A 55,627-nucleotide genomic window follows, 5' to 3' on the forward strand; every position below is an offset into this window, starting at 1 on the left:
CGCTCTTGCTCTTGAGCGTTCCCACAAATTGTGCTACACTTTTGTAAGGCGGTATACTGACCAGCATATGAATGTGATCGACACATGCTTCTGCCTCTATGATTTCTACATTCATCTCTTTGCAAAGTTTGCGGAATCTCTCTCCTATATCCTTTCGCAGCTCTTTGTAAATGACTCGACGGCGGTATTTGGGGGCAAATACTATGTGATACTCACACCGATAACTGGAATGTGCTGTATGTTTTATCTCGTTCTTCATTTTGTTTAAAACCTCCATGTTCTTTCTGTGATGCGGTCGCCAAACCATTCACAGCGTAACATGGAGGTTTTATTTTACCAAGGTATTTTATTTACCCCTGGTAGAACCAGGGGTTTTATTAAGCCTAAAGGCACCAAAAACAAAAAAGAACGCTCCCTTTGGAGCGTTCTTTTTTTGCATCTGTTATTCTCCCATCTGCACCAGATGGAAGACCTTTTTGCCCTTTTTGATGATAAATTCCTGGGCAAAGTCTTCTGCGGTAAAGCGCACGGTGGGATCGGTGACCTTTTCCCCTTTCACCAGCACGCCACCTTGAGTGATCAGACGCCGGGCCTCGCCCTTGGAAGGCGTCAGTCCGCACTTGACCATCAGATCCAGCAGGCCGATGGCGCCACCCTGCAGATCGGCAGGGGTCAATGTGGTGGAAGGCATATTGCTGGTGTCGCCGCCGCCAGCAAAGAGACCCCGGGAGGCTTCCTGAGCCTTCTGGGCTTCCTCTTCCCCATGAACCATGCGGGTCAGCTCGAAGGCCAGAATCTCCTTGGCCTGGTTCAGCTGAGCGCCTTCCCAACTGTCCATCTCCTGGATCTGCTCCAAAGGCAGGAAGGTGAGCATCCGGATGCATTTGAGCACATCGGCATCCCCCACATTCCGCCAATACTGGTAGAACTCGTAAGGAGAGGTCTTGTTGGGATCCAGCCACACGGCGTTGCCTGCGGTCTTGCCCATCTTGTTGCCCTGGGAGTCGGTGAGCAGAGTGATGGTCATGGCGTGGGCATCCTTGCCCAGCTTTTTGCGGATCAGCTCGGTGCCGCCCAGCATATTGCTCCACTGGTCATCGCCGCCAAACTGCATATTGCAGCCTTCGTGCTGGAACAGATGATAGAAGTCATAAGACTGCATGATCATGTAGTTGAATTCCAGGAAGGACAGACCCTTTTCCATCCGCTGCTCATAGCACTTGGCCCGCAGCATATTGTTCACCGAGAAGCAGGCGCCCACTTCCCGCAGAAGCTCCACGTAGTTCAGTTTCAGCAGCCAGTCGGCATTGTTGAGCATCTTGGCCTTTCCTTCGCCGAACTCGATGAATTTCTCCATCTGGCGCTTGAAGCACTGGGCGTTGTAATCAATATCTTCCTTGGTGAGCATTTTCCGCATATCGGTACGGCCGGAGGGATCGCCGATCATGGTAGTGCCGCCGCCGATCAGAGCGATAGGCCGGTTGCCTGCCATCTGCAGCCGCTTCATCAGGGTCAGGGCCATAAAGTGGCCGGCGGTCAGGCTGTCGGCGGTGCAGTCAAAGCCGATGTAAAACACCGCTTTGCCTTCATTGATCATTTTGGAGATCTCTTCTTCGTTTGTCACCTGGGCCACAAGGCCTCGGGCTTTCAGTTCCTCATACACTGTCATTGATTCATTCCTCCTATGGGGGCAGGAACGCAAAAACGCCCTCTGCCAGAAATCAGCAGAGGGCGAAAATTCCGCGGTACCACCTCTATTTGCGTCCCCCTTGCGGAAAGACGCCTCCATGAGTGCAAACACACTCTCGCGCTGTAACAGGCGCACCTGTGACCGCCTACTCCCCCTTTGTGGGTTTTGGGATCCCGCTCACGGAGGTATTTCACAAAGCTCTTGCAGCCGTTTGCACCAACCACGGCCTCTCTGAAGCGGAGAACCCTTGTTACTTTTTCCGATCATCGCATTTGACAAAGCTTATTTTATCCTGTTTTCCTCTGTTTGTCAACCATCTGTCCGGCGATGCCGGCCGATTATTCCTGGGAATCATAAATGCCAAAGACAGCGGCCGGGACACGCTCCTGGAGAAACTCAAAGGCCGCTTTCAACGCTTTGGGCGATTTGAAATCTGTCAGTTGCTGGTTCTGCCGGCTGCCACTACCAGCAAAATGATGGCAGCCCACAACAGCTGGATCAGCCTTCCTCTTGTACGCTGGAGACAATAACCTTCTGCTGGGCCATCGGGCTGCTGTTTTTTTGTTCCACCGCATAATCAGAAGAATCACCGGAATGGCAAAAATACGCAGCACAATCACCAAAAGAATATAGACCAGGATATTCCAAGGCCATTTGAGATAAATCTGGCCTTTCGGATTCTTCTCCTTCTTTTCTTCCATGGTATCCCCCTCTTATTTGTTGCATGGAATTTGAAAGATGCTGCAAAACCTATAGCTGGCGCAGCATCTTTATTTTACACCAATGAGCGGAATTGTACAAATGGAGAAAAACAGCCTTTGAGAGCCTGCCCAAGACAGACTCCCAAAGGCTTGTTGACTCTTATTCCTGCCGCAGACGGTCTACCACAGAACGGCGCCGGGCCGCCCGGCCACTGAACAGAGGAATTGCCACCCCCATCACCGCAAACAGCGGCAAAATCATCAAAATAGGCCAAACCGTAAAACGATAGGTGAAAAACCACAGCATATGGTTTAAGGTTCTGCTCAAGAAGGGCACAGCAATGAGCGCCAGCACCGTTGCCAAAACGGCGGCCCCCAGCGTATACAGCAGTCCTTCCAAAGACAGCAGAATCTGCATTTGCCGGGTGGTCATGCCGATGGACTGGAGCACCGCCAGCTCCCGCCGGCGAGCTGCAATCCCAGTGAGAATGGCATTGAAGAAGTTCAGTACACCCACCAGCCCCACCACAAAACTCAAGGCCCCGCCCAGGATCAAAAACATCCGGCGCACATTTTCAAATTCCCCGGCATAGGTGCTTTTGCTCTCATAATCCAACTGAGGATTTTGGTTTTCCGTGTAATCCTGAAGAAAACTCTCCATGGATGTATTGGATTTTTTCGTCGTATCGAACGCATAGTACATCACACAGCGGGTACCGGTATCACGGACAAAGGCATCTGCTCCCAGAACAAACTCATCTGCGCCAAAATAGCGATAGCTGAACGCATTGGGAACGGTCACCAAGGCGGTCACCGTATACTCTACATCCCGGTATTCTACCGCCCGCGCAATGCAATTTACCTCGTCGGGAACATCCTCTAACTTCTCGTAGACCTGGCCGGTAATGGGATCATAATACTCATATCGCTCCACATACCGCAAAGTCACTTTGTCTCCCAGCTTGGCCCAATGGCTGTTCTCCTCTGCTTTCCCATAGTCGTCTTCCGAATAGACTGCGGCCATGGCGTAGCTATCCGGCTGACTGAGAGCGGAAAGATCGCCTTCCAGCACGGTCAAATGGTCCAGGGCAAAAGACTCCATGCCATAAAGCTGGGCCCTGTCTGCCAAAAGCCCCTCCGGGGTTCGCTCCATATAACCGATCATGGAATCGATCTGCTCCTGAGAGTTCCACTGGCTCTGAACCAAACGGTAATAATCTTCGGTGACAAATTCCTCAACGGGGGACACTTTGCCATAGATTCTGCCGCTCTCTGTAATGCCTCCCTGGGCATCAATAGCATCGATCACCTCTTCCGGTACGGCCGTTTCCTCGCTGAAGCTATCCGTGGATTGGAATTTTCCCCCGTCCGCCACAATGAAATCACTGGCAGTAAATCCGGAAATGAATTTTTCCATATCAAAGCTTCCGGCAAAGGTGACCGTCATGGTGAGAAGCACCACCGCCAAAGCCAAAGAAAGCATGGTCACAGCGGTTTTTCCCCGATTGCGTCCCAGATTGGCCCAGGCCATGGACAACAGGGATACCTTCCCATCTCCTTTTTTCTCCTTACTGCGGGAAACTTTTCCTTCGGTATAACGCACCGCTTCCACCGGCGAGACCCTCCCCGCCACCTTTCCCGGGCGCCTGCAAGAGATGAAAACGGTCACCAAAGCAAAAGCGGCCGATGCTGCAAAAAGAAGCGGACTGACCGATACCATTTCAGTGACTCCGTTGAGGCGGGCCGCCACCAGCGGGGTGAGAACCCCTCCCAGAAGCCAGCCCAGCACCAGACCGATGGGAATGCCCATCAACGAAAGGATCAGCGCCTGGATTCGGATGATCCGACGCAGCTGCCGGGGCGTGGTGCCAATGGTTTTCAGCAAGCCGTAAAAGTGGATATCCCCTGCCACAGAAATCTGAAACACATTATAGATGATGAGATAACCGGTGAGCAGAATAAGAATCAGCATGGCCACCAAAACCACGGCCGTCGTCGGGTCCAGTTTGCTGGAAAGCTGAGCGCCGGTGTAACCCCAGTTGACGCCGATGGCAATCCAGTTTTCTCCCTGGCCACGATGCCCTTTTTCATAACCATGGTCTTCCAGAATTTTCACCATGTCGGATTCGATGGAGCGGGAGCCGTTTTTCAGCATCACATCCATGGAATATCCACCGGTCAACTGGTCCTCCCCTGGGGGTGTAACGCCCGTTTCCTGCAAAACGGCCTCTACCCGGCTTTCCGGAATCAAAATGTGGCTGGCTGTGATGGCCTCATCGTACTCCCACCATCCGCACAATGTAAAGGTCTGAGTGGTTTCGTGGCCATCCACCAAAAAAGTGACAGTGAACTGCTCTCCCACCTTTGGTGTGATCCCCAAGAGCTTCAAAACACGGGTATCTGTGGCGGCCTCGTTGGTGTTTTCCTTGGGCAGCCGGCCTTCCACCGGGTCACAATATATAAAATGCGCTTCTTTTTCGTCGCAATAGCTGATTTCCACATGGGATTTGTGAAAGGGCGCCTCCTCGGGCATTCCCAAAAAGCGGCGTACGCCCCATTCCTTTATCAGGGGATCGCCTTTCAACGCATCAAACTGTTCTTTGCTCAAGCTCTTAAAGGTGCCATGAGCCCATCCCCCGGCCTGGCGGAAGGCATTTTCTTGTATTCCTTCGTTAATGGACAGTGCGATGGTGAAAAGAGAGGTGAAAAGCACAGCTGTCAATGCGATGGCCAGGACAGCCACGATGTTCCGCGTCCGGCTGGCCAGAAGAAAGCGCAGACTCAGACGGCGAATGCAGCCTTGATTGGAAACTTTCATCGGGGCACCTCCTCACCGTGTGACAATGCGCCCATCCTCAATGCGGACAATGCGATGGGCCATTTGTGCAATTTCTTCGTTGTGGGTGATCATCACCATGGTCTGAGCAAATTTCTGCCCTGTCACTTTCATCAGGCTGAGCACATCCTGGCTGGTTTTGCTGTCCAGGTTGCCAGTGGGTTCATCGGCCAATAATATGGCGGGTTTGGTGGCCATGGCCCGGGCAATCGCCACCCGTTGCTGCTGTCCGCCGGAAAGCTGATTGGGAAGGCTTTTCAGTTTCTTCTCCAGTCCCAATATGCCGATGACCTCCCGCACATACTCCCGATCCACTTTTCTCCCATCCAACTGAATGGGAAGAACAATGTTCTCCCACACGCTGAGCACCGGCACCAGGTTATAAGCCTGGAAGACAAAACCGATCTTCCGCCGGCGGAAAATGGTGAGGCCTTCATCTTTCAAAGAGAAAATATCCTTTCCGTCCACCAGAACAGAGCCGGAAGTGGGACGATCCAGCCCGCCCAGCATATGGAGCAAAGTGGATTTTCCCGAGCCGGAGGTTCCCACAATGGCCACAAACTCCCCTTGCTCCACGGAAAGATCCACTCCGTCCAGCGCCTTGACCTGGGTATCCCCTGAACCATAATATTTCTTCAGGTCTTTTGTCTGCAAAATACTCATATCGGTGTCCTCCAAAGGAAAAGTCTGTACCGCCTTTCGGCAATACAGACTTTACTCCTGAAATCTTTCCTCACACTTTCGAGAATATAACAGTTTTGAAAGAATCTTTTTATGGGCGGGGGAGAAAGAGAAAAAAGGTACTTCCCTGCCCCGGCGCACTTTTCACTTTGATATACCCGCCCTGGGCCTGGCTGATCTGCCGGGCCAGATAAAGCCCGATCCCCAGGCCCTCCTGCTGGTAAACGCTGGGGCTCCGGTGAAACCGGCCGAAGATTTCGGCCTGCTCTGTTTCCGAAATGCCCGGGCCAGTATCGGTTACGGAAATGGCGGAAAACATTTCATAATTTTCTGTTTTCACCTGTATTTTCCCTCCGGAACAGGTGTATTTCACCGCATTATCCAGCAGGTTGCACAGCGCTTCCTCCGTCCATTTGGCATCAAAAACAGCCGTACCTTCGAAAGGGCCTGTTTCGAACACAATCCCCTTTTCTTGCGCCTTTGGCCTGTATTGGTCCACGGCCCGGTTCACCATTGCCTGGATTTCTCCTGTTTCCGGGTGAAGTGCCAGAATTCCTGTTTCCAGGCGAGAGGTCTTTACCAAGGCCTCAATCAGGCTTTGCAATTTCATCGTCTGCGCAGAAATCGCCTGGGCGCAGTCCTGACCTTGCGGGGTAAGGGGCTGCTCCAAAAGCAGCTGGGTATACAGCAAAAGATTGGAAACCGGTGTTTTGGTTTGGTGGGAAATGTCCGAGATCAATGCACTGATCTGATCCTTTTGCTCCTGTATTTTTCGGGCAGACAGGGAGCTGGCTGACAAATACCGGCTCAAACGGCTTTCCAGCGCAGACAGGCGGCTTTCATCAAAGACTTTTTCCGTGAAATTCCCGTTCATGGCCGAGGTGAGCATTTCATCCAACCGTTGCATGGTGCGTTTTGTTTGCCAACGGTTCCAAAGAATCACTCCCACGGCCAGACATAGAGCAATAAAACCCAAGTTTTCCATCATGGCCCCACCGCCCATGTGTAACCGATGCCGTAAACGGTTTTCAGGTATTCCGGCTTAGAGGGATCTTCCTCCAGCTTCCCCCGCAGCCGTTTCACCGTAACAGACAGAGCGTTTTCTTCTACAAATTCCGCTCCATCCGTCCATACCCGATCCACCAGCAAAGCACGGGGCATGGTGTGGCCCCGGTTTTCCACCAGCACCCGCAATAGCTTCTGTTCGGTTTTGCTCAGTTCCACCGCTTTGCCATGACAATGGAACTCCATCCGGTCAAAATTGAAAACAAAAGGCCCCAGCACCAAAGCACCGGCCGCCGGAGGTGTTCCCCGGCGCAGCTGGGCATTCACCCGGGCCCGAAGCACTGCCAGGGAAAAGGGCTTGGTGATATAGTCGTCGGCCCCGGCCTCCAGACCGGTGACCTCATCCAGTTCCAGATCGTTGGCGGTGAGGAGAATCACCGGAACAGCATCGCCTCGCTGCCGTAGCTGCCGTAGCAAGGTCAACCCATTGCCATCGGGCAAATTCAAATCCAAAATCAACAAATCAAAGCGCTTTTCCATCAGGCATATTTCCGCCTGCTGCAAAGTGCCCGCTCCCTGCACGGTGCGCTCCGGCCCTTCCAGCGCCATGGCAATGCCCCGGGCCAAAGTTTCATCATCTTCCAGAAGAAAAATATGCTTCATCCAACTTCCCCCTGTTGCGCTTGGCACCCAATCTCTTGGGTAAAAAAGAACACTGTCAGCCCTTATTTTACATTCCTTTTCTCTGGAAGGCAAGCACAGGCCATTGCTCCCTTATGCGGATAATAAAAAAGAACGCCGGCTTTTCGCTGGCGTTCTTTTTACATTCATCACTACTATCGCAGGATCAGCGCTTTTTTGCCATGCAGTCTTCCTGGAACGCGCGGGCGATTTCAAGGATCTCCCGGGCCGAGCGAAGGGTCTGCTGGGTGACCCCCAGTCCGGCGGTGAGACGGGCGATCTCCATGGCCCGTCCTTCTTCGTCCAGAAGCTCCACCTGGGTCAATGTCTTATCCCCTTGGGCTTCTTTCACGATCCGGTACTGGTACTGACCCAATGCGGCGATCTGAGGCAGGTGGGTGACACACAACACCTGCTTTTCCATGGACAGGGCAAACAGCTTTTCCCCTACCTTATTGGCGGCCCGGCCACTGACACCGGTGTCGATCTCATCGAAAATCAGAGTGGACGCATCTTCAGCGGTGGTAAGCACCGTTTTGATGGCCAGCATAATGCGGGAAAGCTCACCGCCGGAGGCCACCCGTGCCAACGGCTTATAGTCCTCTCCTGGGTTGGTGGTGAGAAGAAAACGCACCTCATCGGTACCCCGGCGGGTAAACTTCACATGTCCCTCTTCCCCGGCATGGCACACCTGCACCTGGAAGCGGGCATGGGGCATATCCAGCTGCCGTAGTTCCTCCTGGATGCGCTCTTCCAGCTTTTTGGCGGCCTGCTGCCGCTTGTCATGAAGGGTCCGTGACAACTTCTGAACCCGAGCCCGCAGGGCGGCATATTGCCCGTTGAGCCGGGACAGATCCTCTCCCATGTGCTCCAGCTGTTCCACTTCCCTGCGGCTTTCTTCTTCCAGCCGCAGCAGACCCTCTTCGTCTGCGGCGTACTTTTTCATCAGCCGCTCCAGCAGTTCCAGCCGCTCTTCGGTCTGGGCCAGCTCTTCCTGGGAATAATCCACCGTTCCCAGAAAACTTCCGGCATCCCGCAGGAGTTCCTGGCACAGGGCCAGAATCTCCTGGCTGCGGCTGCGGAAGGTCTCACACTCCGGCGACCATTTTGCGCAGGCGCGGAATCGCTCTTCCGCCTGGCTCACAAGGCCGATGGCTCCTGTTTCCTCGTCATTTCCCGACAAGGCGGTCACCGCCATCAGCAGGCTGCGGGAGATCTTCTCCTGGTTTCCCAGCAAAAGGCGCCGCTGGCGCAGGCGCTCGTATTCCCCCGGCTGCAAAGAGGCGCTTCTGATCTCTTCCCAGCGAAAGCGCAGCAGATCCTCCCTCTGCTGCAGCAGGGCGTTCTGTTTCATTTTTTCCTTGATGGAGCGGCGCAGGTCCAGAAGCTTGCGGTACTGGGTGTAATATTCCTCCAGAATCTCCTGGTAACCCCCGAAGGAGTCCAGATAATCCATGTGGGAGTTTTCATCCAGCAAAGCGATGCCGGCATTTTGGCCATGGATATTCACCAAGGTTTCTCCCAGCTGCCGGAGGATGGACACCGAAGCCGGCCGGCCGTTGATGCGGCAGATATTTTTCCCATCCTGCACAATCTCCCGGCTGATGAGCAGGGTATCGTCCTCCGGCGGGTATCCCAGCTCTTCGGCCTTGGCCGCCGAACCGGGAGACAGAGGGGAAAACACCGCGCTCACCACCGCTTTGTTCTGGCCGTGGCGGATCAGCTCCCGGCTGGTGCGGGCCCCCAGAATGGCCCAGAGGGAGTCGATGATGATGGATTTGCCCGCTCCCGTTTCGCCGGTGAGCACATTGAAACCGGCCATAAACTGGATATCGGCCTTTTCAATGACGGCCACATTTTCGATGTGCAGCGTTTTCAGCATATCCCTTCCCCCAACCGCTTTGTTCCATCAGCGGAGCATTTCCTTGGTCTGCTCAAAAAAGTTCTGTGCACTGTCATTGTCCCGGAGGATGATGAGCACATTGTCGTCCCCGGCGATGGTTCCCACAATCTCGCCGATCTTCATGGTATCCAGAGCGAAAGCGGCAGCGTTGGCCATACCGGTGATGGTCTTGATGACCACCAGATTCTGGGCCACATCCACCTTGATGACGCATTCCCGGAAAATATTCCGTACTCTTGGCACAAAGCCGGAATCCTGCTCACTTTCGGCGATGGAATATTTGTAGCCGCCGTTGGAAGAGGCGATCTTGATCAGTCGCAGTTCCTTGATGTCCCGGGAAATGGTGGCCTGGGTGGAGTGAAAACCCATTTCCCGCAGTCTGGCGGTAAGTTCTTCCTGGGTGTCGATCTCATGATTCGAGATCAGATCGATGATGGCTGCTTGCCGTTGGAATTTCATAAGCGCATCCCTCCTCTTGATCAGATAGACAATTTTTTATAAATAAGCTGATAGAAGCCGATGCTCTTCAGGCGCACCAGCCGGGTCTGCCACTGGGAACGGCGGATGGTCACGGTGTCCGAAGGTTCCAGCTCCAGAGGAGCCCCTCCGTCGGAGGACAGATAGGCCTTGTTGTCCTCGGCCCCCGCCGTGATGGTGACCACCCGCTCATCGGAAAGCACAAAGGGCCGCACTCCCAGCTCATGGGCACAAATGGGCGTGACTGCCATACAGTTGGCATTGGGTTCAATGATAGGCCCGCCGGCAGACAGGGTGTAGGCCGTGGAGCCGGTGGGGGTGGAGACGATGATCCCGTCTCCCCGCATGGAAGTGGTCAGCGTACCGTTGATGCTGAGAGAAATGTTGATCAGCCGCACCAGAGGCCACTTGGTGATGACCACATCGTTGAGAAGGCAGGCCGAATAGACATTTTCTCCCTGGCGCAGCACGGTCACATCCAGCATCATCCGGTTGTCGATGGCATATTGCCCTTGCTGCAGCTGGCGCAGATACCGCAGTTCATGGGTGTCCAGCTCGCTCATAAACCCCAGTTTTCCGGTGTTGACCCCCAAAATGGGCAGATCGTGCCGGGCTGCATCCGGGGCGATGCGCAAAATGCTGCCATCGCCGCCCACAACCAGGACCATATGGCTCCCCGCCAGGCAATCCTCATAAGAGGCCCACTGGCACAGCGCTTCGGTCTCCCCGCCCAGCTGGCCCCGGATGGTTTCGTCGCAGCATACCTGAAACTCCAGTTCCCGCAGCCGCCGGACGATCTGCTGAGCGGCGTCCTGGGTGCCCTCTTTGGTGAAATTGGGGAAGAGAAAGATCTGCTTCATTGCTGTTCTCCGCCTTTCATCTCCCCGTGGGCCTCTTCCACGATAGCGGCAATGTCAATGGAGGCGTCTTCCCCCTCTTTTTTTAGATAGGCCAGAAACTCAATGTTTCCCTCGGGGCCGGTAATGGGGGAGTAGGTCAGTCCGGCCACATGGAAACCGGCGTTGCGAGCTGTGTCCAAGGTATTTTCCAGCACTTCGATGTGAGTGGCCTTTTCCCGCACCACTCCCTTTTTGCCCACCTTTTCCCGTCCGGCTTCAAACTGAGGCTTGATGAGGGTGAGCATCTCCCCCTGGGGACCCAGCAGCTGATAGACCACCGGCAGCACCAGGCGCAGAGAGATGAAGGACACATCGCACACCGCCAGATCCAGCTCTTCCCCGATCTGCTCCGGGGTCACATGACGGATGTTGGTGCGCTCCATCACCACCACCCGGGGATCGGTACGCACCGACCAGGCCAGCTGGCCATAGCCCACATCCACCGCAAAGACCTTTGCGGCCCCCCGGCCCAGCAGACAATCGGTAAAGCCGCCGGTGGAAGCTCCCACATCGATGGCGGTCTTTCCCGCCGGATCGTAACGGAAATAGTTCAGGGCCTTCTCGATCTTGAGGCCGCCCCGGCTTACATATTGCAAGGATGCTCCCCGCACCTCCACCTGATCTTCAGGAGAGCAGAAAAACCCCGCCTTGTCCACTTTCTGATTGTTCACATAGACGATGCCGCTCATGATCACCGCCTTGGCCCGCTCCCGGGAGCTTTCCAGCCCCCGCTGGACCAAAAGCATATCCAGCCGCTGTTTTTCAGACATTCTTCATCGCCTCCTGTATGGAATGGGCCACCTGCGCCCCTGTAATGCCGCATCTTTCATAAAGCTGGGAAACCTTCCCGGCGGGCACAAAATCATCGCCGCAGTTATACAGGCGACAGTATTCAAGGGAAATTCCCGCCTCCTGCACCAGAGCCTCAATCTCCTGGCCCACGCAGCCTTTGTTGCCGCAGTCCTCCACCACAGCCAGGCGCCCGGTTTTCCGAAGAGACCGGATCAGCACTTCTTTATCAAAGGCTGTCAAGCTATTGAGCTTTACTACTTCACCCTGGATTCCCGCCTGACAAAGCAGACGGTGAGCCTCCAGAACCTGATTGATCATGATGCCATAGGACACCAGAGTGATGTCGCTTCCCTCCTGAAGCACCGCCTGGGGATGATCAAAGGTATCTTCTTTAAATTCCAGTTCCCCGCCTTTGGGATAGCGGATGGCCACCGGCCCTTCCCGCTGCTCCAGTGCCCAGCGGAGAGCCCGACGAAGCTCTGGGAAAGAAGCGGGAGAAAGCACCTGCAAATGAGGAATGGTGCGGAGAAAGGGTACATCAAACAGGCCCTGATGGGTCTCCCCATCTTCTCCCACCAGACCGGCCCGGTCCACTCCGATGACCACCGGCAGACGGCTGATGGCCAGATCATGGATCAGTTGGTCATAGCCCCGCTGCAAGAAGGTGGAATAGATGCAGCACACCGGCTTCATCCCTCCGGCGGCCAGGCCACCGCTCATGGTGATGGCGTGCTCTTCTGCGATGCCCACATCGTAAAAGCGCTGAGGGAATGTCTGAGCGAACAGATTCAGCCCGGTTCCGTTTTTCATGGCAGCGGTAATTGCACAGACCGCAGGATCTTCCTCCCCCAATCGGGTGAGTTCGGCGCCCATCACCAAGGAAAAGTTCTGCCCGCCCTGTTTTTTTGGCAGACCGGTGTCCACATCAAAGGGAGCTACGCCATGGAAATACCCTGGATTCTGCTCGGAAGGGGCATAGCCCTTCCCCTTCACCGTTTTGAAATGGAGCACCACCGGCCGTTGCAGCTTTTTGGCTTCGCTAAGCAGATATTTCACTGTTTTGATATCGTTGCCGTCGGCCGGGCCCAGATAGGTGAATCCCATCAAATCAAAAATGGTCTGGCGCAGCACCATGGAACGCACCCGCCGCTTCACCGCCGAGACTCTGGCAATAGCCTTCTCCCCCCAGCTGTACCGGCGGAAAAGGGCCTTCATCCGTCGTTTCAGATCGATATACTGAGGCTTGAGACGAATTTTGCTCAAGCGCTTGGCCACCGCACCCACATTGGGGCTGATGGACATTTCGTTGTCGTTGTATACCACGATAATGGGCTCGCCCGACTGACCTGCGTCGTTGAGGGCTTCATAGGCCATACCGCCGGTGAGAGCGCCATCGCCGATGACGCAGACCACGCTGTGATCCTCTCCCTGCAATGTACGAGCCCGGGCCATGCCCAGCGCTGCCGAAATGGACATGGACGCATGGCCTCCGATAAAGGCATCATGGGGGCTTTCCCAAGGCCGGGGAAAACCGCTGAGCCCGTCCAGCTGGCGCAGCGAAGCAAACTGATTCATCCGCCCGGTGAGCAGCTTATGCACATAACATTGGTGGCCCACATCGTAGATAATTTTATCTTTCGGCGACTGAAACACGCTGTCGATGGCTGTGGCGATCTCCACGATCCCCAGATTGGAGGCCAGATGCCCTCCTGTGAGGGACAGGCTCCGGATGAGGAAAAAGCGGATCTCTGTGCAGAGATTTTCCAGCTGTTCCTCGGTGAGCTTTCCCACATCATGGGGTGACATAATATGAGACAGCAGCGGATATTCCTCCATCGTCCCATCCTTCCCTGCGGCATAGATCAGGCCCCGAACAAAGGCCACCCACAAAGGGACACAAAGCCGCGCATAGAGTGATTATCATGGGCAAAACAAAGCAATAAGCCCTGAAAGCCAAGGCTTACAAGGTAAATCCGCTCTGTTCCGGTGCAGGTTTCCGGAAATTATCATCCAAAAACCTGCGTCTCTCGCCTGGGGTTTTCACCACACAGGCAAAGGTGCCCATTGAAACAATATCCAAATTCCACAAAGAGCTCTTTTCCGCCCTTTTGATGAAATTGTGCAGCTATCGCCGCACCCATAAACCGGAAATCGATTTATGCAGCAGATATTATTATACCAATTTTGCATAATAAATGCAAACGCCCCTACAGCTGCATCAGAATACCGATGCAAAGGCCCAGAAGTGCTCCGGCCCACACCTGAAAGGGGGTGTGACCCACAAAAATCTTCAGGTTTTCCTGAAACACCTCCGGCTTTTTGCTGTGGTGCCAGTTTTTCATCATGTAATTAAGCACCCGGGCCTGTTTGCCCGTCTCCCACCGCACGCCGGTGGCATCATACATCACAACGGTGGAAAAGACGAAGGCAATGGCAAAAGCCGCCGAGTGAAGTCCCTCGGCAAAGGCCACCGCCGTGGTCAGGCCCACCACTGTGGAGGTATGGCTGGAAGGCATTCCGCCGGAGGCGAAAAACAGCTTCCAATCCAGTTTGTGATTGACCATAAAACCGCTGACCACTTTCAGGGCCTGTGCGGCAAACCAGCCCACAATGGCTGTCCAGAACACTCGATTGGACAAAAGATCCTGCAGCATAGTTTTTTCTCCTAATGATCCCGCTTCTGTAAGCTCCAGGCCAGCTCTGTGAGGAAGCCGCTTCCCGGCAGAAGATCCACCGCTTCCACGGCCAGCCGGGTGTTTTCCCTTGCCAGGCGCCGGCATTCCTCCAATCCGTAACAGCTGACAAAGGTGTTTTTGTGATTTTCTGCATCGCTGCCCACCGGCTTGCCCAGCTTTTCGGTGCTGCCCGTCACATCCAGAATATCGTCCTGGATCTGGAAAGCCAACCCCAGTTTTTCCCCATACAGCCGGGCTTTTTTCATTTCCTCCGGTCCCGCTCCGGCCAGGGCGCAGCCCATCTCACAGGCCGCCATCAGCAGACATCCCGTTTTCAGATAAACCATCCGGGAAAGCTCTTCTTTGTCCGGCCGCCGTGTTTCAAAATCCAGGTCCATCACCTGTCCGCCGATCATCCCTTCCATTCCCGCCCGGGCCGCCAGGATTCCGGCGGCTTTCAAGGCATTTTCCGCCGGAATTTCCGACGGACAATGGCAAAGCATGGTTTCAAAGGCCCGGGTGAGCAGACTGTCTCCTGCCAGAAGGGCGGTAGCTTCCCCGAACACCTTGTGGTTTGTAGGCTTGCCCCGGCGCAGATCGTCGTTATCCATGCAGGGCAGATCGTCATGGATCAAGGAGTAGGTGTGCACCATTTCCAGGGCGCAGGCAAAGGGCAGAGCCTCTGCTGCCTTTCCTCCGTGAAGTGCATAAAACTCCATCAAAAGGGCCGGACGCAGCCGCTTTCCTCCAGCCAGGGCACTGTACCGGGCGGCCTGGAAGATCGTTTCCAACGCCCCCGCCTGCTCCGGCAGATAGGTTTCCAGCCCTTCCTGGGTCAAGCGGGCATATTCTTTCAGTTTTTCTGCCATATCCATTTTTTATTCCTCCGGCACCTGGAAAGGCTCGGTCTCCGGGCCTTCCGGTGTTCTGACCAGCATTTCCACCTTTTGCTCCGCCTGATCCAAGGCCGCCGAGCATTTTTTGATCAGCCCCGTGCCCTCTTCAAACAAAGCCAGGCTCTGATCCAGGGGCGCATCCCCCTGCTCCAGCAGCCGGACGATTTCCTCAATGCGCTTCATGGCGCTTTCAAACACAAACTGTTCCGACAAAACGCTTCCTCCTTTCCCCTATGCCTTGTCTACCTGTTCCACCAGACAGCTGGCGCTGCCCCCCTGCAAACGCAGGTCGATCCGGTCGCCGGGGGCGATATCTGCCGCTGTCTTGATGATTTTTTCTTCTTTTGTCACAAAACCATAGCCCCGGCTGAGCACCTTCAGCGGACTGATGGCATCCAATGTAGCCGCCTTGCCGATAAAGTTTTTCCGCTTTCTGCCCACATTTTCCCGGGCCGCGGCAATCATCCGCTCCTGGGAGAAAGACAGACTCAGCCGCCGCTCGTTGAAATATTCTTTTGGGCTGCTCATGATTTTTTTCTGGGAAAGGGCGGAAAGCTGCTGACATAGCAGCTGCACCCGCCGCTTTTCCACCAGAATCATGCGCCGGTGGCTTTCTTCTATTTTTTGGCTGAGAAGCTGGAGACGCCTTGTTTCCAGCATCTCCAGATGCCTGTTCCAATCCTGCAACCGCAGCCACAGCTCCCCTTTGTCGGGCACAGCCATCTCGGCGGCGTTGGAAGGGGTGGCCGCCCGCAGATCGGCCACATAATCCGATATGGTCACATCGGGCTCATGGCCCACGGCAGAAACCACCGGGGTGCTGCACTGGGCAATGGCCCGGGCCACCGGCTCTTCGTTGAAAGCCCACAGATCTTCAATGGAACCGCCGCCCCGGCCGGTGATGATCAGATCGGCCAACCGATGCTCATCCACATAGCGAAGCATCTCCGCCACCTCTTGGGCGGCTCCTTCTCCCTGTACCTTCACCGGACACACCAGCACCCGGCTGAGGGGCCAGCGTTTTTTCAATATCCGCACCATATCCCGCACAGCAGCGCCGGTAGGAGAAGTGACAAGGGCAATGGTGCTGGGATAAGCGGGCAGGGGCTTTTTCTTATCCTTGTCAAAAAGCCCTTCCTGATAAAGGCGCTGCTTCAGCTGTTCAAAAGCGATGTACAGAGCCCCCACCCCATCGGGGAGCATCTGGCTCACATAAATCTGGTATTGGCCGCTTTTGGGGAACAGGCTCACCCTGCCGTAGACGATGACCTTCATCCCCGATTCCGGCCGGAAACGCAGTTTCTGGGCATTTCCGGCAAACATCACCGCGTTGACAACGGCGTTTTCATCCTTCAGGGTGAAATAGTGATGGCCGGAATGGTGTATTTTATAGTTGGAGATCTCTCCCCGCAGACAAAGGGACTGGAGAGGCGTGGCCCGCTCCAGCAAGGCCTTGATGTAGTTGGTCAGCTGGGATACCGTGATGGGCTGTCCGCTCACAGCACCCCCTCCTTCCACATGGCGGCCAGCAGCGCCGCCCCCAGGGCATTGTCCCCGCCCCAGCCATTTTGAGCAAAGGCCACCTGGTCTTTTCCTTCAAAGCGCCGCTGCAGCTGGGAGGAAGCCGAAACCCCGCCGGAAAAAAGCACCGGCAGGCCTTCTTCCTTCTGGGCCTTTTTGGTCACCCGATACACCGTTTCGGCAATGGACTGGGTGACGAAAGCGGCCACCTGCTCTTTCGGGCATCCTTTGTCCAGCAGCGCTTTGAACTTATTTTCCAGCCCGGACAGGGAGAAAAACAGGCCCTGCATCTTGGCGGCAAAGGGTTTTTCCGCCGGTTTTTCCTCTCCGGCCAGCTTGTCCAGATGGGCGCCGCAGGGGAACGGCAGGCCCATGGCCACTCCGGCCCGGTCGATGATCTGTCCGGCGGAAGCATCCTGAGTGCCGCCGATCACACGCACCTCCAGCAGTTCTCCCGGGCGGGATTCCACCCGCAGAAGCTCTGTGGTGCCCCCGGAAAGATGCCAGGACAAAAAGGACCCCTTCATCCAATCAAGGCAATTTGCCGACCAAAGAGCCGAGGCGATGTGCCCCTGCTGGTGGGAGAAGGCAAAAGCCGGCATCCCTCCGGCGGCAGCTGCGGTACGGGCCGCCATCTCTCCCGCCAGGAAACAGGGCATATAGGACCCCTCCTGATTGCGGGGGCGGGCGGAATATCCCACAGCGGCCAGAGGAAGCCGGCCGGTTTTTTCAAAAAGGCTCTCGGTGATTTGTCCCAGGGAACGCACATGCTGAAACAGGGCCTCGCTCTGGCGCAGGCCCAAAGACCCTTCGGGTACCTGAAGGAAGCGGCTCTCTCCCCAGGCCTTACCGGTCTGGCTGTCGAAAAGAGCAGCCGAAGTCTTGTAATTGCTGGTATCGAACCCCAGATAAATAGCCATCAGGCAGTCAGCTCCTTCTGCACAAAGGAAGCCAGCACTCCATTGAGGAAGGAAGCGGTTTCCGGCGATTCATAGCGTTTGCACAGTTCCAGTGCTTCATTCACCGACGCCCCCACCGGGATCTGCATATACAGCATCTCATACATGGACAGGCGGAGAATGCACTTGGCCATGCGGGAAATGCGGGACACCGACCAGCCTACGGCATATTTTTCAATATAGCCGTCCAGTTCCGGTCCATGGGTCAGCACGCCAGTGGCTGCACGGCAGATGTAATCCAGCTGGTTTTCCGGCGGAGCCTGCTGATACAGCTCATATTCCCCGGCCAGCGAGGAAAACCGCTCAGGGGAAAGACAGTCTTTGACGAATTGTTCCGGCTCCTTCTGGGAGTATTCCCCGGAATAGATCATATGGAGCGCCAGCTCCCGGGCGTTTCTTCTGCTCATAATCTCATCCAATCTGCCGCTCAGAGCGGCGGTTTCTATCTGGCTTTGTCAAAATTGCTCTGTGATTATTATACACAATCCCCAAAGAAAAAGAAAGAGCCTGAAGAAAGAAAGAGCCGGCCGCTTTATTGGCGGCCGGCTCTTCTGGTGCAGAAGGCGATGGGGCTTTTACTGTTTTTTGGGCAGCTGGATGCCGCAGACCTGCACATCCACCCGGGCCACATGGATGCCGGCCATGGATTCGATGGCGGTCTTCACATTTTTCTGCAGATTCCCTGCGGTTTCGGTGACCGAGCTGCCATATTTGAGAATGACGCTGCATTCCACCACACAACCCTGAGCTTCCTCGTCAAAACGGATCTTGACGCCCCGAGGCGTACTGCCCTTGCGGCCGCTGAACATCTCGGTGATCTCCGCCCCCACGGTGGAAGCGGCCGCCGCCACGCCTTCGGTCTCGGTGACGGCAATGGTGGCGATGGTAGCCAACACATCCTCAGAAATCTTTATATTGCCATCGGCGATCTCTCCGGCGCAGGGCCAGTACTCCTTTACATCGCTCATGTCTCATTCCTCCTCGGATGAATATGTACAATATATTGTACCCTATCCGGGGGCTTCATGCAAGAGAAATCAGGCAGTTTCAATAATTTTGATCACATCGGCGGCGAAATCGGTTTCGCTCATAACGATATCCCTTATTTTGGCCACATCCTCTTCCCCCAGACCGTTTTCGGTTTTCTGCACGATCACATTGACCCCTTCCTCATTGATGAAGGTGACGCAGTCGGCAAATCCCTTGGCCACCACCAGGTTTTCAATGCGGGCCTCTTTCACGGCGTTTTCCGCCATGGTAGCAATGGAAGCTTCGGCCTGCTCCTTGGACTGGGCGTCGGCGGAGGGATTCTCACTGGTCTGCTTGAAGATGCTCACCGCTTCGTCTCTGGCCTGCTGCCGGGAAAGCCGGGCCTGAGAGAAATAGTCGGAAGCAGCAGTGGTCTCTCCAGCGGCCTGCTCTTCGGTCTCCGACACGGTCTCCAGGGGTTCTTCCCCGCTTTCGGTCTTATCCACCAGCTGACTCTCCCCCAGGATCTTATTGTCGCCGGTCTGGCCGGTCTGCATCACCGCTCCATCTTCTCCGCCCCGCTGATAGCTCCAGTTGAGATAGACCGCCACGCAGAGCATGAGGGCGATCACCGAATAAATCGCGCTTTTTCTTTTGATGACCATACTGTGCTTCCTCCTACTGTTTCATTTTGGAAATTTTGATGTGATCGGAGGTGATCCCCGTCAGCGAGCGGATGGCCTGGGTGATCTCCAGGCACACCCTGGGGTCGTCGGCCCCATCGCACAGGACCACTGCCCCCTGGTATTCCGGCGAGCTGACGCTTTGCACCACCGGGCTTTCTTCCCCACCCCGGCTGATGACTACCAGCTCTTTCTGCTCTTCTCTGCCGAACTGGGCCTCACCTCCATCTTCCCTGGTGCTGCTGTTATAGACATAGTTTTGCTGGCTTCCCTGGCGAAGGGTGAGAAGCACCTCCACCCGGCCCACCCCCTCCATTTTTTCCAGAAGACGGGCCAGCTGCGCTTCCAAAGCATCGGGAGCGGCGTCTTCCCAAAGAATCCCTGACTCTTCTTCCGCCGCCTGCTTCGCCGTTTCATCCCCGCCGGAAGGCCACAGGGCCAGCACCAGCCCCATGCAGCACACCAGCAGGACATACTTATATCTATCAAAAGCCTTCCGGATATATTCCGGCATCGTCCATTTCTTCTCCATGTCCCACTCCTTCTCCGATGATGACCTGCTCTCCCGTAATCCCCAGGCTTTCTTCCGCCAGGCGGCGCAGGGACTCCTCCTCCTGGGCGCTGAGGGAAGCCTCCGGGAGGATTTCTGCCTTTTTTACCGAAAAAGCACCCTCCTCATCGATCTGCCCTTCCACCATCGCCCGGCAGAAAATCCCCTTTGCCAGGGCACGGCTCTCCAGATATTCTTCCGCCTGGGTGCAGATCAGTTCTTTCTGGCTCTCCCACCCCTCTTCCAGGCCTTTTTGGGCGGCCTGTTCCATGGTTTCCTTCTGGGGCAAGGACCAATCCACCCCGGTTTTCATCTGGGGCAGCGCGCCAAAAATGGTGATGACCATCAGGCAGGCGCAGCACAGGCGCATGGTGTTTTCCTGGCTGCTTCCCTTCACCAGGGTCATACCCATGGCCGAAAGCATCCCGCAGAGAAAAAGCCGCCGGGCCAAAAACAAAAGGTTTTCCATCATGCTCCATTCACCACCGCTGTACACACCACCATGGAAATGAACACCAGAGCACAGCAGCTGCCCAGCAGCCCCAGGGCCATGGCATAGGCATCCCCCACGCTGTCCAGCATCCGGGAAACGGTACCGCCGGAGAAGGAGTGGCCCAAAGCGGCCATCACTTTATAAACCAGGGAAAAGCACAGACAGCGGAGAAAGGGAGACAGGCACACGGCCACGGCGGCAATCATGCCAAAGACCCCTACCCCGTTTTTCAGCACCCGTGCGCCGGTGAGCAGGGTATCGGTGGCGTCGGACAAAATGGACCCCAGCACCGGCACCACCCCGGAAATGGTCACCCGGGCCGCTTTCACCGCTGCGGCATCGGCCCCGGAGGACATGACGCCAGACATGGTGATATACATGGTAAAGCCGATGAGCAGAATTTTGAATGAGGCAAAACACAGCCACCGGAGAAATCCCGCCGCCTTTTGCAAGGTGGGATTTTCGCTCATCAGCCCTGCGGCCCACAAAATGATGAACAACCGGATGGCGGGAAAAACCAGGTTTTTGCCCAGAGAAACCAGCAGTCCCGCCCCCATCAGCGTGGCGCTGGAAGCCATCACCGAAGACACCGGATTGCCCGAGGCCGCCATGGCCGACACAAAAGCAGGCATCATTCCTTTGAGCAGCGCATCCATTTCCTCCAAAGCCTCCTGGCAGGTGGTGAGCAGGCTCCCTGTGCCCGCCAGGGCGATGAGGGCGATGGCGCACACCCCCACCATGGACAAAAGGTTTCCCGGCAAGGTGATGCCCGAGGCCCCTGCAAAACTCTGCCCCAGCCCCAGCAGCACGCATACCGCCAGAATGGACAGCGATGCCTTGCAGGACTCCCGCAGATGCTGCCGCCACAGCCCCACCCCTTTTTCCAGCAGAGATCGACTGGAGGAAGACACCATGGAATCTCCCAGATCGGTGGTGACTTCCTGCACGCTTTCCGGCATTTGGTCCCGCACTTCTTCCAGCCCCGCTCCCCGCACCGGCAGAATCAGCAGTGGCAGAAGAAGCAGCAAAAGGCATAGTTTTTCCATGGCTCCTCCCCTCTTTTTCAAAGGACTCCCACAAGCCCCAGAGCCTGCTCGATCAGAGGCAGAGCGCACAAAAGGCCGCAGACGGCCCCGCACAGCTCCACCTGAGCGGCCAGGGCCCGGTTCCCGTTGTCCCGGCACAGTTCCGCTGTCAGCCGGGTGCAAAGAGCCACTCCCATCACCTTGCAGAGAGGCAGCAATTCCTTCTGTGAAAGTCCGGCCTGGGCCGCCAGGTTCCCCGCCGCCGAAACCAGGGCGGAAAGCTGGGGGATGAGCCAGAATAACAGCAGGGCGCAGGCGCAAAGGGCGGTGAGAAGTGCCATCTGGGGACTGTACCGGTGGAGAAACACCGCCAGCACCAGGGCCACCAGAGCCAGTGCTGCGCTTTTGATCACAAGCTCCATAACTAAAACCCAAACACATTTTTGATGGTCTCAAACAGCTGGCCGATCTGCTGGACGATGATCATCAGCACCACGATCAGCCCGGCCAGAGTGGTGAGCATGGCCTGTTCCTCCCGCCCGGAGCGGATGAGCAGCTGTCCCAGCACCGCCACAATGATGCCGATGGCTGCCACTTTGAAAATCAGATCGATCTGCATGGTTTTCTCTCCTGTTTTTTCAAATCACCAGCAGCGCCAGAGCGATGCCGGCGGAAAATCCTGCGGCCCGGGCGATCCGGCCCCGGCTGCTCACTTCCTGTTCTGCCGCCAGAAGGTTGCGCTCCAGCCGTTTCTGGCACTGGGCGATGGCCTGCACCTGAATGTCTCCATAGTACCGGCCCAACACCGGTCCCAGAGCGGCCAGCTCCCGCAGATCGCCGCTCTCCAGCCCCCAATCCCCCTGGAAAAGGGTCCGCCGGTAGATCCCTGCCAGATCTTCTCCCGGCTCTTTGTCCAAAAGGCGGCAAAATTCCTCCCAGAACCTTCTCCCGCTCCCCCGGCTCTCCCGGGCGCAAAGGGCTGCGGCCTGGGGCAAAGGCGTCCGCTTTTCTCCGATCTCACTGGAAAGCAATGTCAGCCCGTCCACAAAGGATCGGATGGCAAGCACTCTTTTTTGCAGCAGAAAGCTGGTCAAGTACCCAGCCGCCCCCAAGCCTCCGGTAATGAGCAGCGCTCCCAACAGTTTCAGCATTTGCTGTTTCCTCCTTTCGGATGGCATAGACTTCATAGACCCGCTTCCCTTCCCGGGAAACAATGCGCACCAGGCGGGAAAAGACCCCTTCCTCCACCAGCCTGCGATAGGCCGGACGGCGCCACAGATCTTCCGGCTCCTTGCCGTGGGCCGTGGCCAGAAAACCGCAGCCGCAGCCCCGGGCCAGCAGCATCGCGCCGCAATCCCCCGTTCCGGTGATCTCGTCCAAAGCGATCCACTGAGGACCCATAGAACGCACCATAGCCTCCATGGCCACCCCCTTGGGACAGCCGGTGAGGATATCGGTCTGGCTCCCCACATCGTATTGAGGAACTCCTTCCCGGCAGGCCGCCACTTCTCCCCGCTCGTCCACCAAAGACACGCTGCCTTCTCCGGAATAGAGCTTCACCAGCTCCCGCAGCAGAGTGGTTTTCCCCCCTCCTGGCGGCGAAAGCACCAGCACGCTTTGCAGCCGGCCTTCTTCTGTGAGACAGGGCTGCAGGGGCTGGGCCAGGTGGGGCACCTGCCGGGCCAGGCGAAGATTTGCGCTGGAATACCGGCGGAAAGCGGTGATCTCTCCCCGATCTCCCAAAATTCCCTCGCCGCATACGCCCAGGCGGCATCCTCCTGGCAAAGGCACATAGCCCTGGGCGATCTGGGGTGCGTAGGTGTGCACCGAATAGCTGGTGCATCGGGCCAACAGATGATCCAGATCCCCGGCCGTCACCAGTATCGGCTCTCCGCCCCGGGGCAGCGTGACCATTTTTCCTTCTGTCCTGGCCAGAAAAGGCTGCCCGGCCCGCAGACGCAGTTCTTCGCAGGAAAGCCGCTCTCCTTCGTCCAGGGTATCCGCGGCCCGGGCCAGATTCTGAGGCAGAAGCCCCAGCGCCATCTGAAACAGATCTTTCCTTTGTTTTTCCTCTTTCATTTCCGTGTCCCTCCCATAAGAAGATATACGGCTCGTCCTTCTGTTTTAGAACACCTTGTCCTTTTCGCAAAAGAAAAAGCCCGCCGGGAAACCCGGCGGGCGAGCGCGTCGAAAAAGTGTCTTCCGCCACTTTTTCGAGTTTTTGCAAGGTGCTGCATGCACGCCTTTGGCGCACACTGGCCCCTTGATTGGTGCAAAAAGCCACGCACAGGTCGCAGCTTTTTGCGGATTGATGAGAAGTAGGGCAAATAGTTTCCCCTAGCTAGATAAGTTTTTTGACAGTCTGGCCCGCCGGGAAACCCGGCGGGCGAATATGCCCCCAAAGTGGCAAAAGGGTTCATTCAAAAACAGATGAAAGAAATAAGGGATGGAGCAAATAACGATGGCGCCTGCAATGCAAACGGTGACAACAAATATCGCTTTTCCCCGTTCCGCTTTTTTCATTTGTTTTCTCCTTGTTTGGCCAGAATGTCTGGCGGCAGCATCTGAATAAATTCTTCTTCGGACAAAACAGGCACGCCCAAAGACAGGGCCTTCTCCAGCTTGGAGCCTGCTTCCTCCCCAGCCAGCACATAGCTGGTCTTTTTGGACACCGAAGAGGACGCTTTGCCTCCCAGGCTTTCAATGAGCTTCTGCCCCTGGGAGCGGGAGAAATGGCGCAGAGTGCCGGTGAGCACAAAGGTCTTTCCTTGGAACAGATCCCCCACCTGGGTCTGGGGCTGGGTAAAGTTGACCCCCGCTTCCTTCAGCCGATGAATCAGATGCTGTCCCTGTTGGGAGTGGAGCCACTGATGCAGGCTGATGGCGGTCTTGCCCCCGATGTCCCGCACGGCGGTCAGCTCTTCTGCGCTGGCCTCTTCCAGTTTTTCTATAGTGGGGAAATGCCGGGCCAGCACCTGGGCGGTCTTCTGGCCCACATGGCGGATACCAAAAGCATAAAGCACCCGCTCCAGGGGATTTTCCTTGCTCTTTTCCAGCTGGGACAGCAGATTTTCTGCCGATTTGTCCCCCATCCCCTCCAGGGCGGCCACATCTTCCTTTTTCAGGAAGTATAGGTCGGCCTGGGAGCGGATCAGTCCATTTCTTAGCAAACTGTGGACGATGGCCGGGCCCAAGCCCTCAATATCCATGGCGTCCCGGCTGGCAAAGTGGGTGATGTTCCGGGCCAGCTGGGCGGGACACTCGGCGCCGGTGCAGCGGACAGCGGCTTCCTCCGGGTCTTCCAGCACCGGAGCGCCGCACACCGGGCAAGTCTCCGGCATATGGAACTCCGGCAATTCCCCTTCCCGCTTCTCCCGCACCACTTCCAGCACTTCGGGGATGATCTCCCCGGCCTTCCGCACCCGGACAATATCTCCAATGCGGATGTCCTTGCTTTTGATGAAATCCCGGTTGTGCAGCGTGGCCCGGCTGACGGTGGTGCCGGCCAGACGCACCGGTTCCAGCACGGCGTTGGGAGTGAGCACCCCGGTGCGCCCCACCTGGATGGTGATGTCCAGCAGCCGGGTCTCCTTCACTTCCGGGGGATATTTGTAGGCCACCGCCCAGCGGGGAGCCTTGGCGGTGCTGCCCAGCTCCTCCCGATAGGCCAGCTGGTCTACCTTGATAACGATGCCGTCGATGCCAAAAGACAGTTTGTCCCGCTCTTCTCCGGCCTTCTCAATGAACCGGATCACTTCATCCATGGAGCTGGTGCGCAGTCTGGGCTCCACCACCGGAAAGCCCAGGGCCGAAAGGCTTTCCAGGGAGTCATAATGGCTCCCGAAGCCCGCTTCCTGGGCATTTTGCAGATTGAAGCACAAAATGCGCAGGCCCCGCTTTGCGGCCACCGCCGGATCCAGCTGCCGGAGGGAACCGGCCGCCGCATTCCGGGGATTGGCAAAGAGAGGCTGTTCCTCCTCTTCCCGCAGGGCGTTGAGCCGCTGGAAGGCCTCAAAGGGCATATACACTTCCCCCCGCACCACCAGCCGGGGGATGGATGTGTCGATCTTCAACGGAATGCTGTGAATGGTGCGCAGGTTCTGGGTGATATCTTCTCCCACCACTCCATTGCCCCGGGTGGCTCCCTGATAAAAAAGCCCATCCCGGTAATCCAAAGCCACCGAAAGGCCATCAATCTTCACTTCCACCGAATAGAGGGCCTGAGGGAACTGCTCCTTGATCTTCCGGTCGAACTCCCACAGTTCCTCATAGGAAAACACATCCTGCAAACTCTCCATGGGGTAGTCGTGGCGCACCTCGTCAAACCCCTCCAAAGGTTCGCCGCCAATGCGCTGGGTGGGAGAATCGGCTCTGGCCCACTGGGGATACTCCTGTTCCAGCTGGCGCAGCTGACGGGACAGAGCGTCATATTCAAAGTCGGAGATCTCCGGGGCATCCTCTTCGTAATATTTTCTGGCATGAACAATCAGCTCATCGGTGAGCTGATCCATTTGTTCCTTGACGGTCATGGCATTTCCTCCGTCCCAGGGGATCAGGTCGCCTGATCCCCCTTGTTTTTCAAAAGATAATAATCCTGAAGCAAATTTTCTCCCTGGGTGTCCAGGTAGGTATAGCTGTCGGGCACATTGCCGATGAGCACTGTCTCGGCCACCGAAATCTGGCTGCTCACCGTCAGAGTGGTTTCCGAACCGGGAGCCAGCACACTCAGCTCCACTTCCGCCTGGATGACCACCTGGTGCCGGGTCTGGTTGATTCCCGCATTGGTAAAGACGCTGACAAAGTCTGCATTGGCGCTGCCCAGGGGAATCATCCGCAAGGGGATCTTGGGGCCCCGGCCATAGAGCAGATCCATGCCGGTGGCATTGCCCAAGGGGATTCGGATGGTGGCGGCGGATGCATCGTTTAGTTTCTGCGACACCCGGGCAATCATACGGGATTTCATGGTATTGACCTTGACCACATCGGTCTGCACCGCCAGTATCTGCCCGAACTGATCCTTCTCAAAGCGAACCAGATCCTGGTATTCATCTCCGTTTTCTTCCAGCTCCTGGCTGATGGCCTGGTTGATGGCCTGGGTAGCCAGATACCGGGCCCGGGCCTGGCCCCATTCCCTGATTTGGGGACGCAGCTGAAGGTCCATGAGCAAAAAGGCCAGAGCCCCAAAAGTGCCCAGAGCCAGCAAAACGGCCAGGCGGGCATTGCCCCTGTGCTGCACATAAAAAAAGATCTGCCGCCGGGAGCGTCTTCTTCTTTGGCCCATTTTCTCGTCCTCCCCCTGTTTGCCCTTAAGCCATTCTATGCGTTTTTTCAGGGGGAAGTACCAAAAAAGGGCGTGGGGCTTATCCCCACGCCCTGTCAGGCAAATCAATGGACCCTATCAGGCCTTATTCGGCGTCGGTCTCCTCGGCCTCCACCTCTTCAGGCTGGTTGTTGGAAGCGTCCAGCAGAGCGCGGATGCTCAGGGAGATCTTCTTCTTCTCGCTGTCGATGTCGGTGATCTTGGCATTGACAGTCTCGCCGATGGTCAGCACCTCTTCGGGCTTGCCGATGCGGCGGTCAGCGATCTGGGAAATGTGGATCAGGCCGTCCACGCCGGGCAGAACCTCAGCAAAGGCGCCGAAGGGCATGAACTTGACGATCTTCACAGGAACCACATCGCCCACATTGTAGTTGGACTCGAACTTGGTCCAGGGGTTGTCCTCGGCCTTCTTGTAGCCCAGGGAGATCTTCTTCTTCTCCTTGTCCAGAGCGATGACATACACCTCAACGGTCTGGCCGATCTTCAACACATCAGAGGGATGCTTCACCCGGGACCAGCTCAGCTCGGAGATATGGATCATGCCGTCCACACCGCCGATGTCCACAAAGGCGCCATAGGAGGTGAAGGACTTGACAGTGCCGGTGTACACCGAACCCACTTCGATCTCTTCCCAGATCTTAGCAGCAGCTTCCCGGCGGGCTTCCATGAGAGGAGCCTTGATGGAGCCGACCACCCGGCGGCGGGGACGGGTCACTTCGGTGATGCGCACCTTCTGATGGGTCTTGACCATCTGGGACAGGTCAGCTTCCCGGGGCAGGCCGGTCTGGCTGGCGGGGATAAAGACCCGGATGCCCAGCACATTGGCGATAACGCCGCCCTTGTTCACATCGGTGATGACGCAGTCATAGACTTCGCCGGTCTCCACAGCCTTCTCCAAAACTTCCCAGTTCTTCACAGCGTCCAGGCGCTTCTTGGACAGCATGATGGTGCCTTCCTGGTCGTTGACGCGCATGACATAGGCTTCGATTTCGTCGCCGATGTGGATGTTGTCAGCGATCACATAGTTGGGGTCGTCGCTCAGCTCAGTGGTGGGAATGTAGCCGGCCTGCTTGACGCCCAGGTCCACATGGATGTCCGTGGGGTTGATCTGTGTGATAACGCCCGTCACCTTTTCTCCTGTATGTAAAGTTTTCAGAGTCTGCTCCAGCAGCTCAGCGAAGCTTTCTGTTTCCTGGATGTTCATTTCGTCAGTCATCTTGTCATATACCTCCTTAATTATCAGATCTGGCGTGGACGCACCGGCGGCAATGGCAATCGCTTGTTTCCCACGACAGTGCCCCTGAGGAATCCCCTGGGCATTTTCCACAAAAAGGGTATCGGGGCACGCCTGAAGGCAGATTTCGTAGAGCCTGCGCGAATTGCTGCTTGTCTGGTCGCCGATGACGATCACAAGGTCAGATCCAGATGCCAGGGTGCGCGCCTCTTTCTGACGCTCATCCGTAGCATTACATATTGTATCAAAGATGTTGATGCTTTTACAAGCGTTTTTTAATATTTTTGTGCAATTTACAAAAATTTCACGATTGAAGGTGGTTTGGGACACCACCGATACAGCTATTTGACTGTTTTTTTCTGCCCACTCCCGGGCCTGGGCCTCATTTTCCAGTATCGTACAGCTTTTGCACCGGGAAGCGATGCCCAGAACCTCGGGATGTTTTCCCGCGCCGATCAGCAGGATATGCCGTCCCTTCCCGCTCTCTTCCTCCACGATCCGGTGAATGCGCCCCACATGGGGACAGGTGGCGTCCTCCAGCTGGCAGCCCTTTTCCATCAGCCGCTGCTGCTTTTCCAGGGTGATGCCGTGGGCCCGCACCACCACAGCGGCCCCATCGGGGATGCTCTCGATGTCCTCCCGGGAAAAGATGCCCTTTCCCTCAAGCTGCTCCACGACAAATTTATTGTGGATCAACGGCCCGGCGGTATACACCTTCCGTCCTTTTCCTCCCAGGCTTTCGGCCTTTTCAATGGCCCGGCGCACGCCATAGCAGTATCCGGCGTTTTTGGCCACAGTGATCTTACCCACGAGGTGTTGCCTCCCCCCGGCTCTTGCCGATTTCCCAGATCTTCTCCATGATCTGATCGGCGCCTTTTTTGTAAGGGTCATGTTCCCCTTTTTCCGGCTTGGGCAGATAGAAGGGATCGCCGAAGGTGACAGTGCAGCCCCGGAAGGCCTTCCGGCCAGGGGTGATGTACACCGGCAGCACCGGGCTCCCGGTGCGGACGGCCATCATGGCAGCGCCGCTTTTGGCTTCGCTGCTCATGCCTTCCTTCACCCGGGTGCCCTCAGGAAAAATAATCAGTTTCTGTCCCTTTTTCAGCACAGTCAGGGCTTTTTTGATGGCCGTCAGGTCAGCCTTGCCCCGATCCACGGGAAATGCGCCCATATAGGTAAAGAACCACCGTGCGATGGGATTGCGGAACAGTTCCGCCTTGGCGATGATGGCCGGCCGGTTACCTTTCAGGAACAGGGCCAGGAACACCACCACCGCATCCACCCGGGCGGTGTGGTTGCCGCAGACCACTGCGGCCCCTTCCGGGATCTTCTCGGCCCCCTGCACCTTGAGACGGTAGATGGGAAGCAGAGCAAAATGCACCACATACACAATGAGATTATACAGCATGGCCGGTTTTCTCCCTTATGATTTTTTTCAGCTCAAAAAGCGTTTCCTCCAGGTTGTATTCCGTGCTGTTGAAAAGCACGGCGTCCTCCGCCGGACGAAGAGGGGCCGCTGCCCGGGTGGTATCCTTTTCGTCCCGCTGGAGCAAGTCCTGATAGACCTGCTCATAGGAGATATTTTCCCCTTTTTCCAAAAGCTCCCGATGGCGGCGGCGGGCCCGCTCTTCCGCCGTAGCGGTGAGGAAAATCTTTACCTGGGCCTGGGGCAGGATCACCGTGCCGATGTCCCGGCCGTCCATCACCACATCGTTTTCCTCTGCCAGACGCCGCTGCAATCCCAAAAGGAACTGGCGCACCGGCGGCAGAGCCGACACCAGGGAGGCATACCGGGAGATTTCCTCGGTGCGGATCTTGTCCGACACATCCTCTCCATTGAGGAAGATATGCTGGAACCCCCCTTCGTAGCGGATGTCAATGGAAATGCCGCAGAGCATTCCTTCCAGCCGCCCTATGTTCTCCTCTTTCAGCCCAGCCCTTTGGGCAAACAGGCCGATGGAGCGGTACATGGCCCCGGTGTCCACATAGACAAAATGGAGCTGCTGGGCCAGCAGCCGGGCCATGGTGCTCTTCCCTGCACCAGAAGGGCCGTCAATGGCCACATTGATGGTTTCTTTCCCCATATCCTATCTCTCCTCTCCCTGGGCCATTCCAGCGGCATGGCCGGTGGACCAGGCGATCTGCAAATTAAAGCCGCCGGTATAAGCATCCACATCCATCACTTCCCCGGCAAAGTAAAGACCCGGCACCAATTTGGATTCCATGGTGCGAGGGTCGATCTCCTTCACTTTCACCCCACCGGAAGTGACGATCGCCTCTTCCATAGGGCCTGCATCAACCACTGTCAAGCGGAAGGCCTTTATCGTCTCGCAAAGGCGTTCCCGCTCTCCTTTTGTGATCTCGTGCACCTTTTTCCGCCCGTCGATGCCCGAGCGCTCCACCACCACCGGAATGAGTTTGTGGGGCAAAAGCTCACCCAGGGCATTGATAAAGTCCCGGTTGATGTTCTTTTCAAAATCCCGCAGCACCCGCTTGTCCAGAGTCTCTCTGTCCAGGGCGGGCTTCAGGTCGATGAGCAGATCAAATGCCTCTTCCGGCAGTTTCCGGCAGATGTGGGCCGAAGCACTGAGGATCACCGGCCCCGACACCCCCTTGGAGGTAAAGACCATTTCTCCGAAATCCTCATAGATCTTCTTTTTCCCCTTGCGGATGGACACCTGCACATTCCGCAAAGAAAGCCCTTCCAGCCGGGCCGGGTCTTTTTCCCGGGTACGCAGCCAAATCAGGGAAGGCCGCAGTTTTTCTACCGTATGCCCCAGGTTTTGGGCCATCCGGAAGCCGTCTCCATCGGAGCCGGTGGTGGGATAGGAAAGACCCCCTGTGGCCACAATGACACTCTGGGCCGTCAGACGCTCCCCCTTGGATGTGAGTACCCCGGAGACTTTTTCTTCTTCTGTTAAAATCTCCCTGGCCCGGGCGGAAATGACCCCCACGCCCAGACGGTGCATCCTCTCCCGCAACGCACCGCTCACATCCCTGGCCCGGTCGCTCACCGGAAAGACCCGCTGGCCCCGCTCGGTTTTCAGCGGCACGCCCAGCCCCTCAAAAAAGGCCATGGCATCCTGGGAAGTGAAGCCGTGAAAGGCGCTGAACAGAAACCGGCCGTTGCGGGGCACATTGCGAATCAGGGTGTCCACATCGCAGTCATTGGTCACATTGCACCGGCCTTTGCCGGTGATGTTCAGCTTGGTGCCCGGCCCTCTGCCCTTTTCCAGCACGGTGACCTTACAGCCCTGCTGGGCGGCCCGGATGGCCGCCATCATGCCGGCCGCTCCGGCGCCGATGACCAAAACTTCTTTCATCGGCTCTCCTCCCGCAGCAGATACCGGGGAAGCTCGTCCACCAGACGCAGCCGCTTTTCCGCTTTGTCATCGCTGCGGACGATGAGACACACCAGAGTATTGAGCAAGGTGAGCAGCGGGGCCAGCGACCCGGCCGCTCCATAATCGCCGCATTCGGCGCTGAGATTGATGTCCGCCATGGCCGCCGTCTCCGACTCGGGGCCTTCACTGACGGTGATGATGCAGGCATCCCGCTCCTGGGCGTATTCCAGCAGCATCCGGGTCTGCTCGGTGTGCCGGGGCAGGCTGATGCAAAACAGCAGATCGCTGCCGCCGATGGTGGCAATGGAGGTCAGCGGGTCCTCCCCCGTCTGATTGACCACGCACACGCTGCCCAGCAAAGTGCGCAGATAGGAGCCCAGGTACACCGCCCCGCACTGACAGGCCCCCTGGCCGTATATGTAGATCTTGGAGGCAAATTGCAGCCGGGTGCATACATTCTTCAGCCCGTCGGAACTGTTGACCGCCAGCGTCTTTTTGATGTTCAGGGTGTCGGCCTGGGCCAGGCTTTCAAACACCGAGGAATCGGAGAGCTCCTCGCTGTTCAAAAGCTCGAATTTTTCCAAAGCGGTGATCCGGTATTTCAGCTCGTTCTGAAGGGCGTTGCGAAAGGCGGTAAAGGTCTCATACCCCAGGGCCAGGGCAAAGCGCACCACGGTGGACTGGCTCACCCCTGAGGCTGCGGCGATTTCCGCCGCTGTCATAAAAGCGGCTTTGTCGCAGTAGCTGAGGATAAACTGAGACAATACCTTTTGGTTTTTGGTAAAATCCCCGAAGGATTCGTTGATGGCGTCATTGATTCGTTTCATTCTCTTTTTCCCCTATCCTCTATCCTTTATGGATCCAAGGTTTTTCAAATAGGCCACTTCACCAGCCGTAAGATGCCGCCACTTTCCCGGCGGCAAATCCCCCAAAGAGAGCCGGCCCATGGCCACCCGCTTGAGCCGCCGCAGCCGGTAACCCCTTTGCTGGCACATCCGGCGGATCTGCCGGTTGCGGCCTTCATGGATGGTGAGAAGCAAAAAAGTACGGCCCTTTTCCTCTTTCACCCGCTTGGCCTGCACCGGGGCCAGCGGGCGGCCATCCAGGCTCATGGGACTGGTCAGCCCCATCACCGGGTCTTCCTCCGGTGTATCCAACTCCAGCAGATATTTTTTGCCCACCTCATGGGAAGGGTGGGTCAGCTGAAGAGTCAGATCGCCGTCGTTGGTCAGAAGCAGCAGCCCTTCCGAATCCATATCCAGCCGCCCCACGGGATAGACCCGGCCGGGTACGCCGCCCAGCAAATCCAGCACCGTTCTCCGCCCTTTTTCATCCTGGGCAGTGGTCACATAGCCCCGGGGTTTGTGGAGCATGATGTAAAGGCCAGGGGGTTTTTGGCCCAAAGGCTTTCCTCTCACGGCAATGATGTCTTTTTCCGGATCGGCGCCGTCTCCCACCTGGGCTTTTTTCCCATTCACTGTCACCAGTCCCTGGGCGATCAGCTCTTCCCCTTTGCGGCGGGAGCAAACGCCGCTGGCCGACAGGATCTTTTGCAGTCTTTCCTTCAAGTCCATTCCCCCTTTCCTGTTTTTCTCTATTTTCCGCCCCATAATCCCTGCCAGATCTTCTGCCAGAAATTTTTGGCCGGGGGCAGTTTTTCCACTGTTTCTTTGTAATAGACCGGGGTTTCGTAGATCACCCCATCCCCCAGCTGCACCCGGAGCGCACCGTAAACCTCCCCGGCCTGCACCGGAGCGCACACCGTCTGCGGGCCTACTACCTGCACGCTTACATTTTGCCCTTCTTCCTCTGTCAGAAAGGGCGCAAAAGAGCCATTACAGTAAAGCTCTACCTGGCTTTTTTCCCCGGAAAGCACCAGGGCGCTTCCCACCGCTCCGCCCTCCAGCACTTGCCGGGGAGCACACAGGGAAAAGGCGCTGTCATAGAGACGCAGATGGTCATTCCAGTCGTCGGGGGCGTTCAGAGTCACGGCAATGAGCAGCCGCCCTTCCCGCCGGGCCGCCGAAACCAGACACCGGCCTGCCTTTTTGGTGAAGCCGGTTTTGACGCCGCAGACCTCCTGGGAAAGGGTGAGCAGCTTGTTGTGGTTTTTCATCACCCGATCCCCGGTAGAAATGGTCTTTTGTGAAACAATAGCGGCAAATTCCTCCTTCTCCATGGCCGCGCCGGTCAAACGGGCCAGATCCTTGGCGGTGGTGTAATGTGCATCACCATCCAGGCCGCTGGCGCTTTGGAAATGGGTGTTTTCAAGCCCCAGCTCTGCTGCCTTTTCATTCATCAAACGGCAAAAAGCCTCTTCGCTGCCGGAAACCAGGCAGGAAAGGGCCACTGCCGCATCATTGCCGCTTTCCAGCAAAAGGCCGCAAAGCAGATCATAGGTGGTCAGCGTTTCTCCCCCCTTCAGATAGATGGAGGAACCTTCAATCCCCGTCCACTCCGGCCTTATGATGTGCTCTTCTTCCAGCGGAAGATGCTCCAGCACCAGAAGTGCCGTCATGATCTTGGTGGTGCTGGCCATGGGAAGCTGGGTATCTCCCTGCTTTTCATAGAGGAATGTGTTGGCTGCGGGATCATACAAAGCGGCCCCTTTGGCCGACACCTGCGCCCCTTCCAATTCCTTCCACACCCCCAGACTCTCCAAGGGAAAAAGGAGCAAACACACCAAAGCCGCTGCTGTCAATCGTTTTTTCATTCTTCTCACCTGCCCATGGGATACTTACGGGCAGGCGGGAAAGATTATTCTTTGCCTTCCTTGTATTCCTTGATCTTATCCACCACCTGGGGCACCAGGTCGATGATCTTATCCACCGCCGTGTTGGCCGGGGGATCCACATACAAAAGCCGTGCATTTTCTCCGGTGAGAACGATGAAGGCCACCGGCGAAATGGTCACGCCTGCGCCGCTTCCCGCGCCAAAACGCACCGGCGGCTTCCCCCCTTCCTTGGCTTTTCCATCGCTGCCTCCGGCGGCAAAGCCGAAGGTCACCTTGGAAACCGGGATGAGGGTCACCCCATCAGGGGTGGTGATGGGGCTGCCCACGATGGTGTTTACATCCACCATCTCTTTGATTTTGGACATGGTCTCTTTCATCACATCGCTGATTTCATTCATACAGACACTGCCTCCTGGTCATGTTGTTTCCGAAGCCGCAGGAACTCCCGCAGCACTTTGATTCCAATGATCAGCAGCTGGAATACCAGCGCCGACACCTGTATCTCCAAGAAAATCTGGCTTTCTGTTTTTTCAAAATCACAAGTTATCTGGATATCTTTTTCCCGCACCCGCAGGCTTTCCTCCAGCAAGGGCAGAAACATCCCCACGCCCGCAGCGGCGGCGCCATAAGCCATGGCGGTTTTGGCGGCATCTTCTGTGGCAATGACACAATCCAGCAGAAACCGATCTATCCGCAGCGCCCGCCGGAACTGCTCCATGGCCGAAAGCCCCAGATGGATCAGGTCCATAATATAGGGGATGTCCAGCTTCTCCATGCCGCCAGAAGGTATGGTGCTCTCCTTTTCCTTGCGGATCTGAGGCGCCGTTTTTTCTGGGACCTTTGCTCTTTCCGCCTGAGATGGCGGCGAAGGCGGAGTTTCCTCCTTCTGTGGCTTTGGGTTTTCCCGCTTTTCAGACTTTTTCTGTTTTTTGGCTTTTTTCTCTTTTGGGGGCTTTTTCTCTTTCCATGGCAGCAGCCGCAGACGGAAAGGCCCCAGTCCTGCCCACAAAAAAAACTTTTCCTGCCGCAGCTGTATCCGCACCCGGGCCGGCAGCAACAGAACCAGGATCAAAAGGATCAAGAGGAAAAGCAAGAGTCCTCCCAACCCCATCAGCACCCATAACAGGATCTTCACTTCGCTGCCGCCTCCGCCTCTTCGGTGTCCGTCTTTTCTTCTTTGTCCATCATGGGCAGGGTTGGCTGCTCCATTTGCTCTCCCTCCAGCCCCTCGATCTCCGGCAGTTCGGTGAGGGAGGAAAGGCCAAAGGAACGGAGAAAATCGCCAGTGGTGCGAAACAGGGTGGGCCGGCCGGGCACATCCAGCTTCCCACATTCTTCCAACAGCCCCTTTTCGCACAAAGAGCGAATGGTATAGCTGCTGTCCACACCCCGCACCTGCTCGATATACACCCTGGTTACCGGCTGCCGGTAAGCGGCGATGGCCAGCACTTCCAGGGCCGCCGCAGACAAAGCAGGGGCCCGGCGCATTTCCAGCGCCCGCCGCACCCATGGGGCGTAATCGGCCCGGGAACACAGCTGATACCGGTCCTCCAGCCGCACCAATTTGATACCCCGGCGGGCGTAGTCATATTCTCCTGCCAAGGCCTGGGCAGCCTCATGGAGGGTCTGCTCCGGCACTTCCAGCACCTGGCACAATTTGTCCACGGCCACCGGCTCCCCTGCGGCAAAAAGCACCGCTTCCAGAGCGCACTGCAATTCATTGGCTTCCATTCTATTCTCCCGCAAGCGTCAAAAGATATCCCTCTTCCTGCTCCACAATGGCCAGTTTATTGGCTTTGGACAGTTCCAGCACCGCCAGAAACAAAGCCACCACCTCGGAACGGCTGCGGCACTCCAGCACCAGACTTTCAAAATCCAGGCGGTGTTGCACAGCCAGTCTTTCGGCCAAAAGCTGCAGCTTCCCCGCCACCGGAACCGGCTCTCTTCCCACCACCCCATGAAACAGCCGCAAAGGAGGCGGGCTCCTCCGCTCCCGGCGCTGGAGAATGGTCTCAATGGCCTTTTGCAGCACCTGGGCGGTGTAGTGGTATTCCGGCTTTTCCTCCCTTTTCTGCACCTCAGGGGGCTTGGTATAAAGATCCCGGCCCAGCTCCATCCGCTCTTCCAGAAGGCCGCTGGCCTTCTTGCACTTTTTGTATTCCAGCAGGGCCTCCACCAAGGGCTTCCGGGGATCTTCCTCCCCTTCCTCCGGATAGACCGGCAGGAGCATTTTGGACTTGATATACATCAGCTGAGCCGCCATGGCTACAAAATCGCTGGTGACCTCCAGATCCATTTCCTCCATCCGGCGCAGCTGCTCCATATATTGCTCCAGAATCTGAGCGATGGGAATATCGTAAATATTCACCTTATTTTTGGAGATCAAATGAAGCAGCAGATCCAGCGGCCCGTCAAAGGTCTCCAGATGATAAGTCAGCGGACTTTTCATAGAAGGCCCAGCACCGAAAGCACCCGGGCCGAACTGTCTACAATAAGGGAAAGCATATCCACCTGGAGGGTGTAGAGCAGGTTGTTGAAGGCCCCCAGAAACAAAAGCACGATCAGGCCGATCTGGAAATAGGCCTCATATCGATAAAGCTTATAATAGATCTTGTTGGGCAGCAATACCTGGAGCACCCGGGAGCCGTCCAGCGGCGGAATGGGGATCAGGTTGAATACGCCCAGGCAGACACTGAGCTGTCCGGTCTGGATGAAAAACCGGCTGAGGGCCAGAAGGATCCGGTTCCCAGGCGAAAGGGTCTGCATCAGAAGCGCGATAAAGATCAGCACAAAGCTCAAAAGGAAATTGGCCAGCGGTCCTGCCAGGGCGGTAAGGGCCATGCCCACCTTCCGATGGCGGAACCGGCTGGTGTTCACCGGCACCGGTTTGGCCCAGCCAAAACCGAAAAAGATCATGCACAATGTACCCAGAGGATCCAGGTGATCCAGGGGGTTGAGGGTGAGCCGTCCGGCCCGCTTGGCGGTATCGTCCCCCAGCCAGTATGCCACAAGTCCGTGAGCCAATTCATGGAACATCAGGGCAATAAGCACCGCCGGGATGAGGATCATGTAGTTTCGAAGAGAGTTTCCCAACATGGTATCTCCTTATCAAGGTTCCAATCACATATCGTTCTGCACCAGCTGCTCATAGCTTTCCCGCTTTACCAGCAGCCGGTCTTTCCCATCCCGCACCATGACGATGGGCGGCCGGGGCAGGCGGTTATAATTGTTGGCCATGGAATAGTTATAGGCGCCGGTGGCAAAGACACACAGCAGATCCCCGGCCTGCACCGGCTGGATCAACGCATCTTTCGTGACAAGATCTCCGCTTTCACAGCACCTTCCGGCAATGGCCGCCCGCAGGGTGCGCTCCCCTTTAGGATCGGCAGCATTCACAGCCTGGTAACTGGCGCCATACAGGGCGTAGCGGGGATTGTCGGGCATACCTCCGTCCACCGCCACATAGGTGCGCACATTTTCGATGTGCTTCACCGAGCCCACCCGGTACAGCGTCACACCCGCCGGGCCCACAATGCTCCGTCCCGGCTCGATGGTGATAAAGGGCTGGGGCAGATTGTGCTTCTGGCACCCTTCCCGCACAGCCTCTCCCAGGGCATCGATCATCTCATCCACCGGCAAAGGCTTGTCCTCCGGGCCATAGGCGATGCCGAAGCCGCCGCCCAGATTGAGCCCCGGGGGCACTTTTCCGGTCTCTCGGCCGATCTCGGTGAGCAGCTGGAACATCACCTGGCAGGCCAGCTTGTAAGGCTCTGTGAGAAACACCTGGGAGCCGATGTGGCAATGGATGCCGCAAAGCTCCAGATGGGGCAGGCTGGACACCAGGCAGGCCGCCTTCAAAGCGTGGCCGTTTTCATAGCCGAAGCCGAATTTGCTGTCCAGATCCCCGGTGGAGATAAACTCATGGGTATGGGCGTCCACTCCCGGCTTGACCCGCAGAGCCACCTGGACGGTCTTGCCCAGCTGACCTCCCAGCTCATTGAGCGTGTGGATTTCCCCCTCGCTGTCAGCGATGAAGGAGCCAATGCCCGCCTTGATGGCCATCAACATCTCTTCCCGGGATTTGTTGTTGCCGTGGAAATGCAGCTTCCCGGGATCAAACCCGGCCTGCAAAGCGGTGTAAAGCTCTCCGCCAGACACCACATCGGCGCACATTCCCTCTTCCTGCAAAATGGGATAGATGCCTTTGACGCACAGGGCCTTGCTGGCATAGGACACATGGAACGCTTCCCCGAAGTTCCGCTTCATGGCCCTTTGATAGGCCCGGCAGGTATGGCGGATCTTTTCTTCATCCATCACATACAAGGGGGTTCCGTATGTTTGGGCCAGTGCGGGAAGGCTCACCCCTCCCATGGTCAATTCCCCTTGGCTGCCCAGGGAAAAGCTCTGATATTCTTCCATGGTCTCCCCTCCTGTTTCTCTAACGGTTCAAAAGCCCCAGGATATCCCGGCGCACCTCTTCCCGACCGTTCCCCTTTTCAGCAGAAAAGGGGAACAGCGGGGTGCTTTCATCCAGTTCCAACACCTGACGGATCCGCTCCATATTGGGCTCCACCTGGCTTTTTTTCAGCTTGTCCACCTTGTTGGCGATCACCGCCATGGGAACTCCATAGGCCCGGAACCAATCGGCCATCAGCCGGTCGTCGGCGGTGGGATCGTGGCGGGCGTCCACAATGAGATAGGCCCTGCCCACATTGTCCCGGTCAGCGTTCATATATTCCTCAATCAGCTGAGAAAACCGCTGTTTTTCCCGCTGGGATACCCGGGCATAGCCATATCCCGGCAGATCCACCAGCCACAGCGCCTTGTCCACCAGAAACAGGTTGACAAAAACCGTCTTTCCCGGCACGGCGCTGACCCGGGCAAAGTTCTTCCGCTGAAGCAGGCAGTTGATGGAGGAGGACTTGCCCACATTGGACCTGCCTGCAAAGATCACCCGGGGCAGGCCGTCCCGGGGAAAATCCCGGGCCGATGCCGCCGAGCGCACAAATTCCGCTTTGGAAAAATTCATGTTACTTCCGCCTTTTGTTTCTTACTGCCGCAAAGGCAGGCTTTCGCTTTCCTTTGTGGGATGGGGCAGCACCTGGGGAGACTCCTCCGGCCCGGTGCGCACACCCAGAGCGGCCTCCAGCACATCGTCCATGTGTTTGGCATAGACAAAGTGCAGATTCTTGGCCACCACCGGATCGATCTCGCTGATATCCGGCTCATTGTCTGCCGGCACGATCACGGTTTTCATCTGTGCCCGGTAGGCCGCCATGGTTTTTTCCTTGAGTCCGCCGATGGGCAGAACCCGGCCCCGGATGGTCACCTCGCCGGTCATAGCGATGTCCTGGGGCATGGGCACATCCATCAGGGCCGACACCAACGCAGTACAGGTGGTGATGCCCGCCGAAGGCCCGTCCTTTGGCACGGCCCCTTCGGGGAAATGGATATGAATGTCCTTCTTCTTGTAGAAATCATCCTGGATACCCAGAGTCTTGGTGCGGGTACGGATGTAGCTGATAGCCGCCCGGGCCGACTCTTTCATCACATCGCCCAGGTTTCCCGTCAGCTCCAGCTTGCCGCTGCCTTCCATCACATTGACTTCCACTTCCAATATCTCGCCGCCTACGCTGGTCCAGGCCAGACCGTTGACCACACCGCATTCGCTGCGCTGGGAGTGGACTTCTTCCTTATACCGGACAACGCCCAGGAAATCTCCCAGGTTCATGGGGGTCACCGACACCGACTTCTGCTTCTTTTCCAGCAAAATCTTGTCGGTTTTCCGGCACACCCGGGCGATCTGCCGCTCCAGGGTACGCACACCGGCCTCCCGGGTATAGCCCGAAATGATCTTCCGCAGGGCATTTTCGCTGACTTTCAGCTCCTTGGCTGTAAGGCCGTGCTTTTCCATCTGTTTGGGGATCAGGTGGCGCTTTGCGATCTGCACCTTCTCTTCCTCTGTATACCCCGGCAGCTCAATGATCTCCATCCGGTCCAGCAAGGGCCGGGGAATGGTGTCCAGGGTGTTGGCGGTGGTGATGAACAGAATATCGGTGAGATCAAAGGGCAGTTCCACAAAATGATCCCGGAAGGCATGATTCTGCTCGGTGTCAAAGACCTCCAGCAGGGCCGAGGCCGGATCGCCCCGGAAATCGCTGGCCATCTTGTCGATCTCATCCACCAGAATCAGAGCATTCCGGCTGCCCGCCTGCTGCAAAGCGTTGATGATCCGCCCGGGCATGGCTCCGATATAAGTTTTCCGGTGGCCCCGGATATCGGCCTCATCCCGTACGCCGCCCAGGGAAAGCCGGGCATAGTTCCGCCCCAGGGCGTCGGCCACCGACCGGGCCACCGAGGTTTTGCCCACGCCCGGCGGGCCTACCAAGCAAAGGATCTGGCCCTTGATGCTGCCCACCTTCTGCTTGACGGCAAACAGCTCCAGAATCCGCTCCTTCACCTTTTCCAGACCATAATGCTGGCTGTTCAGAATGGTTTCCGCCTTTTTCAGGCTGGTATTCTCTTTCGTCTCGGTTTTCCAGGGCAGATCCAGGCAGGTGTCCAGCCAGGTGCGCACCACGCCGGCCTCAGGGGAAAAGGATTGGAGCTTCTGAAGGCGGGAAGCCTCCTTGAGCATCTTCTTTTCCGATTCTTCCGGCAAACCCAGAGCCAATATCCGCTCGGTGTAACGCTGCACTTCGGCAGCGGCGTCCTCGTCCTCTCCCAGTTCCTGATTGATGGCCTTGATCTGCTCCCGCAGATAATAGTCCCGCTGGTTCTGATCCATCTGGCTGCGCACCTTGTTCTGGATCTCGTCCTCAATGCGCAGGATATCCACCTCGCTGGCCAGTTTCTTGATGAGCAAAGCCATCCGGCGGCGGGGATTGAGCTGTTCCAGCACTTCCTGTTTATCCGGGTATTTGAGGGCGGTGTTCTGGGCCACATAGTCGCACAGATAGCCTACCTCCCGGCTTTCCATCACATTGAGCACCACATCGTTGTTGATTTTAGGCACCAGGTCGGTGTAGTCCACAAACAGCTCCTGCACATTGCGGATCATGGCTTCATCCCGTTTGGTGAGATGGGCCGGCTCTTCCGGCTGAATGGGCTCCACCGTGGCGGAAAACACAGGATCCGTGCCCGTCAGCTCCAGAAGCCGGCCCCGGCACTCCCCTTCCACCAGCACCCGGAACACATCTCCGTGAATTTTGAGGATCTGCTTGATATGTCCCACGGTACCGATGTCATAAAGATCTTCCCGCTGGGGATCCTCCACCTTCATATCCCGCTGGGCCAGCAAAAACACCGGCTCCCGCCGGGACATGGCCAGTTCCAGAGTTTTAATGGATTTGGGTCTCCCCACATCAAAATGAGACACCATGCCCGGAAAGACCGCCAGGCCCCGCAGGGGCAAAAGCAGCATCGACCGGGCCGGGGTGTTTTGTTCTTTATTCTGCATAAGTTCTCCTTCCCATCCCCATAGGGAACGGTTTTATGTAAGTCATCATAGATAAAATCAGTATAGCACATCGCCGTAATTTTCACAAGTTTTTGCCGAAAAAGATTGTGCACTTCGCAAAAAATGACGCCTCTTCATTCACAGGCCGGAAAAAAAGAAAAAGTGGCCCGAAAGCCACTTTTTCAAAAACAGATTGGAATTTTATCCTTTTTTCTTTGCCGGTTTCCGATCGTGCTCCACCATGGGCGCGGCCTTTTTCTCCACCGCATCCCGTGTGACCACCACACGGCTGATGGTGGGATCGGAAGGCACATCGAACATAATGCCGGTGATGATATCTTCCAGCACCGAACGAAGTCCGCGGGCGCCGGTGTTCCGCTCCATGGTCTTTTCGGCAATGGCCTCCAGAGCGTCCTCCTCAAACTCCAGCTCCACCCCGTCCAGATCAAAGAGATACTGATACTGCTTGGTCAAAGCGTTTTTGGGTTTTGTGAGGATGCTGACCAGAGCCTCCTTGTCCAGGGGATCCAGAGCGGTGATGATGGGCAGACGGCCGATCAGTTCGGGAATGATGCCAAACTTCAGGATATCCTGAGGCTCCACCTTCTGGAGAATGTCGTTTTTCTCGCTCTGCTTTTTGGACAGCACCTGGGCGCCAAAGCCCAGTCCCTGGTTGCCGCAGCGCTTTTCGATGATCTGGCCCAGACCGTCAAAGGCGCCGCCGCAAATAAAGAGGATGTTGCTGGTATCGATCTGGATGAACTCCTGCTGGGGATGCTTCCGCCCGCCCTGGGGGGGCACATTGGCCACCGTGCCCTCCAGGATCTTCAGCAGGGCCTGCTGCACCCCTTCCCCGCTCACATCTCTTGTGATGGAGGGATTTTCGCTCTTCCGGGCGATCTTATCCAGCTCATCGATGTAGATGATGCCCTTCTGGGCCTGCTCCACATCGTAATCGGCGGCTTGGATCAGGCGCAGAAGGATGTTCTCCACATCTTCGCCCACATACCCGGCCTCGGTGAGGGTGGTGGCGTCGGCAATGGCAAAAGGCACATTGAGGGTGCGGGCCAGCGTCTGGGCCAGCATGGTTTTGCCGCTGCCGGTGGGGCCCAGCATGAGGATATTGCTCTTCTGGATCTCCACATCGGTCCCGTCCTCGCCGCCCTTTTCCAAAGAGCGGATGCGCTTATAGTGGTTATACACCGCCACCGAAAGCACCACTTTGGCCCGGTCCTGGCCGATGACATATTCGTCCAGGATCTTTTTCAGCTGGGCAGGCCGGAGCAGTTCATCCTCTTTCTTCTTGCCCCGGGAGCGGGCTTCCTCCGCCCGCTCCTCGTCCAGAAGATCTTTGCAGATCTCAATGCATTCGTTGCAGATATAGGCCCCGGGGCCCGCGATGATCCGGCGCACTTCCTTTTGAGAACGGCCGCAGAAACTGCAGCGGATCTCTTTTTGTTCTTCGGACATGACTTACCTCTTCCATCGGTTTGATTTTTTGAAAATCAGAGATTATTCCCGATGCTCAAACACCTTGTCGATCAGGCCGTATTCCTGAGCCTGCTGTGCGGTCATGAAATTATCCCGCTCGGTGTCCTGCTGGATGACCTCCAAAGGCTGGCCGGTCATCTGGCTGAGCAGACGGTTCATCCGGTCCTTGATGCGGATGATGTGGTCGGCGTGGATCTTAATATCGGTGGCCTGACCCTGCATCCCGCCCAGGGGCTGATGGATCATGATTTCGCTGTTGGGCAGCGCATAGCGCTTGCCCTTGGCGCCGGCCGCCAGCAAAAAGGAGCCCATGCTGGCCGCCATGCCGATGCAGATGGTGCTCACATCGCACTTGATATACTGCATGGTGTCATAAATGGCCATACCGGCACTGATGGAACCGCCGGGGCTGTTGATATAAAAGCTGATATCCTTGTCCGGGTCCTGGCTTTCCAGATAGAGCAGCTGGGCCACTACCAGGCTTGCGGTGGTGTCGTTGACTTCCTCGGACAAAATGATGATGCGGTCGTTGAGCAGCCGGGAATAAATGTCATACGAACGCTCCCCTTTGCTGGTCTGCTCCACTACCATAGGTACAAGAGACATAATGGGAAAACTCCTTTCTGCGCCAAAGGAAGGAAGGCACGGCAGGACTTACTTGCTCTCCTCTTCCTTTTCCTCTGTCTTTTCCGCCTTCTTGGCCGTCTTCTTGGCGGGCTTCTTGGCGGTGGACTTGATGAGCTCCACAGCCTTCTGAGTCAGCAGATCGTCCTTCAGGGACTGGGCAGGCAGCAGCTGCTTGACCCGCTCCACATCGATCTTGTTCTGCTCGGCCAGGCTGGCAAATTCCTTCTCCAGCTCTTCTTCGCTCACTTCCATGTTCTCCAGCTTAGCGATCTCTTCCAGAGCCAGGCGCACCTTCACCTGCTTCTCGCCCTGCTCACGGAACAGCTTGCGGAAGGATTCCATGGACATATCGTTCATCTTCAGGTACATATCCAGTGTGATGCCCTGCATGGACAGTCTATACCCAAAGTCCTCAACAATTCTGTCGATTTGTGCCTCGATCATCACTTCGGGGATATCGGCTTCAAAGTTTTCCAGCATGGCGTCGATCAGCTTCTCGTCATACTCGTTCTCGGCAACCTTTTCCTTCTGCTCCCGGATCTTGGTCTTCAGGTCGGCCTTCAGCTCATCCAGGGTGTCGAACTCGGACACATCCTTGGCGAACTCGTCGTCCAGCTCGGGCTTCTGGGTCTCCTTGACCTCGTGGATCAGGCACTTGAACACGGCGGGCTTGCCGGCCAGCTCCTTGGCCTGGTACTCTTCGGGGAAGGTCACATTCACATCAAAGGGCTCGTCCACTTTCTTGCCCACCATCTGGCTCTCAAAGCCGGGGATGAACATGCCGGAACCAATGCCCAGGGTGTAGTTTTCAGCCTTGCCGCCTTCAAAGGGCTTGTCGTCCACAAAGCCTTCGAAGTCAAAGACAACGGTGTCGCCGTCCTTCACTTCCCGCTCCACGGTGACCAGACGGGCGTTGCGGTCCACCATGCGGCTCAGCTCTTCCTTCACATCCTTCTCGGTGACGGAAACCCGGCCCTTTTCCACGGTCAGGCCCTTGTAGCCCTCGATCTTCACTTCGGGCTTGACAGTGACAGTGGCCTTGAAGGTGAAGCCTTCGGGAGAGATGTCGTCCACCATGATCTGGGGATGATCCACGGGCTGGATCTTGCTCTCTGCCACAGCGTTGTCATAGGCTTCGGGATAGCACATATTCACAGCGTCCTCAAAGAAAACGCCTTCGCCATACATCTTCTCGATGATCTTCCGGGGAGCCTTGCCCTTGCGGAAGCCGGGGACGCTCATACGGCCCACATTTTTCCGATAGGCCTGTTCCATGGCCTTTTCGAACTCTTCCTTGCCGACTTCGATGGTCAGCTCCACCTGATTCTTTTCCTTTTTCTCAATGCCCTTCAGCTGCATTTGAGTTTCCTCCTCATACAAATATCTTTCTTTTAAGGTTTTATCATCACTGGCCGGAAGCGGAGATAATCGGCGGATACCACCTGGTAACTCACCCCGTCCCGCTCGCCGGAAAAGGCCCCCCGCAGGCTTTCCCCGTGAAGGTGGCCGTAATAGCACCGACTGACGCCATAGCGGCGCAGAAGCCCGGTGATCTCCCGCACCTCATAAGGGTCCTTCCCTGCCAAGATGGGGGGATAGTGGAGAAAACAGAAGATTTCTCCCTGGGGACTTTGCTGCCGGGCCGCCTGCAGCGACGCTTCCAGACGGCAAAGCTCCCGCTTGAACACCTTTTCATCCCCTGCGGCCGGGTCCGATGGATCATAGCACCATCCCCGGGTGCCGCACAAGGCGGTGTCCTTATAAAAAATACAATTATTATGCAAAAAAGACAAGGTCTTTATTTGATGATTTTCAAAAAATTTATTCATTTTGGTGACCGTCTGCCACCAAAGATCGTGATTGCCCTTGATGAGAATCTTTTTTCCCGGGAAGGAATCCACCAGCTTGAAATCGGCCAGGGCCTGCTCCAGGTTGAGCCCCCAGGACAGATCGCCGCAAAGCACCACGGTATCGTCCTCCTGCAGGGTCTGGGAGAAGGCTTCCACGATCTTTCGCCGGTAATCCTGCCACACACCCCCGAACACATCCATGGGCTTGCCGCTGGACTCCGACAGGTGCAGGTCACCAATGGTATAGAGCGCCATGCTCTCCTCCTTTTATTCAAAGGCGTTTTCCAGGTGATGGATCTCACCGCCGGGATAGACCTCGATCACATCAAAGCGGATCTGAGGCGGCTTTTCCTGCTCCCCCAGCCATTGCAGAGCGGTCAGCCGCAGCCTTTGCTGCTTGTGGGCGTCCACCGCCTCCAGGGCCTTGGCAAACCGGTCGCTCTTCCGGCTTTTGACCTCCACCATCACAACGATCCCCCGTTTTTTCACAATGAGATCGATCTCCCCATAGCGGCTGCGGTAACCGGCCTCCAGCAAGGTATAACCCTTTTTCCGCAGGTATTCCGCCGCCAGAGCCTCCCCTTTCTTTCCAGCCAGGGTGGTGTTCATTTTTTGCCACCGCTTAAGATCTTGCCCAGAAAGCTCTCCCGGTGAATGGGACAGGGCCCCTTTTCCACAATGGCCTGCCGGTGATCCTTGGTGCCATAGCCCTTGTGTTTTGCAAAGCCATAGCCCGGATAGGCCTCATCCATTTTTTCCATGTACCGGTCCCGGCTCACCTTGGCCAGGATGGATGCGGCGGCCACACTGGCGCTCTGCCGGTCTCCGCCTACCACACACACTGTTTCGATCCCGGAAAATCCAGGGTCCCGGTTGCCGTCCACCAGCAAAAGATCCGGGGTAAGGCCCATCTGCTCCACGGCCCGGTGCATGGCCAGAAAAGTGGCCTGCAAAATGTTCAGCTGGTCGATCTCTTTTTCGTCGGCCCACCCTACCCCGAAGGCCAAGGCTTTGGCCGTGATCTGGCTGAACAATATTTCCCGGCGGCGGGGCGAGATTTTTTTGGAATCATCCAACCCCTCCAAAGGCTCCGCGGGGTCCAGAATGACCGCCGCGGCGCACACCGGCCCGGCCAAGGGCCCGCGGCCGGCTTCGTCGATGCCGCAAAGGGCGGAAAACCCCTTTTGCCGGAAAAGCTGGTCAAACAGATACAGCTCGCTGCTTTTTCCTTTATGCATGGGCATCCTCCGGGGTGTCTTCCGGCGGAGACTGCAAAGTGATCCGCCCCAGTTTCCCGCTGCGGAATTCATCCAGCAGCACCCGGGCCATCCGCTCGGTGTTGCAGTAGCCCCCGGCCTGAAGGAATCCCCGGGCCCGGGCCAGCTCTTCCAGCACATCATAGGAAGGCTTGTCCTCTGTGTTTTCCACCTTGTAACGCTTTTCCAAGGCACCCGGCGCCTGCTGGCGCAGGGTGTCGATGAGATGACAGGCCAGCTCTTCCAGCTCCAGAATCTCGTCGTTGATGGTACCGGTGAAGGCCAGCATCAGGCCGGTTTCTTCATCTTCGATTTTGGGCCACAGCATACCCGGGGTGTCCATCAGCTCCACGCCCCCTTTCAGGGCGAACCACTGTTTCTGCCGGGTGACGCCGGGCCTGTCCTGAGCCACCGCCGAACGACGGCCCAAGATCCGGTTGATAAAAGAGGATTTTCCCACATTGGGAATGCCGCAGGCCATAATGCGGATGCTTTTGCCCTTCAGCCCCTTTTCCTCATTGCGTGCGATCTGCTGGGCCATCACCTGGCGCACCAGGGGAAGAAACTCCCCATAGCCGCCGCCGTTCTGGCTGTCCAGAGCGATCACCGGAAAGCCCTTGCTTTTGAAATATTTCTTCCATTCTTCCGTCTGCCGGGGATCGGCCTGATCGGCCCGGTTGAGCACGATGATCCGCTTTTTCTGCCCGGCCAGGGCGGAAAGATCCGGATTTCGGGAAGCCCAGGGAATCCGGGCGTCCAGCAGTTCGCACACCAGGTCAATCTGACGGATATCCTCCTGCATCAGGCGCTTGGTTTTGGCCATATGGCCGGGATACCAGTTGATCTTCATGACAAAGAACCCACCCTGCTGAAGGGGAAGATACGGAAGATCGCCTTCCCCACGATTTTTTCATAGGGGATCGTGCCGATTTCATAGAGCTTACGGCTGTCCGAGCTGCCGTTGCGGTTATCGCCCATGACAAACACTTCCCCTTCCGGCACAGTAAAAGCGCCGGTAAGGTCACCGGTGTACATCATCTGCCCGGCCAGATCATTGATATAAGGCTCATACAGAGCCTGGCCATTCACATAAACCGTGCCCGCTTCCCCGTCGATCTCCACGGTGTCGCCCCCCAGGGCGATGACCCGCTTGACCAGGGGCTCATCCATAAAGCCGTCGGCCATGAGCACCACGATGTCCCCCCGCTCCGGCTCACCATAGCCGAAGGAAGAAATCAGAAGCTGATCCCCCTCGTGGAGAGTGGGATACATGGAAGACCCCTCCACACCGGAAAGGCGCACAAAAAAGGCGCAGATCACCACCAGGACGGCCAGGGCATAGACCAGCGCCTCCGCCCAATCGAACAGATCGGCGCTGACCGAATGTTTTTTTCCATCGTCTTCCCAGGGCTCTGTTTGCTTTGAAAGCTCTGTTTCCTCTTCCTTGCGGAATTGCTGTTCGTCCATCACATCATCCTCCAAAGCGCGGGACGGGCCATTGCGGCCCGGCTGGGTATAAAAAGAAGAGGGACAGAATTACTCCGTCCCTGCATCCTCTTAGATATCCTGTTTGACTTTAGCAGCCTTGCCAACTCTGTTACGCAGGTAGTAAAGCTTGGCTCTTCTGACTTTGCCCTTGCGGACCACTTCCACCTTCTCCAGGTTGGGGGAATGGACAGGGAAAGCCTTTTCTACGCCTACGCCGTAGGATACGCGGCGAACGGTGAATGTCTCCTGGATGCCGCCGTGCTTCATAGCGATGACGGTGCCCTCAAAGACCTGAATTCTTTCACGGTTGCCTTCTTTGATCTTGGCGTGCACCCGCACGGTGTCGCCGATGCCGAAGTTGACAGCGTCAGGCTTCAGCTGGGATTCGGTCAGTTTTTTTACGAGATCCATAATTCTCTTTCCTTTCGTTCATAGATGTTCGTGCCCTGACTGCGGCAGAGGACCATCCGTAATGCATGCCCGATTATAATACCATACAAATCCCCTGATTGCAAGGGTTTCCTGGTTTTTTTGAAAGTTTTTTCTTCTCCGGGCGGCAAAGATGATTTTTTTCATTCCACTTTTCCCGTCTGGAAAAAGTCCTTTCCTTCTCCGTCCAGGATGCTCTGACGCACATAAAGGGGCCTGTCCTCCCGCTTTATTTTGTCGTGGAAACGGAGAATGTCGGTGATGTAGCTGGGGTTCAGCGGATCATCTCCGGCCCTCAGCACGCACCGGCAGCAGAAACCTTCCTCCTCAGGGAAAAATTCCAGGGAGCGCACATAATCCCCCAGCACCACTTCCCGGTCGCCCCGCTTGGAATGCTTGAGGATCTTCACTTCTCCTTGGAACAAAGAAGGAATGCTCTCATCCCAGGGGGAGGAATAGTGCACCTCATAGCCGCAGAAAGCGATCTGGTTCACCGGACGGGAGGCCTGTCCCACTTCCAGCACCCGCAGGCCGTGGGGCAAAACCCCATTGAGCCGGCTCTCCAAATCCTCCGGCAGAGTGTCGGTAGTCAGATCAAAATCGGCCAGCTCGCACTGGCTTTGGTAGCCGGTGGACAGAGGCACCAGAATGGACAGATAGATATGGGGATTGAACCCCTCGGTGTACCGCACAGGCAGTTTGGCCCGCACCAAAGACCGCTGGAGGGTGTTCATCAGGTCCAGATGGGAAATATAGGCAGAATATTCGTTTTTCTCAAATTTGATTCTCACTTTAAACATCACAGGGCCTCCCGCAGGACAAAGTCAGCGCACCGCAATTCCGGCATCCGGCGGCGCAGTCCGGTGTGGCGACCCCCTTGAGGGCCTGCTGGTATTCGCTCCACAGATAGCTTTTGCACACGCCGGAGAAAACGTGATCCCAGGGCAGCACTTCTTCCTCCCCCGGCGAGCGGTAGGCATAGAAATCCGGGTCCAGGGAGCACTCCTGGAAAGCTTCCATCCAGGCATCGAACTTGAAATATTCATCCCAGGCATCCAGATTGCAGCCCTTCTCCCAGGCCTTGTAAATCACCTGAGACAGCCGACGGTCACCCCGGGCAAACACAGCTTCCAGATAGCTTGCATCCCCATGGTGCAGGTTGAAGCTGACATTCTTGATCTTCAGCTGCTCCCGCAGCAGTTCCTGCTTCCGCCGCACCTCTTCCCGTGTGGCCTGTCCCACCCACTGGAAGGGGGTCTGGGCCTTGGGCACAAAGGTGGACACGCCCACATTGATCTTGATGCCCCGGGCCTTATTCTTGGCGGTCTTCCGGAAGGTGTAGATCACATCCCGCACGATCTGGGCGATACCACAGAGATCCTCGTCGGTCTCGGTGGGCAGGCCCATCATAAAGTACAGCTTGACGCTGTTGTAGCCTGCGCCGAAGGCGATGGCGCAGGAATGGAGCAGATCCTCTTCATACAGGTTTTTGTTGATCACATCCCGCAGCCGCTGGGTGCCTGCTTCCGGGGCAAAAGTCAGGCCGCTTTTGCGCACCTTCTGCACATTCTCCATCAGCTCCAGGTTGAAGTTGTCCGCTCGGAGAGAGGGCAGAGCCAGGTTCACATGGCGGGGCTCGCAGTAATCCACAAGCTGGGTGCACAGCTCGTCCAGTTGAGGATAGTCACTGGAACTGAGGGAAGTGAGAGACACCTCGTCATAACCGGTGCTCTCCACCAGTTTCTTGGCCTGCTCCACCAGGGTGGCGGCGTTTTTGGCCCGGATGGGCCGGTAGGTATACCCGGCCTGGCAGAACCGGCAGCCACGGCGACAGCCTCGGAACAGCTCCACCATGGCCCGGTCAAAGACGATGTCGGTGGAGGGGACGATGAAGCTGTCGGGATAATAGACCTTGTCCAGATCCCGGATGATGGCCTTCTTCACCTGCTGGGGCGCTCCGTTTTTCGCCGTAATGGCCTGCACAGTGCCGTCCTCATTGTAGGCCACATCGTAGAAGGCAGGCACATACACCCCTTCGATGGAAAGGGACTCTTTCAGGAAGGTTTCCTTGTCCCAGCCCTCTTTTTTGGCTTTGCGGTAAAGCTCCACCAGGGCCGGCAGGTTCTCCTCCCCTTCGCCCACCAGAATGATGTCGAAAAAGTCCACCACCGGCTCCACATTGTAAACGCAGGGGCCGCCGGCAATGACCAGCGGAGTCAGCTCTGTTCTCTCCCGGGAGAACTTGGGCACCCCCGCCAGATCCAGCATATTGAGCACCGTGGTATAGTTCAGCTCATACTGAAGAGAAAAGCCGAAAATGTCAAATTCCGAAGCGTAGTCTTTGCTCTCCAGTCCATAGAGGGGCACGCCGTGGCGGCGCATCTCCCGCTCCATATCCGGCGCAGGAGCATACATCCGCTCACACCACACTCCCTCCATGGCGTTTAAGCGGCCATAGAGGATCTTGGAGCCCAGATGGCTCATGGCAATCTCATAAAGCTCCGGAAAGCAAAGGGCAAAGCGGCAGTCCACCTGCTCTTTGTCCTTCACCACCTGATTGTATTCCCCGCCGGTATACCGGGCGGGCTTTCGCACATTGTCCAGACATTGTTTGATTTTATAGTCCATGTTTCCTCCCGAAAAGCCATTCGATACCTTATACTATAAAGCTTTTCCGGCCCGGTGTAAAGTAATTTCGTACCAAACGCCCCAGCACGGCCCCGGCACACACCAGCAGGGTACAGTTTCCCCCGGAGGAAACAAAGAGGACCGCCCCGGCACAAAGGAGCAGCACCCCCACCGCCAGGGAGGATGCGGTGAGCACCCGGTCGCTCCATTCCAGCTCTCCCCTGCGCAGCAGCATGGCCCGGAGGAAAACGCCCCCATCCAAGGGCAGCGCAGGCAGCAGATTGAAACAGCCCAGAAGGGCGCTGCATCCGCAGAACAGATAGATCCCCTCCCAGGGCAGCCATTTGGCCAGAAAGGCCCCCGCCCCGCAGGAAAGCAGATTCATCCCCGGCCCCATGAGGGCGATGAAAGCATCCTTACCATAGGTGTCCCGGATGCACCGGTAGCGGATATCCATGCCCCCCAGTCCCAGCACCAGCCGCTCCACCTGTCCGCCGCACAGCCAGATGGCTCCCATGTGCCCGCCTTCGTGGATGGCCACGGCCAACAGAAGGGCGGCCAGAAGAGAGATGCTCTCGCAGCACAGCAGCAGGGCGCAAAGCAGCACAAAGGCCCCGGAAAGACCGTATTTTTTTCCCATATTTCTAAGCCCCCAGCTTTACATAATCGTTGGGATCGATGATCTTGCCGTCCTTTTTCATCTGGAAGTGAAGATGAGGCCCGGTGGACTGGCCGGTGGAACCCACTTTACCGATCTCCTGCCCCATTTCCACCTGCTGGCCCTCTTCCACCGTCACGCTGTCCATATGGCCGTAAAAGGAGGTAAAGCCGTCCCCGTGATCCACCAGGGCATAGTTGCCATACACCGTGCCCACTCCCACTTCCAGCACCGTTCCCCCGGCAAAGCTGCCGATGGGAGTGCCCATGCCCGCCCCGATGTCCACCCCATGGTGAAATTTATATTCCCCGTCGATGGGGTGATCCCGCCACCCATAGGGGGATGTGACCACTCCCTGCAAAGGCGCAGTGCAGGGAGCGGAAAAGGTATAGGTGTTGCCGTCTACCTCTTCCGGCAAAGAGGAATCGGCGCTTTCCTCCCCCTTCCCCCAGATCAGCTGCAACTGGGACACCTCCCAGGCGGGATAAGGAGCTTCACACACGCCGCCCGTTTCGCTCTGCCATAAAAAAAGGCGGCCGGTTTGCACTCCGGCCGTCTTTTCGATCTGGGCGCTCTCCGGCGAAATTTCATCGATCTCCTCCTGAGAAGGTTCCTGATAGTCCGCCGCGTTCCCCTGATCTTCTTCCTGTTTTTCCTGTGTTTCCTCTTTTTCCTCTGTCTCTCCGCTTTCTTCCCTATCCTCTCCCAGCAGCTTTTTGCCAAAGACAAAAAGGGCATCCTCTTCCTCTTCCTGCCCGGCCACCTGGCGTCCCAGCACGGCCACCGCTTCCTTCAGATCCATATCCCCACCAAAAAGGGATGCCACCGTCTGCCGCAGAGCCTGGGGTGTCTCGCCGGGAGAAAAACGGAGATAAAGAGCCAGCGCCACAAGAGCGCAAAGCAGAATGGTCCGTATCCGGGGCCCTCCCTCTTCTTCCCGGCCCCGGCCATAGCCCCGGCTGTAAGCTCTGCGGGCCGCCTTTACCGGTTTGTATCTTCGGCTTTGCATGGAATCCCTCCTTTGCTTCCCTGCTACAGAATGATGCAGATCAGCCCGCTGCTGTTTTCGTTGACGATCCGCTGCAAGGTCTCCTGGATCTTGGCCCTGGCCTCTTCGGGCATCCGGTAGAGCTTGTTGTTCAGCCCCTCGTTCACCAGCTCGTGGAGGGATTTGCCGAAGATGTTGCTCTCCCAGATCTTCTCCGGTGAGTCCTCGAACTCGCTGAGCAGGTAGTGCACCAGCTCCTCCGACTGCCGCTCGCTGCCCACAATGGGAGAGACCTCGGTTTTGATGTCGGCCCTGATCATGTGGATGGAGGGGGCGCTGGCTTTGAGCCGCACCCCGAAGCGTCCCCCCTGGCGGACGATCTCCGGCTCATCCAGGGTCATTTCGCTGCGGGAGGGCATGACGATGCCGTAGCCCGTCTGCCGCACCTGATCCAGGGCGCTGCGGATACGGCCATACTCTTCCCGGATGCTGGAAAGTTCACAGAGCAGGGGCAGGAAGTCGGCCTGGTCCCGGATCTCGATGCCGCTGCGCTGGGAGAGGATGGTGTAATAAAGGGAATCCTCCGCCATGATGCGGATCTCCACCGCTCCCTCTCCCAGGGGCATGGAGGTGATCAGGCTGTCGCTGATGTAGGGACATTCCGAAAGCCCTTCCAGAGCCTGCTTCACATCCCGCATCCGGCTGATTCCCCCGGTGCAGCGATAGATGGTGTCATAGATCTGGCAGCGGATCTCGTTGTCCGGCTCCAGCACATTGACCCAGCTGGGCAGAGTGTAGCGGAACTCCTTGGCGGGAAATTCGTACAGAACGGTGCGCAGCACCCCTTCGATGTCCCCCTGGGTGAGGTTGGCGCAGTCCAGGGCCAGACAGCTTACCTGGTACCGCTCTTCCAGCTGCCGCCGCAGCTTCTGGGCCTCGGGAGAACGGGGCTCCACGCTGTTGAGCACCAGCACAAAGGGCTTTTGCAGCTCCTTCAGCTCTTCCACCACCCGCTCTTCCGCCTGGATGTATTCCTCCCGGGGCAGATCGGAAATGGTGCCGTCGGTGGTGACCACAATGCCGATGGTGGAGTGCTCGGTGATGACCTTCCGGGTGCCGGTCTCCGCCGCTTCCCGCAGGGTGATTTCGTGATCAAACCAGGGGGTGGAAACCATCCGGGGCGCGTCTCCCTCCATCTGCCCCAGGGCTCCGTCGATCATATACCCTACACAGTCGATCATCCGCACATTGAAATGGGTGTTTTCATCCAGGGCGATGTCCACGGCGTCCTCGGGGACGAACTTGGGCTCCGCCGTCATGATGGTGCGGCCGCTGCCGCTTTGGGGCAGCTCGTCTTTGGCCCGCTCCCGCAGATACACATTGTCGATGCGGGGCAGAACCATGGTCTCCATGAAGCTTTTGATAAAGGTGGACTTGCCTGTGCGCACCGGCCCCACCACGCCGATATAGATATCCCCTTCGGTGCGAAGGGCGATATCCTCATAAATGCTGCTCTTTTCCACTGCTATTCCTCCCTGCGGATGTTTGTCTCTCAGCGCTGAAAGGGGATCATCACCAGCTGGCCCTTTTCCAGAGCGCCGCCCGTTTCCAGATGGTTTGCCGCCATGATATCCCCCGGGGATGTGCGGAAGCTCTTGGCCAGAAGCCACACGGTTTCCCCGCCCTCGGCCCGGCGAAGAATGAGGGAAGCCTTGGGGCGGGCGGGCGCCGGAGCATTTTCCTCCATCTGGCAATCCACCACCTGGCGCACCGGCTTTCCACTCTGGCCGGTGAGATGGAAGGCCACCGGCCCCGTGAGCTGGCATGTGCCGTCGGCCCACTTCAGGCTCAGGCCGGAAATATCACACTGGCACAGGCAGTCCTCCCCTTCCATGGGTGGGAAGTGTCCCTCCCAGGAAACCACCTGGTCATACTGCATGGGCTGGCCATCCCTTGTCATGCACAGCAGATTGACGCACACTTCTCCATGGGCCACGCCTTCTTTTCCAATGGCGCCGCAGCTTTTCACGCTGGCCGACCAATCCAGCAGCGCATCGGCTTGCTCCGGTGGAGAAAGAGTGACCCGCATTTCAGCGGAAGCCTCTCTCCCGCACCGGGCCAGCGGCAGATCCAATGGCTCCTGCTGCAAAGTGCAGCTTCCTTTGGTGGAAAAGGCATCCATCAGCACTTCATACTGTACCGGCCGGTGAATGGACACCATCACATCGGCGGCAATGTCCCAGGAAAGGAAGGGACCTTCTTCATCAGAGGACACAGTGCAGGCACAGTTCTTCACACTGTATTCCACCTGGGCGGTGTCCCCTTCCTCTGCCCCTTCCAGCTCCACGATCTGGGAATAGGGAATGGAAAAACTCTCCTTTTCCATAGCGCCGGTACTCTGGCGCAGCAGCAGGGCCTCCCCCTGGGCGCTGCCCCGGAGCATCACTTTTCCTGAGATCACCCGGATGTCCTCGGTGACCAGTTTGCCAAAGGTGCGCAGCACTTTGTCTCCCGTCGATCCTTCCGGGCTTTTCTGGCGCACATCTTCGTGGAGGGAAAATCCCTTTTCCTTCATGGAGAGGGCGGACTCAAAGGAGAAAGTCTGGGTCAAAGCCTGCATCCCCTCTTCCTCCCCGTCCCGGATTCCCTGGCACACCTCATACTCTTTGGGGGCGCACACCTGGG

Annotated in this window: 61 protein-coding genes and 1 other annotated feature (1 of these 62 cut by a window edge); all 61 genes read right to left on the bottom strand. The window is 56.9% G+C overall.

All coding sequences use genetic code 11. The features are described 5' to 3' along the window. The coding region (tnpA, locus tag H6A25_RS05430; protein ID WP_204750973.1) for an IS200/IS605 family transposase at positions 1 to 259 on the bottom strand (259 nt) is incomplete at its 3' end. A gap of 183 nt (positions 260 to 442) precedes the next feature. Next, positions 443 to 1,669: a tyrosine--tRNA ligase gene (gene tyrS / locus H6A25_RS05435; RefSeq protein WP_204750974.1), complete on the bottom strand. Its 1,227-nt coding sequence runs from the start codon at positions 1,667 to 1,669 to the stop codon at positions 443 to 445. A gap of 55 nt (positions 1,670 to 1,724) precedes the next feature. Beyond that, positions 1,725 to 1,966: a binding site (T-box leader), on the bottom strand. Positions 1,967 to 2,028: 62 nt separating this feature from the next. Then, positions 2,029 to 2,391, bottom strand: coding sequence for a hypothetical protein (locus H6A25_RS05440; RefSeq protein ID WP_204750975.1), 363 nt, complete (start codon positions 2,389 to 2,391; stop codon positions 2,029 to 2,031). Between the two features lie 160 nt (positions 2,392 to 2,551). Then, entirely contained in the window at positions 2,552 to 5,209 is a 2,658-nt protein-coding gene (locus H6A25_RS05445; RefSeq protein WP_204750976.1) for an ABC transporter permease, read from the bottom strand. A gap of 12 nt (positions 5,210 to 5,221) precedes the next feature. Next, positions 5,222 to 5,890 (bottom strand): ABC transporter ATP-binding protein, encoded by a 669-nt coding sequence (locus H6A25_RS05450; protein ID WP_118426011.1) that lies wholly within the window; start codon positions 5,888 to 5,890, stop codon positions 5,222 to 5,224. Between the two features lie 109 nt (positions 5,891 to 5,999). Next, positions 6,000 to 6,893, bottom strand: a complete 894-nt coding sequence (locus H6A25_RS05455) for a sensor histidine kinase (protein WP_430651162.1) — start codon at positions 6,891 to 6,893, stop codon at positions 6,000 to 6,002. Continuing rightward, positions 6,893 to 7,576 carry a response regulator transcription factor gene (locus H6A25_RS05460; RefSeq protein WP_118426007.1) on the bottom strand — a complete coding sequence of 228 codons (684 nt, stop codon included), beginning with the start codon at positions 7,574 to 7,576 and terminating at the stop codon, positions 6,893 to 6,895. Before H6A25_RS05460 ends, H6A25_RS05455 begins: the two co-directional genes overlap by 1 nt. A 184-nt stretch (positions 7,577 to 7,760) precedes the next feature. Beyond that, positions 7,761 to 9,476: a DNA repair protein RecN gene (gene recN, locus H6A25_RS05465; protein ID WP_204750978.1), complete on the bottom strand. Its 1,716-nt coding sequence runs from the start codon at positions 9,474 to 9,476 to the stop codon at positions 7,761 to 7,763. A 27-nt stretch (positions 9,477 to 9,503) separates the two neighbouring features. Continuing rightward, on the bottom strand, positions 9,504 to 9,956 hold the full coding sequence (argR, locus tag H6A25_RS05470; RefSeq protein ID WP_204750979.1) for an arginine repressor: 453 nt from the start codon (positions 9,954 to 9,956) through the stop codon (positions 9,504 to 9,506). Positions 9,957 to 9,976: 20 nt separating this feature from the next. Continuing rightward, positions 9,977 to 10,834 (bottom strand): NAD(+)/NADH kinase, encoded by an 858-nt coding sequence (locus tag H6A25_RS05475; RefSeq protein ID WP_204750980.1) that lies wholly within the window; start codon positions 10,832 to 10,834, stop codon positions 9,977 to 9,979. Next, complete coding sequence (locus H6A25_RS05480) at positions 10,831 to 11,643, bottom strand: TlyA family RNA methyltransferase (RefSeq protein ID WP_204750981.1); 813 nt, start codon at positions 11,641 to 11,643, stop codon at positions 10,831 to 10,833. Before H6A25_RS05480 ends, H6A25_RS05475 begins: the two co-directional genes overlap by 4 nt. Further along, entirely contained in the window at positions 11,636 to 13,501 is a 1,866-nt protein-coding gene (dxs, locus tag H6A25_RS05485; RefSeq protein WP_204750982.1) for a 1-deoxy-D-xylulose-5-phosphate synthase, read from the bottom strand. Before dxs ends, H6A25_RS05480 begins: the two co-directional genes overlap by 8 nt. Positions 13,502 to 13,872: 371 nt before the next feature. Continuing rightward, positions 13,873 to 14,319 (bottom strand): divergent PAP2 family protein, encoded by a 447-nt coding sequence (locus H6A25_RS05490; RefSeq protein ID WP_204750983.1) that lies wholly within the window; start codon positions 14,317 to 14,319, stop codon positions 13,873 to 13,875. Positions 14,320 to 14,330: 11 nt separating this feature from the next. After that, positions 14,331 to 15,215, bottom strand: coding sequence for a polyprenyl synthetase family protein (locus H6A25_RS05495; RefSeq protein ID WP_204750984.1), 885 nt, complete (start codon positions 15,213 to 15,215; stop codon positions 14,331 to 14,333). Between the two features lie 3 nt (positions 15,216 to 15,218). Beyond that, entirely contained in the window at positions 15,219 to 15,449 is a 231-nt protein-coding gene (gene xseB, locus H6A25_RS05500) for an exodeoxyribonuclease VII small subunit (protein WP_243423256.1), read from the bottom strand. A gap of 18 nt (positions 15,450 to 15,467) precedes the next feature. Next, entirely contained in the window at positions 15,468 to 16,736 is a 1,269-nt protein-coding gene (xseA, locus tag H6A25_RS05505; RefSeq protein WP_204750985.1) for an exodeoxyribonuclease VII large subunit, read from the bottom strand. Next, positions 16,733 to 17,677, bottom strand: coding sequence for a DNA-binding protein (locus tag H6A25_RS05510; RefSeq protein WP_204750986.1), 945 nt, complete (start codon positions 17,675 to 17,677; stop codon positions 16,733 to 16,735). Before H6A25_RS05510 ends, xseA begins: the two co-directional genes overlap by 4 nt. Beyond that, the gene (gene nusB, locus H6A25_RS05515) at positions 17,677 to 18,123 is read right to left on the bottom strand and encodes a transcription antitermination factor NusB (protein ID WP_118746870.1); all 447 of its coding nucleotides are present in this window, start codon (positions 18,121 to 18,123) and stop codon (positions 17,677 to 17,679) included. The genes H6A25_RS05510 and nusB overlap by 1 nt, the downstream gene beginning before the upstream one ends. A gap of 168 nt (positions 18,124 to 18,291) precedes the next feature. Further along, complete coding sequence (locus H6A25_RS05520; RefSeq protein WP_204750987.1) at positions 18,292 to 18,684, bottom strand: Asp23/Gls24 family envelope stress response protein; 393 nt, start codon at positions 18,682 to 18,684, stop codon at positions 18,292 to 18,294. A gap of 69 nt (positions 18,685 to 18,753) precedes the next feature. Continuing rightward, on the bottom strand, positions 18,754 to 19,350 hold the full coding sequence (locus H6A25_RS05525; protein ID WP_204750988.1) for a SpoIIIAH-like family protein: 597 nt from the start codon (positions 19,348 to 19,350) through the stop codon (positions 18,754 to 18,756). 13 nt (positions 19,351 to 19,363) lie between these two features. Continuing rightward, the gene (locus H6A25_RS05530; protein WP_204750989.1) at positions 19,364 to 19,900 is read right to left on the bottom strand and encodes a hypothetical protein; all 537 of its coding nucleotides are present in this window, start codon (positions 19,898 to 19,900) and stop codon (positions 19,364 to 19,366) included. Continuing rightward, complete coding sequence (locus H6A25_RS05535) at positions 19,854 to 20,390, bottom strand: hypothetical protein (protein ID WP_204750990.1); 537 nt, start codon at positions 20,388 to 20,390, stop codon at positions 19,854 to 19,856. Before H6A25_RS05535 ends, H6A25_RS05530 begins: the two co-directional genes overlap by 47 nt. Next, entirely contained in the window at positions 20,387 to 21,457 is a 1,071-nt protein-coding gene (locus H6A25_RS05540; protein WP_204750991.1) for a stage III sporulation protein AE, read from the bottom strand. The genes H6A25_RS05535 and H6A25_RS05540 overlap by 4 nt, the downstream gene beginning before the upstream one ends. A 17-nt stretch (positions 21,458 to 21,474) precedes the next feature. Beyond that, complete coding sequence (locus tag H6A25_RS05545; RefSeq protein WP_204750992.1) at positions 21,475 to 21,858, bottom strand: stage III sporulation AC/AD family protein; 384 nt, start codon at positions 21,856 to 21,858, stop codon at positions 21,475 to 21,477. Between the two features lie 2 nt (positions 21,859 to 21,860). After that, positions 21,861 to 22,055: a stage III sporulation protein AC gene (gene spoIIIAC, locus H6A25_RS05550; protein ID WP_118425974.1), complete on the bottom strand. Its 195-nt coding sequence runs from the start codon at positions 22,053 to 22,055 to the stop codon at positions 21,861 to 21,863. Positions 22,056 to 22,074: 19 nt separating this feature from the next. After that, positions 22,075 to 22,530, bottom strand: a complete 456-nt coding sequence (locus H6A25_RS05555) for a stage III sporulation protein AB (protein ID WP_243423257.1) — start codon at positions 22,528 to 22,530, stop codon at positions 22,075 to 22,077. Beyond that, on the bottom strand, positions 22,454 to 23,515 hold the full coding sequence (locus tag H6A25_RS12760; protein WP_243423258.1) for a stage III sporulation protein AB: 1,062 nt from the start codon (positions 23,513 to 23,515) through the stop codon (positions 22,454 to 22,456). Before H6A25_RS12760 ends, H6A25_RS05555 begins: the two co-directional genes overlap by 77 nt. 258 nt (positions 23,516 to 23,773) lie before the next feature. Beyond that, positions 23,774 to 23,959 (bottom strand): hypothetical protein, encoded by a 186-nt coding sequence (locus H6A25_RS05560; RefSeq protein ID WP_204750994.1) that lies wholly within the window; start codon positions 23,957 to 23,959, stop codon positions 23,774 to 23,776. Beyond that, entirely contained in the window at positions 23,956 to 25,965 is a 2,010-nt protein-coding gene (gene ligA, locus H6A25_RS05565; protein ID WP_204750995.1) for an NAD-dependent DNA ligase LigA, read from the bottom strand. Before ligA ends, H6A25_RS05560 begins: the two co-directional genes overlap by 4 nt. 23 nt (positions 25,966 to 25,988) lie before the next feature. Further along, positions 25,989 to 26,717 (bottom strand): sporulation protein YunB, encoded by a 729-nt coding sequence (gene yunB / locus H6A25_RS05570; protein WP_204750996.1) that lies wholly within the window; start codon positions 26,715 to 26,717, stop codon positions 25,989 to 25,991. A 124-nt stretch (positions 26,718 to 26,841) separates the two neighbouring features. Next, entirely contained in the window at positions 26,842 to 28,800 is a 1,959-nt protein-coding gene (locus tag H6A25_RS05575) for a bifunctional 4-hydroxy-3-methylbut-2-enyl diphosphate reductase/30S ribosomal protein S1 (RefSeq protein WP_345941586.1), read from the bottom strand. Continuing rightward, the gene (locus tag H6A25_RS05580; RefSeq protein ID WP_204750998.1) at positions 28,793 to 29,398 is read right to left on the bottom strand and encodes a lysophospholipid acyltransferase family protein; all 606 of its coding nucleotides are present in this window, start codon (positions 29,396 to 29,398) and stop codon (positions 28,793 to 28,795) included. The genes H6A25_RS05575 and H6A25_RS05580 overlap by 8 nt, the downstream gene beginning before the upstream one ends. Then, the gene (gene cmk, locus H6A25_RS05585; RefSeq protein WP_204750999.1) at positions 29,388 to 30,074 is read right to left on the bottom strand and encodes a (d)CMP kinase; all 687 of its coding nucleotides are present in this window, start codon (positions 30,072 to 30,074) and stop codon (positions 29,388 to 29,390) included. Before cmk ends, H6A25_RS05580 begins: the two co-directional genes overlap by 11 nt. Positions 30,075 to 30,077: 3 nt before the next feature. Beyond that, entirely contained in the window at positions 30,078 to 31,313 is a 1,236-nt protein-coding gene (locus tag H6A25_RS05590) for an NAD(P)/FAD-dependent oxidoreductase (protein WP_204751000.1), read from the bottom strand. Next, positions 31,310 to 32,161: a MurR/RpiR family transcriptional regulator gene (locus H6A25_RS05595; protein ID WP_204751001.1), complete on the bottom strand. Its 852-nt coding sequence runs from the start codon at positions 32,159 to 32,161 to the stop codon at positions 31,310 to 31,312. Before H6A25_RS05595 ends, H6A25_RS05590 begins: the two co-directional genes overlap by 4 nt. Before the next feature lie 12 nt (positions 32,162 to 32,173). Beyond that, positions 32,174 to 32,902, bottom strand: coding sequence for a pseudouridine synthase (locus H6A25_RS05600; protein ID WP_204751002.1), 729 nt, complete (start codon positions 32,900 to 32,902; stop codon positions 32,174 to 32,176). Positions 32,903 to 32,928: 26 nt separating this feature from the next. After that, on the bottom strand, positions 32,929 to 34,047 hold the full coding sequence (locus H6A25_RS05605; protein WP_204751003.1) for a D-alanyl-D-alanine carboxypeptidase family protein: 1,119 nt from the start codon (positions 34,045 to 34,047) through the stop codon (positions 32,929 to 32,931). Between the two features lie 44 nt (positions 34,048 to 34,091). Beyond that, positions 34,092 to 34,466, bottom strand: a complete 375-nt coding sequence (gene ytfJ, locus H6A25_RS05610; RefSeq protein WP_204751004.1) for a GerW family sporulation protein — start codon at positions 34,464 to 34,466, stop codon at positions 34,092 to 34,094. After that, a complete protein-coding gene (locus H6A25_RS05615; RefSeq protein ID WP_204751005.1) occupies positions 34,463 to 34,843 on the bottom strand; it encodes a DUF2953 domain-containing protein in 381 nt (126 codons plus the stop codon). Before H6A25_RS05615 ends, ytfJ begins: the two co-directional genes overlap by 4 nt. Before the next feature lie 136 nt (positions 34,844 to 34,979). Further along, positions 34,980 to 35,189 (bottom strand): hypothetical protein, encoded by a 210-nt coding sequence (locus H6A25_RS05620; protein ID WP_204751006.1) that lies wholly within the window; start codon positions 35,187 to 35,189, stop codon positions 34,980 to 34,982. Between the two features lie 10 nt (positions 35,190 to 35,199). After that, positions 35,200 to 35,799 carry an SMC-Scp complex subunit ScpB gene (scpB, locus tag H6A25_RS05625; protein ID WP_204751007.1) on the bottom strand — a complete coding sequence of 200 codons (600 nt, stop codon included), beginning with the start codon at positions 35,797 to 35,799 and terminating at the stop codon, positions 35,200 to 35,202. A gap of 1 nt (position 35,800) precedes the next feature. Continuing rightward, complete coding sequence (locus H6A25_RS05630; RefSeq protein WP_204751008.1) at positions 35,801 to 36,517, bottom strand: segregation and condensation protein A; 717 nt, start codon at positions 36,515 to 36,517, stop codon at positions 35,801 to 35,803. Next, positions 36,514 to 37,164 carry a site-2 protease family protein gene (locus H6A25_RS05635; protein ID WP_204751009.1) on the bottom strand — a complete coding sequence of 217 codons (651 nt, stop codon included), beginning with the start codon at positions 37,162 to 37,164 and terminating at the stop codon, positions 36,514 to 36,516. The genes H6A25_RS05630 and H6A25_RS05635 overlap by 4 nt, the downstream gene beginning before the upstream one ends. A 24-nt stretch (positions 37,165 to 37,188) precedes the next feature. Then, complete coding sequence (gene lysA / locus H6A25_RS05640) at positions 37,189 to 38,487, bottom strand: diaminopimelate decarboxylase (RefSeq protein WP_204751010.1); 1,299 nt, start codon at positions 38,485 to 38,487, stop codon at positions 37,189 to 37,191. Positions 38,488 to 38,506: 19 nt separating this feature from the next. Continuing rightward, positions 38,507 to 39,097, bottom strand: a complete 591-nt coding sequence (yihA, locus tag H6A25_RS05645) for a ribosome biogenesis GTP-binding protein YihA/YsxC (RefSeq protein ID WP_204751011.1) — start codon at positions 39,095 to 39,097, stop codon at positions 38,507 to 38,509. 21 nt (positions 39,098 to 39,118) lie between these two features. Next, on the bottom strand, positions 39,119 to 41,527 hold the full coding sequence (gene lon, locus H6A25_RS05650) for an endopeptidase La (RefSeq protein ID WP_204751012.1): 2,409 nt from the start codon (positions 41,525 to 41,527) through the stop codon (positions 39,119 to 39,121). A gap of 201 nt (positions 41,528 to 41,728) precedes the next feature. After that, complete coding sequence (gene clpX / locus H6A25_RS05655) at positions 41,729 to 42,997, bottom strand: ATP-dependent Clp protease ATP-binding subunit ClpX (protein WP_204751013.1); 1,269 nt, start codon at positions 42,995 to 42,997, stop codon at positions 41,729 to 41,731. A 42-nt stretch (positions 42,998 to 43,039) separates the two neighbouring features. Further along, a complete protein-coding gene (clpP, locus tag H6A25_RS05660) occupies positions 43,040 to 43,624 on the bottom strand; it encodes an ATP-dependent Clp endopeptidase proteolytic subunit ClpP (RefSeq protein WP_118425939.1) in 585 nt (194 codons plus the stop codon). 48 nt (positions 43,625 to 43,672) lie between these two features. After that, on the bottom strand, positions 43,673 to 45,004 hold the full coding sequence (gene tig, locus H6A25_RS05665; protein ID WP_204751014.1) for a trigger factor: 1,332 nt from the start codon (positions 45,002 to 45,004) through the stop codon (positions 43,673 to 43,675). Between the two features lie 32 nt (positions 45,005 to 45,036). Next, positions 45,037 to 45,750 (bottom strand): metallophosphoesterase, encoded by a 714-nt coding sequence (locus H6A25_RS05670; RefSeq protein ID WP_204751015.1) that lies wholly within the window; start codon positions 45,748 to 45,750, stop codon positions 45,037 to 45,039. A 12-nt stretch (positions 45,751 to 45,762) separates the two neighbouring features. Continuing rightward, positions 45,763 to 46,104 carry a YraN family protein gene (locus H6A25_RS05675; protein WP_204751016.1) on the bottom strand — a complete coding sequence of 114 codons (342 nt, stop codon included), beginning with the start codon at positions 46,102 to 46,104 and terminating at the stop codon, positions 45,763 to 45,765. After that, complete coding sequence (locus tag H6A25_RS05680; RefSeq protein ID WP_204751017.1) at positions 46,101 to 46,733, bottom strand: ribonuclease HII; 633 nt, start codon at positions 46,731 to 46,733, stop codon at positions 46,101 to 46,103. The genes H6A25_RS05675 and H6A25_RS05680 overlap by 4 nt, the downstream gene beginning before the upstream one ends. Then, the gene (ylqF, locus tag H6A25_RS05685) at positions 46,726 to 47,601 is read right to left on the bottom strand and encodes a ribosome biogenesis GTPase YlqF (protein WP_204751018.1); all 876 of its coding nucleotides are present in this window, start codon (positions 47,599 to 47,601) and stop codon (positions 46,726 to 46,728) included. Before ylqF ends, H6A25_RS05680 begins: the two co-directional genes overlap by 8 nt. Further along, positions 47,598 to 48,218, bottom strand: coding sequence for a signal peptidase I (gene lepB / locus H6A25_RS05690; protein WP_204751019.1), 621 nt, complete (start codon positions 48,216 to 48,218; stop codon positions 47,598 to 47,600). Before lepB ends, ylqF begins: the two co-directional genes overlap by 4 nt. 90 nt (positions 48,219 to 48,308) lie before the next feature. Then, entirely contained in the window at positions 48,309 to 48,650 is a 342-nt protein-coding gene (gene rplS / locus H6A25_RS05695) for a 50S ribosomal protein L19 (RefSeq protein WP_118425927.1), read from the bottom strand. A 161-nt stretch (positions 48,651 to 48,811) separates the two neighbouring features. Then, positions 48,812 to 49,468 carry a TIGR03936 family radical SAM-associated protein gene (locus tag H6A25_RS05700; RefSeq protein ID WP_204751020.1) on the bottom strand — a complete coding sequence of 219 codons (657 nt, stop codon included), beginning with the start codon at positions 49,466 to 49,468 and terminating at the stop codon, positions 48,812 to 48,814. Then, positions 49,461 to 51,296, bottom strand: a complete 1,836-nt coding sequence (locus tag H6A25_RS05705) for a TIGR03960 family B12-binding radical SAM protein (protein WP_204751021.1) — start codon at positions 51,294 to 51,296, stop codon at positions 49,461 to 49,463. The genes H6A25_RS05700 and H6A25_RS05705 overlap by 8 nt, the downstream gene beginning before the upstream one ends. Positions 51,297 to 51,324: 28 nt before the next feature. Further along, positions 51,325 to 51,936 (bottom strand): site-2 protease family protein, encoded by a 612-nt coding sequence (locus H6A25_RS05710; protein ID WP_204751022.1) that lies wholly within the window; start codon positions 51,934 to 51,936, stop codon positions 51,325 to 51,327. Between the two features lie 4 nt (positions 51,937 to 51,940). Beyond that, positions 51,941 to 52,963, bottom strand: coding sequence for a M23 family metallopeptidase (locus H6A25_RS05715; RefSeq protein WP_204751023.1), 1,023 nt, complete (start codon positions 52,961 to 52,963; stop codon positions 51,941 to 51,943). Positions 52,964 to 52,986: 23 nt separating this feature from the next. After that, on the bottom strand, positions 52,987 to 54,465 hold the full coding sequence (spoIVA, locus tag H6A25_RS05720) for a stage IV sporulation protein A (protein ID WP_204751024.1): 1,479 nt from the start codon (positions 54,463 to 54,465) through the stop codon (positions 52,987 to 52,989). A 29-nt stretch (positions 54,466 to 54,494) separates the two neighbouring features. After that, positions 54,495 to 55,627: the 3' portion of a DUF3794 and LysM peptidoglycan-binding domain-containing protein gene (locus H6A25_RS05725; protein ID WP_204751025.1), read on the bottom strand. The gene runs 391 nt beyond the window's last position; only the last 1,133 of its 1,524 coding nucleotides appear in the window; its start codon lies beyond the right edge, outside the window — the gene reads right to left on this strand; the stop codon is at positions 54,495 to 54,497.

Source organism: Intestinimonas butyriciproducens, assembly GCF_016901775.1.
GTDB lineage: Bacteria > Bacillota > Clostridia > Oscillospirales > Butyricicoccaceae > Pseudobutyricicoccus.

What these genes read in the sequence shown, in the direction of transcription:
- tyrS (WP_204750974.1), bottom strand. Translation starts at nt 1,669, where the DNA reads ATGACAGTGTATGAGGAACTGAAAGCCCGAGGCCTTGTGGCCCAGGTG.
- H6A25_RS05440 (WP_204750975.1), bottom strand. Translation starts at nt 2,391, where the DNA reads ATGGAAGAAAAGAAGGAGAAGAATCCGAAAGGCCAGATTTATCTCAAA.
- H6A25_RS05445 (WP_204750976.1), bottom strand. Translation starts at nt 5,209, where the DNA reads ATGAAAGTTTCCAATCAAGGCTGCATTCGCCGTCTGAGTCTGCGCTTT.
- H6A25_RS05450 (WP_118426011.1), bottom strand. Translation starts at nt 5,890, where the DNA reads ATGAGTATTTTGCAGACAAAAGACCTGAAGAAATATTATGGTTCAGGG.
- H6A25_RS05455 (WP_430651162.1), bottom strand. Translation starts at nt 6,893, where the DNA reads ATGGAAAACTTGGGTTTTATTGCTCTATGTCTGGCCGTGGGAGTGATT.
- H6A25_RS05460 (WP_118426007.1), bottom strand. Translation starts at nt 7,576, where the DNA reads ATGAAGCATATTTTTCTTCTGGAAGATGATGAAACTTTGGCCCGGGGC.
- recN (WP_204750978.1), bottom strand. Translation starts at nt 9,476, where the DNA reads ATGCTGAAAACGCTGCACATCGAAAATGTGGCCGTCATTGAAAAGGCC.
- argR (WP_204750979.1), bottom strand. Translation starts at nt 9,956, where the DNA reads ATGAAATTCCAACGGCAAGCAGCCATCATCGATCTGATCTCGAATCAT.
- H6A25_RS05475 (WP_204750980.1), bottom strand. Translation starts at nt 10,834, where the DNA reads ATGAAGCAGATCTTTCTCTTCCCCAATTTCACCAAAGAGGGCACCCAG.
- H6A25_RS05480 (WP_204750981.1), bottom strand. Translation starts at nt 11,643, where the DNA reads ATGTCTGAAAAACAGCGGCTGGATATGCTTTTGGTCCAGCGGGGGCTG.
- dxs (WP_204750982.1), bottom strand. Translation starts at nt 13,501, where the DNA reads ATGGAGGAATATCCGCTGCTGTCTCATATTATGTCACCCCATGATGTG.
- H6A25_RS05490 (WP_204750983.1), bottom strand. Translation starts at nt 14,319, where the DNA reads ATGCTGCAGGATCTTTTGTCCAATCGAGTGTTCTGGACAGCCATTGTG.
- H6A25_RS05495 (WP_204750984.1), bottom strand. Translation starts at nt 15,215, where the DNA reads ATGGATATGGCAGAAAAACTGAAAGAATATGCCCGCTTGACCCAGGAA.
- H6A25_RS05510 (WP_204750986.1), bottom strand. Translation starts at nt 17,677, where the DNA reads ATGGCTATTTATCTGGGGTTCGATACCAGCAATTACAAGACTTCGGCT.
- nusB (WP_118746870.1), bottom strand. Translation starts at nt 18,123, where the DNA reads ATGAGCAGAAGAAACGCCCGGGAGCTGGCGCTCCATATGATCTATTCC.
- H6A25_RS05520 (WP_204750987.1), bottom strand. Translation starts at nt 18,684, where the DNA reads ATGAGCGATGTAAAGGAGTACTGGCCCTGCGCCGGAGAGATCGCCGAT.
- H6A25_RS05525 (WP_204750988.1), bottom strand. Translation starts at nt 19,350, where the DNA reads ATGGTCATCAAAAGAAAAAGCGCGATTTATTCGGTGATCGCCCTCATG.
- H6A25_RS05530 (WP_204750989.1), bottom strand. Translation starts at nt 19,900, where the DNA reads ATGGAGAAGAAATGGACGATGCCGGAATATATCCGGAAGGCTTTTGAT.
- H6A25_RS05535 (WP_204750990.1), bottom strand. Translation starts at nt 20,390, where the DNA reads ATGATGGAAAACCTTTTGTTTTTGGCCCGGCGGCTTTTTCTCTGCGGG.
- H6A25_RS05540 (WP_204750991.1), bottom strand. Translation starts at nt 21,457, where the DNA reads ATGGAAAAACTATGCCTTTTGCTGCTTCTTCTGCCACTGCTGATTCTG.
- H6A25_RS05545 (WP_204750992.1), bottom strand. Translation starts at nt 21,858, where the DNA reads ATGGAGCTTGTGATCAAAAGCGCAGCACTGGCTCTGGTGGCCCTGGTG.
- spoIIIAC (WP_118425974.1), bottom strand. Translation starts at nt 22,055, where the DNA reads ATGCAGATCGATCTGATTTTCAAAGTGGCAGCCATCGGCATCATTGTG.
- H6A25_RS12760 (WP_243423258.1), bottom strand. Translation starts at nt 23,515, where the DNA reads ATGAAAGAGGAAAAACAAAGGAAAGATCTGTTTCAGATGGCGCTGGGG.
- H6A25_RS05560 (WP_204750994.1), bottom strand. Translation starts at nt 23,959, where the DNA reads ATGAAAAAAGCGGAACGGGGAAAAGCGATATTTGTTGTCACCGTTTGC.
- ligA (WP_204750995.1), bottom strand. Translation starts at nt 25,965, where the DNA reads ATGACCGTCAAGGAACAAATGGATCAGCTCACCGATGAGCTGATTGTT.
- yunB (WP_204750996.1), bottom strand. Translation starts at nt 26,717, where the DNA reads ATGGGCCAAAGAAGAAGACGCTCCCGGCGGCAGATCTTTTTTTATGTG.
- H6A25_RS05580 (WP_204750998.1), bottom strand. Translation starts at nt 29,398, where the DNA reads ATGCTGTATAATCTCATTGTGTATGTGGTGCATTTTGCTCTGCTTCCC.
- cmk (WP_204750999.1), bottom strand. Translation starts at nt 30,074, where the DNA reads ATGGGGAAAGAAACCATCAATGTGGCCATTGACGGCCCTTCTGGTGCA.
- H6A25_RS05590 (WP_204751000.1), bottom strand. Translation starts at nt 31,313, where the DNA reads ATGAAAGAAGTTTTGGTCATCGGCGCCGGAGCGGCCGGCATGATGGCG.
- H6A25_RS05595 (WP_204751001.1), bottom strand. Translation starts at nt 32,161, where the DNA reads ATGAAACGAATCAATGACGCCATCAACGAATCCTTCGGGGATTTTACC.
- H6A25_RS05605 (WP_204751003.1), bottom strand. Translation starts at nt 34,047, where the DNA reads ATGAAAAAACGATTGACAGCAGCGGCTTTGGTGTGTTTGCTCCTTTTT.
- ytfJ (WP_204751004.1), bottom strand. Translation starts at nt 34,466, where the DNA reads ATGAATGAAATCAGCGATGTGATGAAAGAGACCATGTCCAAAATCAAA.
- H6A25_RS05615 (WP_204751005.1), bottom strand. Translation starts at nt 34,843, where the DNA reads ATGGAGAAGCTGGACATCCCCTATATTATGGACCTGATCCATCTGGGG.
- H6A25_RS05620 (WP_204751006.1), bottom strand. Translation starts at nt 35,189, where the DNA reads ATGGGTGCTGATGGGGTTGGGAGGACTCTTGCTTTTCCTCTTGATCCT.
- scpB (WP_204751007.1), bottom strand. Translation starts at nt 35,799, where the DNA reads ATGGAAGCCAATGAATTGCAGTGCGCTCTGGAAGCGGTGCTTTTTGCC.
- H6A25_RS05630 (WP_204751008.1), bottom strand. Translation starts at nt 36,517, where the DNA reads ATGAAAAGTCCGCTGACTTATCATCTGGAGACCTTTGACGGGCCGCTG.
- H6A25_RS05635 (WP_204751009.1), bottom strand. Translation starts at nt 37,164, where the DNA reads ATGTTGGGAAACTCTCTTCGAAACTACATGATCCTCATCCCGGCGGTG.
- lysA (WP_204751010.1), bottom strand. Translation starts at nt 38,487, where the DNA reads ATGGAAGAATATCAGAGCTTTTCCCTGGGCAGCCAAGGGGAATTGACC.
- yihA (WP_204751011.1), bottom strand. Translation starts at nt 39,097, where the DNA reads ATGAATTTTTCCAAAGCGGAATTTGTGCGCTCGGCGGCATCGGCCCGG.
- lon (WP_204751012.1), bottom strand. Translation starts at nt 41,527, where the DNA reads ATGCAGAATAAAGAACAAAACACCCCGGCCCGGTCGATGCTGCTTTTG.
- clpX (WP_204751013.1), bottom strand. Translation starts at nt 42,997, where the DNA reads ATGTCCGAAGAACAAAAAGAGATCCGCTGCAGTTTCTGCGGCCGTTCT.
- clpP (WP_118425939.1), bottom strand. Translation starts at nt 43,624, where the DNA reads ATGTCTCTTGTACCTATGGTAGTGGAGCAGACCAGCAAAGGGGAGCGT.
- tig (WP_204751014.1), bottom strand. Translation starts at nt 45,004, where the DNA reads ATGCAGCTGAAGGGCATTGAGAAAAAGGAAAAGAATCAGGTGGAGCTG.
- H6A25_RS05670 (WP_204751015.1), bottom strand. Translation starts at nt 45,750, where the DNA reads ATGGCGCTCTATACCATTGGTGACCTGCACCTGTCGGAGTCCAGCGGC.
- H6A25_RS05675 (WP_204751016.1), bottom strand. Translation starts at nt 46,104, where the DNA reads ATGAACACCACCCTGGCTGGAAAGAAAGGGGAGGCTCTGGCGGCGGAA.
- H6A25_RS05680 (WP_204751017.1), bottom strand. Translation starts at nt 46,733, where the DNA reads ATGCATAAAGGAAAAAGCAGCGAGCTGTATCTGTTTGACCAGCTTTTC.
- ylqF (WP_204751018.1), bottom strand. Translation starts at nt 47,601, where the DNA reads ATGAAGATCAACTGGTATCCCGGCCATATGGCCAAAACCAAGCGCCTG.
- lepB (WP_204751019.1), bottom strand. Translation starts at nt 48,218, where the DNA reads ATGGACGAACAGCAATTCCGCAAGGAAGAGGAAACAGAGCTTTCAAAG.
- rplS (WP_118425927.1), bottom strand. Translation starts at nt 48,650, where the DNA reads ATGGATCTCGTAAAAAAACTGACCGAATCCCAGCTGAAGCCTGACGCT.
- H6A25_RS05700 (WP_204751020.1), bottom strand. Translation starts at nt 49,468, where the DNA reads ATGTTTAAAGTGAGAATCAAATTTGAGAAAAACGAATATTCTGCCTAT.
- H6A25_RS05705 (WP_204751021.1), bottom strand. Translation starts at nt 51,296, where the DNA reads ATGGACTATAAAATCAAACAATGTCTGGACAATGTGCGAAAGCCCGCC.
- H6A25_RS05710 (WP_204751022.1), bottom strand. Translation starts at nt 51,936, where the DNA reads ATGGGAAAAAAATACGGTCTTTCCGGGGCCTTTGTGCTGCTTTGCGCC.
- H6A25_RS05715 (WP_204751023.1), bottom strand. Translation starts at nt 52,963, where the DNA reads ATGCAAAGCCGAAGATACAAACCGGTAAAGGCGGCCCGCAGAGCTTAC.